This window comes from Bradyrhizobium sp. CCBAU 51627, assembly GCF_028128765.1.
Classification (GTDB): Bacteria; Pseudomonadota; Alphaproteobacteria; order Rhizobiales; family Xanthobacteraceae; genus Bradyrhizobium.
Genome location: NZ_LBJG01000092.1, coordinates 173015 through 228825, shown reverse-complemented (window position 1 = coordinate 228825; position 55811 = coordinate 173015). Strand labels below are relative to the sequence as shown.

General features: G+C 64.5%; 54 protein-coding genes, 1 tRNA gene and 1 pseudogene (1 of these 56 cut by a window edge). 28 read left to right on the top strand and 28 right to left on the bottom strand.

Annotation, left to right across the window (positions count from 1 at the left end; genetic code table 11):
* The 3 genes from XH88_RS37400 to XH88_RS37390 all read left to right on the top strand — a co-directional run.
* Positions 1-182, top strand: partial view of an electron transfer flavoprotein-ubiquinone oxidoreductase gene (locus tag XH88_RS37400; protein ID WP_271673154.1) — the end only. The gene continues 1480 nt to the left of window position 1, outside the view; only the last 182 of its 1662 coding nucleotides appear in the window; the start codon falls outside the window, past its left edge; it ends in the stop codon at positions 180-182.
* Between the two features lie 317 nt (positions 183-499).
* Positions 500-2296 (top strand): tetratricopeptide repeat protein, encoded by a 1797-nt coding sequence (locus XH88_RS37395; protein ID WP_271673153.1) that lies wholly within the window; start codon positions 500-502, stop codon positions 2294-2296.
* A gap of 26 nt (positions 2297-2322) precedes the next feature.
* The gene (locus XH88_RS37390; RefSeq protein ID WP_271673152.1) at positions 2323-3207 is read left to right on the top strand and encodes a 4-(cytidine 5'-diphospho)-2-C-methyl-D-erythritol kinase; all 885 of its coding nucleotides are present in this window, start codon (positions 2323-2325) and stop codon (positions 3205-3207) included.
* Here the strand turns inward: XH88_RS37390 and XH88_RS37385 are convergent.
* The 5 genes from XH88_RS37385 to XH88_RS37365 all read right to left on the bottom strand — a co-directional run bounded on the left by XH88_RS37385 (position 3204) and on the right by XH88_RS37365 (position 7940).
* Positions 3204-4082, bottom strand: a complete 879-nt coding sequence (locus XH88_RS37385; protein ID WP_271673151.1) for an alpha/beta fold hydrolase — start codon at positions 4080-4082, stop codon at positions 3204-3206. The two genes, XH88_RS37390 and XH88_RS37385, sit on opposite strands and share 4 nt — an antisense overlap.
* Positions 4083-4087: 5 nt before the next feature.
* A complete protein-coding gene (locus tag XH88_RS37380) occupies positions 4088-4720 on the bottom strand; it encodes a LysE family translocator (protein ID WP_271673150.1) in 633 nt (210 codons plus the stop codon).
* 45 nt (positions 4721-4765) lie between these two features.
* Positions 4766-6028 carry a beta-ketoacyl-ACP synthase II gene (fabF, locus tag XH88_RS37375; RefSeq protein WP_271673149.1) on the bottom strand — a complete coding sequence of 421 codons (1263 nt, stop codon included), beginning with the start codon at positions 6026-6028 and terminating at the stop codon, positions 4766-4768.
* A 1-nt stretch (position 6029) separates the two neighbouring features.
* On the bottom strand, positions 6030-6545 hold the full coding sequence (locus XH88_RS37370) for a winged helix-turn-helix transcriptional regulator (protein ID WP_271673148.1): 516 nt from the start codon (positions 6543-6545) through the stop codon (positions 6030-6032).
* 387 nt (positions 6546-6932) lie between these two features.
* Positions 6933-7940 carry a polyprenyl synthetase family protein gene (locus XH88_RS37365; RefSeq protein WP_271673147.1) on the bottom strand — a complete coding sequence of 336 codons (1008 nt, stop codon included), beginning with the start codon at positions 7938-7940 and terminating at the stop codon, positions 6933-6935.
* A gap of 129 nt (positions 7941-8069) precedes the next feature.
* Between XH88_RS37365 and XH88_RS37360 the strand changes: the two genes are divergently transcribed.
* The 6 genes from XH88_RS37360 to glyS all read left to right on the top strand — a co-directional run bounded on the left by XH88_RS37360 (position 8070) and on the right by glyS (position 13726).
* A complete protein-coding gene (locus tag XH88_RS37360; protein WP_092298505.1) occupies positions 8070-8297 on the top strand; it encodes a putative signal transducing protein in 228 nt (75 codons plus the stop codon).
* On the top strand, positions 8290-9057 hold the full coding sequence (locus XH88_RS37355; protein ID WP_271673146.1) for a tRNA1(Val) (adenine(37)-N6)-methyltransferase: 768 nt from the start codon (positions 8290-8292) through the stop codon (positions 9055-9057). The genes XH88_RS37360 and XH88_RS37355 overlap by 8 nt, the downstream gene beginning before the upstream one ends.
* A 216-nt stretch (positions 9058-9273) precedes the next feature.
* Positions 9274-10182: a S49 family peptidase gene (locus XH88_RS37350; RefSeq protein WP_271673145.1), complete on the top strand. Its 909-nt coding sequence runs from the start codon at positions 9274-9276 to the stop codon at positions 10180-10182.
* 117 nt (positions 10183-10299) lie between these two features.
* Complete coding sequence (locus tag XH88_RS37345; protein ID WP_209966608.1) at positions 10300-10491, top strand: hypothetical protein; 192 nt, start codon at positions 10300-10302, stop codon at positions 10489-10491.
* Positions 10492-10688: 197 nt separating this feature from the next.
* The gene (locus XH88_RS37340) at positions 10689-11627 is read left to right on the top strand and encodes a glycine--tRNA ligase subunit alpha (RefSeq protein ID WP_239621903.1); all 939 of its coding nucleotides are present in this window, start codon (positions 10689-10691) and stop codon (positions 11625-11627) included.
* Entirely contained in the window at positions 11627-13726 is a 2100-nt protein-coding gene (gene glyS, locus XH88_RS37335) for a glycine--tRNA ligase subunit beta (RefSeq protein ID WP_271673144.1), read from the top strand. Before XH88_RS37340 ends, glyS begins: the two co-directional genes overlap by 1 nt.
* A 264-nt stretch (positions 13727-13990) precedes the next feature.
* Here glyS and XH88_RS37330 read toward each other — a convergent pair whose 3' ends face one another.
* On the bottom strand, positions 13991-14344 hold the full coding sequence (locus XH88_RS37330) for a DUF1236 domain-containing protein (RefSeq protein WP_271673143.1): 354 nt from the start codon (positions 14342-14344) through the stop codon (positions 13991-13993).
* Between the two features lie 236 nt (positions 14345-14580).
* On the opposite strand from XH88_RS37330, the gene XH88_RS37325 reads away from it, so the two are divergent.
* The 3 genes from XH88_RS37325 to XH88_RS37315 all read left to right on the top strand — a co-directional run bounded on the left by XH88_RS37325 (position 14581) and on the right by XH88_RS37315 (position 19677).
* Positions 14581-14736 (top strand): DUF3096 domain-containing protein, encoded by a 156-nt coding sequence (locus tag XH88_RS37325; protein WP_014497329.1) that lies wholly within the window; start codon positions 14581-14583, stop codon positions 14734-14736.
* Positions 14737-14830: 94 nt separating this feature from the next.
* Positions 14831-17761 carry a pyruvate, phosphate dikinase gene (ppdK, locus tag XH88_RS37320; RefSeq protein WP_271673142.1) on the top strand — a complete coding sequence of 977 codons (2931 nt, stop codon included), beginning with the start codon at positions 14831-14833 and terminating at the stop codon, positions 17759-17761.
* 446 nt (positions 17762-18207) lie between these two features.
* The gene (locus XH88_RS37315; RefSeq protein ID WP_271673141.1) at positions 18208-19677 is read left to right on the top strand and encodes a cell wall hydrolase; all 1470 of its coding nucleotides are present in this window, start codon (positions 18208-18210) and stop codon (positions 19675-19677) included.
* A gap of 37 nt (positions 19678-19714) precedes the next feature.
* Here the strand turns inward: XH88_RS37315 and nadC are convergent, their stop codons facing one another.
* The 3 genes from nadC to nadA are packed head-to-tail and all read right to left on the bottom strand — an operon-like array spanning position 19715 to position 23325.
* Positions 19715-20593 carry a carboxylating nicotinate-nucleotide diphosphorylase gene (nadC, locus tag XH88_RS37310; RefSeq protein WP_271673140.1) on the bottom strand — a complete coding sequence of 293 codons (879 nt, stop codon included), beginning with the start codon at positions 20591-20593 and terminating at the stop codon, positions 19715-19717.
* An 11-nt stretch (positions 20594-20604) separates the two neighbouring features.
* Entirely contained in the window at positions 20605-22212 is a 1608-nt protein-coding gene (locus XH88_RS37305) for an L-aspartate oxidase (protein ID WP_271673139.1), read from the bottom strand.
* A gap of 9 nt (positions 22213-22221) precedes the next feature.
* On the bottom strand, positions 22222-23325 hold the full coding sequence (gene nadA / locus XH88_RS37300; protein ID WP_271673138.1) for a quinolinate synthase NadA: 1104 nt from the start codon (positions 23323-23325) through the stop codon (positions 22222-22224).
* Positions 23326-23657: 332 nt separating this feature from the next.
* Between nadA and XH88_RS37295 the strand changes: the two genes are divergently transcribed.
* The 7 genes and pseudogenes from XH88_RS37295 to XH88_RS37270 all read left to right on the top strand — a co-directional run bounded on the left by XH88_RS37295 (position 23658) and on the right by XH88_RS37270 (position 31258).
* Positions 23658-24911 (top strand): MFS transporter, encoded by a 1254-nt coding sequence (locus tag XH88_RS37295; protein ID WP_271673137.1) that lies wholly within the window; start codon positions 23658-23660, stop codon positions 24909-24911.
* Between the two features lie 42 nt (positions 24912-24953).
* Positions 24954-25940 (top strand): acrylyl-CoA reductase (NADPH), encoded by a 987-nt coding sequence (gene acuI / locus XH88_RS37290; RefSeq protein WP_271673136.1) that lies wholly within the window; start codon positions 24954-24956, stop codon positions 25938-25940.
* 113 nt (positions 25941-26053) lie between these two features.
* The gene (locus XH88_RS37285; RefSeq protein ID WP_271673135.1) at positions 26054-26656 is read left to right on the top strand and encodes a hypothetical protein; all 603 of its coding nucleotides are present in this window, start codon (positions 26054-26056) and stop codon (positions 26654-26656) included.
* A gap of 169 nt (positions 26657-26825) precedes the next feature.
* The gene (locus XH88_RS37280; protein ID WP_271673134.1) at positions 26826-27092 is read left to right on the top strand and encodes a DUF6894 family protein; all 267 of its coding nucleotides are present in this window, start codon (positions 26826-26828) and stop codon (positions 27090-27092) included.
* A 187-nt stretch (positions 27093-27279) separates the two neighbouring features.
* Positions 27280-29022: a methyl-accepting chemotaxis protein gene (locus XH88_RS37275; protein ID WP_271673133.1), complete on the top strand. Its 1743-nt coding sequence runs from the start codon at positions 27280-27282 to the stop codon at positions 29020-29022.
* Between the two features lie 6 nt (positions 29023-29028).
* Positions 29029-29289: pseudogene (locus XH88_RS39365) on the top strand (methyl-accepting chemotaxis protein); the annotation flags it as partial.
* Between the two features lie 280 nt (positions 29290-29569).
* Positions 29570-31258: a methyl-accepting chemotaxis protein gene (locus tag XH88_RS37270; RefSeq protein WP_271673132.1), complete on the top strand. Its 1689-nt coding sequence runs from the start codon at positions 29570-29572 to the stop codon at positions 31256-31258.
* Positions 31259-31261: 3 nt separating this feature from the next.
* On the opposite strand, the gene XH88_RS37265 is transcribed toward XH88_RS37270, so the two are convergent.
* From XH88_RS37265 to ygfZ, 7 genes are all read right to left on the bottom strand, one after another.
* Positions 31262-33961, bottom strand: coding sequence for a DUF2339 domain-containing protein (locus XH88_RS37265; RefSeq protein ID WP_271673131.1), 2700 nt, complete (start codon positions 33959-33961; stop codon positions 31262-31264).
* Between the two features lie 46 nt (positions 33962-34007).
* Positions 34008-34970: an NUDIX hydrolase gene (locus XH88_RS37260; RefSeq protein ID WP_271673130.1), complete on the bottom strand. Its 963-nt coding sequence runs from the start codon at positions 34968-34970 to the stop codon at positions 34008-34010.
* The gene (locus XH88_RS37255; protein ID WP_271673129.1) at positions 34967-35152 is read right to left on the bottom strand and encodes a hypothetical protein; all 186 of its coding nucleotides are present in this window, start codon (positions 35150-35152) and stop codon (positions 34967-34969) included. Before XH88_RS37255 ends, XH88_RS37260 begins: the two co-directional genes overlap by 4 nt.
* Positions 35149-35655, bottom strand: a complete 507-nt coding sequence (locus tag XH88_RS37250; protein ID WP_271673128.1) for a tyrosine phosphatase family protein — start codon at positions 35653-35655, stop codon at positions 35149-35151. Before XH88_RS37250 ends, XH88_RS37255 begins: the two co-directional genes overlap by 4 nt.
* 135 nt (positions 35656-35790) lie before the next feature.
* The gene (locus XH88_RS37245; RefSeq protein WP_271673127.1) at positions 35791-36405 is read right to left on the bottom strand and encodes an HD family hydrolase; all 615 of its coding nucleotides are present in this window, start codon (positions 36403-36405) and stop codon (positions 35791-35793) included.
* Positions 36402-37028, bottom strand: a complete 627-nt coding sequence (locus XH88_RS37240) for a DNA-3-methyladenine glycosylase I (protein ID WP_271673126.1) — start codon at positions 37026-37028, stop codon at positions 36402-36404. Before XH88_RS37240 ends, XH88_RS37245 begins: the two co-directional genes overlap by 4 nt.
* The gene (gene ygfZ / locus XH88_RS37235) at positions 37025-37906 is read right to left on the bottom strand and encodes a CAF17-like 4Fe-4S cluster assembly/insertion protein YgfZ (protein WP_271673125.1); all 882 of its coding nucleotides are present in this window, start codon (positions 37904-37906) and stop codon (positions 37025-37027) included. Before ygfZ ends, XH88_RS37240 begins: the two co-directional genes overlap by 4 nt.
* 96 nt (positions 37907-38002) lie before the next feature.
* On the opposite strand from ygfZ, the gene XH88_RS37230 reads away from it, so the two are divergent.
* From XH88_RS37230 to XH88_RS37210, 5 genes are all read left to right on the top strand, one after another.
* A complete protein-coding gene (locus XH88_RS37230) occupies positions 38003-39337 on the top strand; it encodes a dihydroorotase (RefSeq protein WP_271673124.1) in 1335 nt (444 codons plus the stop codon).
* 236 nt (positions 39338-39573) lie between these two features.
* On the top strand, positions 39574-40443 hold the full coding sequence (locus tag XH88_RS37225; protein ID WP_271673123.1) for a sulfurtransferase: 870 nt from the start codon (positions 39574-39576) through the stop codon (positions 40441-40443).
* A 97-nt stretch (positions 40444-40540) separates the two neighbouring features.
* Positions 40541-41227 (top strand): RNA polymerase sigma factor, encoded by a 687-nt coding sequence (locus XH88_RS37220; protein WP_271673122.1) that lies wholly within the window; start codon positions 40541-40543, stop codon positions 41225-41227.
* 88 nt (positions 41228-41315) lie between these two features.
* On the top strand, positions 41316-41849 hold the full coding sequence (locus tag XH88_RS37215; RefSeq protein WP_271673121.1) for a DUF4142 domain-containing protein: 534 nt from the start codon (positions 41316-41318) through the stop codon (positions 41847-41849).
* 10 nt (positions 41850-41859) lie between these two features.
* The gene (locus tag XH88_RS37210) at positions 41860-42174 is read left to right on the top strand and encodes a cupredoxin domain-containing protein (RefSeq protein WP_271673120.1); all 315 of its coding nucleotides are present in this window, start codon (positions 41860-41862) and stop codon (positions 42172-42174) included.
* A gap of 41 nt (positions 42175-42215) precedes the next feature.
* On the opposite strand, the gene XH88_RS37205 is transcribed toward XH88_RS37210, so the two are convergent.
* The 4 genes from XH88_RS37205 to XH88_RS37190 all read right to left on the bottom strand — a co-directional run bounded on the left by XH88_RS37205 (position 42216) and on the right by XH88_RS37190 (position 43999).
* The gene (locus XH88_RS37205) at positions 42216-42482 is read right to left on the bottom strand and encodes a hypothetical protein (RefSeq protein WP_092227477.1); all 267 of its coding nucleotides are present in this window, start codon (positions 42480-42482) and stop codon (positions 42216-42218) included.
* Positions 42483-42623: 141 nt separating this feature from the next.
* On the bottom strand, positions 42624-43001 hold the full coding sequence (locus tag XH88_RS37200; protein WP_271673119.1) for a TIGR02301 family protein: 378 nt from the start codon (positions 42999-43001) through the stop codon (positions 42624-42626).
* A gap of 47 nt (positions 43002-43048) precedes the next feature.
* Positions 43049-43483: an NUDIX hydrolase gene (locus XH88_RS37195; RefSeq protein ID WP_271673118.1), complete on the bottom strand. Its 435-nt coding sequence runs from the start codon at positions 43481-43483 to the stop codon at positions 43049-43051.
* 15 nt (positions 43484-43498) lie between these two features.
* Complete coding sequence (locus XH88_RS37190) at positions 43499-43999, bottom strand: hypothetical protein (protein WP_271673117.1); 501 nt, start codon at positions 43997-43999, stop codon at positions 43499-43501.
* 63 nt (positions 44000-44062) lie between these two features.
* On the opposite strand from XH88_RS37190, the gene XH88_RS37185 reads away from it, so the two are divergent.
* Complete coding sequence (locus XH88_RS37185; protein WP_271673116.1) at positions 44063-44827, top strand: SOS response-associated peptidase; 765 nt, start codon at positions 44063-44065, stop codon at positions 44825-44827.
* Positions 44828-44899: 72 nt separating this feature from the next.
* Here the strand turns inward: XH88_RS37185 and XH88_RS37180 are convergent, their stop codons facing one another.
* From XH88_RS37180 to XH88_RS37155, 6 genes are all read right to left on the bottom strand, one after another.
* Entirely contained in the window at positions 44900-46093 is a 1194-nt protein-coding gene (locus tag XH88_RS37180; protein WP_271673115.1) for a CaiB/BaiF CoA transferase family protein, read from the bottom strand.
* 33 nt (positions 46094-46126) lie between these two features.
* Positions 46127-47068: a glycine/sarcosine/betaine reductase selenoprotein B family protein gene (locus XH88_RS37175; protein ID WP_271673114.1), complete on the bottom strand. Its 942-nt coding sequence runs from the start codon at positions 47066-47068 to the stop codon at positions 46127-46129.
* 102 nt (positions 47069-47170) lie between these two features.
* Positions 47171-47752 (bottom strand): NUDIX domain-containing protein, encoded by a 582-nt coding sequence (locus XH88_RS37170; RefSeq protein WP_271673113.1) that lies wholly within the window; start codon positions 47750-47752, stop codon positions 47171-47173.
* Positions 47753-47761: 9 nt separating this feature from the next.
* Positions 47762-48193 (bottom strand): GNAT family acetyltransferase, encoded by a 432-nt coding sequence (locus tag XH88_RS37165; RefSeq protein ID WP_271673112.1) that lies wholly within the window; start codon positions 48191-48193, stop codon positions 47762-47764.
* Entirely contained in the window at positions 48190-49617 is a 1428-nt protein-coding gene (locus XH88_RS37160; protein ID WP_271673173.1) for an FAD-binding oxidoreductase, read from the bottom strand. The genes XH88_RS37165 and XH88_RS37160 overlap by 4 nt, the downstream gene beginning before the upstream one ends.
* Positions 49618-49634: 17 nt before the next feature.
* Positions 49635-50624, bottom strand: coding sequence for an L-threonylcarbamoyladenylate synthase (locus tag XH88_RS37155; protein WP_271673111.1), 990 nt, complete (start codon positions 50622-50624; stop codon positions 49635-49637).
* A 68-nt stretch (positions 50625-50692) separates the two neighbouring features.
* Here XH88_RS37155 and XH88_RS37150 point away from each other — a divergent pair.
* Both XH88_RS37150 and XH88_RS37145 read left to right on the top strand, forming a co-directional pair.
* A tRNA-Pro gene (locus XH88_RS37150) sits at positions 50693-50769 on the top strand.
* Positions 50770-50842: 73 nt separating this feature from the next.
* Positions 50843-51070 carry a hypothetical protein gene (locus XH88_RS37145; RefSeq protein ID WP_271526577.1) on the top strand — a complete coding sequence of 76 codons (228 nt, stop codon included), beginning with the start codon at positions 50843-50845 and terminating at the stop codon, positions 51068-51070.
* Between the two features lie 8 nt (positions 51071-51078).
* On the opposite strand, the gene XH88_RS37140 is transcribed toward XH88_RS37145, so the two are convergent.
* The gene (locus tag XH88_RS37140) at positions 51079-52335 is read right to left on the bottom strand and encodes a hypothetical protein (protein WP_271673110.1); all 1257 of its coding nucleotides are present in this window, start codon (positions 52333-52335) and stop codon (positions 51079-51081) included.
* A gap of 283 nt (positions 52336-52618) precedes the next feature.
* Between XH88_RS37140 and XH88_RS37135 the strand changes: the two genes are divergently transcribed.
* Positions 52619-53017: a hypothetical protein gene (locus XH88_RS37135; protein ID WP_271673109.1), complete on the top strand. Its 399-nt coding sequence runs from the start codon at positions 52619-52621 to the stop codon at positions 53015-53017.
* Positions 53018-53202: 185 nt separating this feature from the next.
* Here XH88_RS37135 and XH88_RS37130 read toward each other — a convergent pair whose 3' ends face one another.
* Positions 53203-53598: an Lrp/AsnC family transcriptional regulator gene (locus XH88_RS37130; RefSeq protein WP_271673108.1), complete on the bottom strand. Its 396-nt coding sequence runs from the start codon at positions 53596-53598 to the stop codon at positions 53203-53205.
* Positions 53599-55811 lie beyond the last annotated feature (2213 nt).

Sequence of the window (55811 nt, the reverse complement as noted above, 5' to 3'; positions counted from 1 at the left end):
CCTCGAACCGCTATTGCCCCGCTGGCGTCTATGAATGGGTCGAGGAGGCCGGCAGCCCCCGCTTCCAGATCAACGCGCAGAACTGCGTCCACTGCAAAACCTGCGACGTGAAGGATCCCAACGGCAACATCACCTGGGTTCCTCCGGAGGGGGGCGGCGGGCCGAACTACGAGGCGATGTAGGGACGGGCCAAGGGACCAAATGGGTCCGAAGCGTGATGTAACGCACGTTCGCGTGAGAACCGGAGTATCGCGGATGCCCCCGGTCACGATACGGCCATAGTAGCGGCGTCTTGGGGCTCTCCTGACGGTCACTTGAACGGTGACCTGGCCGATTTGGGGCGTGCGGAGGGGATCGTCCGGTCCGAATCCTTGCGGTGAAGCGCCAAAAGCGGCATTGTCCGGACCCGACGGTTCCGGGTCGATGTTGCCGGCCGCGTTCGCGTGCGAGACGGTCTTTTGCTTCAAACCCAGGCACCACCAACTCAAGGCGAGCCCTGATGTTCTCAAATCGTTTCAACCGCTGGACTGCTGCTGCCATCGCCCTTGCCGGCTCCGCAATCGTGGCGGTCCCCAGCGCGGTGCTGGCGCAGACACCGGATCATCCGGCCGATACGGCGGCGCAGTTTCCGACCCGAAACGATCTGAAGTCGCTCACCACCGCCGGCAGCTATCTCGCCGCCCGCCACGCCAGTGTCGAGCGCGACGCGGCCTCGGCCGCCGCCTTCTACCGCTCCGCTCTGCGGACCGATCCCAAGAACAACGAGCTGCTCGACCGGGCCTTCATCTCGTCGGTCGACGATGGCGACATCGACGAAGCCGTCAAGCTCGCCGAACGCATTCTCACCATCGACAAGACCAATCGCGTCGCCCGCCTCGTGGTCGGCGTGCATGATTTGAAGCTCAAGAAATATTCGAGCGCGCAGAGCAACATCAACCAGTCGGTGCGTGGTCCGATCACCGATCTCGTGGCGACGCTGCTGTCCGGCTGGGCCGCCTATGGTGCTGGCGATGCCAAGGGCGCGGTTGCGACCATCGACAAGCTGGCAGGTCCGGAATGGTATCCGCTGTTCAAGGACCTACACGCCGGCATGATCCTCGAGAACGCCGGCAAGGAGAAGGACGCCGGCGCCCGCTTCGAGCGCGCCTACAAGCTCGACGATTCCATGCTGCGCGTCACCGAGGCCTATGCACGCTGGCTGTCGCGCAACAAGGACGCGGCCTCGGCAACCGCGATCTACGAAGCCTTCGACAAGAAGCTCGCCCGTCATCCGCTGATCGTGGAAGGTCTGCGTGAGACCAAGGCCGGCAAGAAGCTGCCGCCGTTGGTCGATTCCGCGCAGGCCGGCGCGGCCGAGGCGCTTTACGGCATCGGCGCCACGCTGACCCGCCGCGGCGGCGAGGATCTCGCGCTGGTCTATCTCCAGCTCGCGCTGTATCTCCAGCCCACTCACCCGCTGGCCTTGCTCTCGCTCGCCGACCTCTATGAATCAGTGAAGCGGCCGCAGATGGCGATCAAGATCTACGAGCGCGTGCCGTCGAGCTCGCCCTTGAAGCGCAACGCGCAGATCCAGCTCGCCATCGATCTCGACTCCGCCGACCGCACCGACGAGGCGATCAAGATCCTCAAAGGCGTGACATCGGATGATCCCAAGGATCTCGAAGCCATCATGGCGCTCGGCAATATCGAGCGCGGCCGCAAGAAGTTCAGCGACTGCGGTGCGACCTATTCGCAGGGTATCGACGTGCTGCCTGCCGGCAACGACAAGGCCAACAGCGTCTGGTACTATTATCGTGGCATCTGCGAGGAGCGCTCCAAGCAGTGGGCCAAGGCCGAGGCCGACATGAAGAAGGCGCTCGAGCTCCAGCCCGACCAGCCGCACGTCCTGAACTACCTCGGCTACTCCTGGATCGACCAGGGCGTGAATCTCGACGAAGGCATGAAGATGATCAAACGTGCCGTCGAGCAACGTCCCGACGACGGCTACATCGTCGACTCCCTCGGCTGGGCCTATTATCGCATCGGCAATTACGAAGAGGCGGTGAAGAACCTCGAGCGCGCCATCGACCTCAAGCCCGAGGATCCCACGATCAACGACCATCTCGGCGACGCCTATTGGCGCGTAGGCCGTACCCTGGAAGCCAAATTCCAGTGGGCGCATGCCCGCGATCTCAAGCCCGAGCCGGAGGAGCTTCCGAAGATCGAGGCCAAGATCGCGAACGGTCTCACCGACGACAGTTCGAACTCTTCGGCTGCGCAGGCGGATAAGAAGAAAGACGACGACAAGGGCGGTTAGGCTGGGTAACTGGGGGCGTATCGCCGATGCCGGCGTTGGTTGAAGAAGGGCGCGCGAAGGTCAATCTGAGCCTTCGCGTGGTCGGCCGTCGCGCCGACGGCTATCATGATCTCGAAAGCGTGGTTGCGTTTGCCGACTGTGCCGACCGGCTCACTCTGGAGCCGGGTGGCGAGCTCAGGCTTGCGACCACCGGGCCGCTCGCGGCGGCTTGCGGCGAGGCATCGGATAATCTCGTGTTCAAGGCCGCCAAGCTGCTGGCCGACGCCGTGCCGAATTTGAAGCTCGGCGCTTTCGCGCTCGACAAGGTCTTGCCGGTCGCCGCCGGGATCGGCGGCGGCTCGGCCGATGCCGCCGCGGCGCTGCGGCTGCTGGCGCGTCTCAACAATCTGCCGCTCGATGATGCCAGGCTCCAGCAGGTCGCGCTTGCGACCGGCGCCGATGTGCCGGTGTGCCTGCTCTCGCGTGCCTGCGACATGACCGGGGTCGGCGAACAACTGCTGCCGCTGGCCTTGCCGATCCTGCCCTGCGTGATGGTCAATCCGCGCGTCCCGGTCGCGACAAAGGACGTGTTCCAGGCGCTGGGCCTGCGCAATGGCGAGCTGCTGGTCGGGGCCACTTCGGTCCTCGGAGCTCCGGCCTGGCCGGGCGAGGGCGGATCGATTGCCGATTGGGTCGAGGTTCTCGAGACCGTTGCCAATGACCTGGAAGCCCCCGCGATGCGCATCGAGCCAGTGATCGGTGATGTGCTGGAAGCCTTGCGCTCCTCCGCCGGCGTCAAGCTGGCACGCATGTCCGGCTCGGGCGCGACCTGCTTTGCGATCTATGGTGCGCCGAGCGATGCGCACGCCGCTGCCGAGAAGATCCACAGGGATCACCCCGGCTGGTGGGTGCATGCGGGGACGTTGAGCTAGACCTTCGCGCCGTCCTCCGGCAGCCCCAGAAACCGCCGGATCTCACCCAGCACCTCTTGCGGCTTGTCGTGTTGCAGCCAGTGTCCGGCACCAGCGATCGTCTCGACGCGCGCTTGCGGGAAGTAGCGCTCGAGGCCCGCCGCCTTCGCGCCTGCCAGAAAGCTTTCGCCGGCATTGAGCAGCAGCGTCGGGCAGGTGATGCGCGACCACAGCGCGACGTGATCGTCCGGCCAGAGCCGGTGCGGCGCCGAGGCGCGCTGGTAGGGATCGAACTTCCAGCTATAGGTGCCGTCGTCGTTCCGCCGCGCGCCGTGGCCGGCAAGATGCATCGCGAGGTCGCGCGACAGCCGCTTGTTGTGAAGCACCATTTGCGCGGCCGCGTCTTCGAGGGTCGGATAGCGACGCGGCGTGCGATCGTGCAGTTTGTCGAGCTGTCCGATCCATTTGCTGATGCGCTCATGGGGCGGCGGCTTGGGCGCATCGGGCAGCATCGTTACGCCGTCGAGAGCGATCAGCTTCGAGACCAGCTCGGGGAATGACCCGGAAAAGATCAGGCTCACCATGCCGCCCATCGAATGGCCGATGAGCGTCACGCGAGGCGCGGCGATGGCGCGGATGAGCTGGATGAGATCGTAGACATACTCCGTCAGCGCGTAGCTGCCGCCGCGGGTCCAGTCGGAATCGCCGTGGCCTCGCAGGTCGGGCGCGATCACATGGAAATGCGGCTGCAACGATCGGGCGATGGCGTCCCAGCTTCGGCAATGATCGCGGCCGCCATGGACCAGGATGAGAGGTGGTGCACTCTCGTTACCCCAATCGGCATAGTGCAGGCGCAGACCATGGGACTCATAGTGGCGACTTTGCGGGACGCGCATCGCGGCTACCCGTTCACGGGCCGTCGCGCCAAGGCGAGCGACAGGCCGAGGCCGGCGATGAACACGCCGGAGCCCTGGGTGAGGCGACGCATCAACTGCGGCCGCCCGATCAAGTGCCCGCGCGTTGCGGACGCCATCAAGACCACGACGACATCGGCAAGCGTGTTCAGCGTCACCGAGATCGCGCCGAGCACGATGAATTGCAGCGCGGGATTCGATCCCGAGGGCTCGAGGAATTGCGGGATGAAGGCGAGAAAGAACGCCGCGGTCTTCGGATTCAGTGCTTCGACCAGCACGCCATCACGGAACGCCCGCTTGCCGCCGACGGCTTCGCTCTCCAGCGTCAGCGCGCCGCCGGCGCTGCGAAAAGTCCTGATGCCGAGCCAGACCAGATACAGCGCACCAACAAATTTCACGGCAGCAAACAGCTCGGCGCTGGCCAGGATGATCGCGGAGATGCCGAGACTGCCGGCCACAACATGAACCAAGCCGCCGAGCGCCGTACCCGCCATCGACGCAAAGCCATTTGCGCGGCCCTCCGACAGCGTTCGCGCCGCGACGTAGAAAATGCCGGGGCCGGGAATGGCGGCGATGAGAAAAGCCGCGGCCAGGAACAGCCAGAGATTGGTTTCAATCATGCTGTTTTCGTAGCGCAGTGCGCCAGGATTGCAAAGCCATCTCGTTCAGCCCATGCGGCGGAAGATCGCACTGGCATTGACCCCGCCGAACCCGAAGCCGTTGGAGATGGCGTTGCGCATCGGCATCGGCCGCGCGATGCCTGCGACGATGTCGATGCCATGAGCACCCGCGTCGGGGCTCTCGAAATTCAGTGTCGGCGGCGCGATCTGGTCGCGCAAAGCGAGCACGCTGAAGATCGCCTCCAGCCCGCCGGCGGCGCCGAGCAGATGGCCGGTGGCCGATTTGGTGGCACTAACCGCGATAGAATTGTTGCGGCCGAACAGCGCGCCGATCGCGCCGAGCTCGCTTTCGTCGCCGGCCGGGGTCGACGTCGCATGCGCATTGAGATGCTGCACATCGGCGGGCTCAAGGTTCGCCTGCCGCAGCGCGATCTCCATGGCGCGGCGGGCGCCATCGCCGTCCGGCGGGCCGGAGGTCATGTGATAGGCGTCCGCCGTCGTGCCATATCCGACGACCTCGGCGATCGGCGTGGCGCCGCGCGCCAGCGCATGCTCCAGCTCCTCGACCACCAGAATGCCGGCGCCTTCGCCCACGACAAAACCGTCGCGGTCGCGATCGAACGGCCGCGAGGCGCGGGCAGGCTCGTCGTTGAAGGAGCTCGACAGCGCGCGCGCCGCGGCGAAACCACCGAGGCTGACGATGTCGATGCAGGCCTCCGCACCGCCGCAGATGGCGACATCTGCTTCGCCTGCGCGGATCATGCGCGCGGCGTCGCCGATCGCCTGGACGCCGGCGGCACATGCGGTGACCGGCGTGCCCAGCGCGCCCTTGTAGCCGTATTTGATCGAAACGTGGCCGGCAGCGAGGTTGGCGAGAAACGAGGGGATCGTGAATGGCGACAGCCGGCGGGCGCCGCGCTGCTCGGTCATCCGCACCGCTTCCGCCATGGCGGGGAAACCGCCGACGCCGGAGGCGATGATCGTCGCGGTCCGCTCCAGCGATGCTGTATCCTGCGGCACCCACTTGGCCTGTGCGACCGCCTCTGCGGTGGCGAGCAGCGCGAACAGGATGAAGCGGTCCATCTTGCGCTGGTCTTTGGGCGCGGCGGCTTGCACGGGATCGAAGCCGCCTTCGGCATCATCGGCCTTGTCGGGCACGAGGCCGGCAATGCGCGCCGGCAGGACTTGCGCCCATTCCGGCAGCAGTCGCAGCCCGCTTTGGCCGGCGAGCAGCCGCCGCCAGGATATCTCGACACCGCAGCCGAGCGGCGACACCGCGCCCATGCCCGTCACGACGATACGACGCATGTCAGTCTCCAGTCGGCGCGAGCGCCGGGTTCATGGCCTTGAGCGAAGCGAGTCGCGCCCGCATCAAGCGGCTCGCGCGCGGCCCGGGAATGGCGATCGTGTTGGCGAGCGTGATCGGCTGCCTGTTGGCGGCATCGACCACCACCGGATTGATCGGACGAGCGTCGTTCCGGTTCGCCAGCAGGATGGATTCGCCTTTCGGGGCGAGATGCTTGTTGCCCCAGGCAAGCAGCGTGGCGATCACGGGGAAGAAGTCCCGCGCCCTGTCCGTCAGCACATATTCGTAGCGCGGCGGCCGCTCCTGATAGCGGCGACGAACGAACATGCCGGTCTTGGTCAGATGGGCGAGGCGCCGCGACAGGATGTTCGGCGCGATGCCCAGGTTGCGCTCGAACTCGTCGAACCGGGTCGAGCCCTGAAATGCATCCCGCAGGATCAGGATGCTCCACCACTCGCCGACCGTCTCCACGGCGCGGCCAATCGGACATTCCAGGATCGAGGGGGATTTGGGCTGCATGGCGGGGAAGGTAGGGATGTAACTTTCAAAATGCAAGTCACTGATGAGGAGTGGACGGGTGGGTTGGAAGGGACGCGACCGTGCAGCTGTTGCTGTGGCGGGAGCTGTTGCTGTGCTGCGGCTGCGGTTTGAGATGCGAGCTAGCGAGCGATAGTCGTGCGCCATACTCCGTCATTGCGAGTTTAGCACCGGCCGAAGGCCGACCCAGGCTTGAGCAGCGAAGCAATCCGGAGTCTTTCGGCGGAGGGATTCTGGATTGCTTCGCTGCCCTCGCAATGACGCCGAGGGAGCAACGCGAATCTCAGGTCGTCACCCGCCGCGCAATGGCGAAGCGGTAGCGCGGGGGTGACAGGGCTAACAACGGTGGGAGTGTCAGACGCAAAACGCCTAGTGCGACCTCGCCAAACAGAACGCCACCACCTGCTCCAGCGCGCTCTTCATCGGCGAGGGCGGGAACAGCGCCAGCGCGTCGACCGCCATGGCGCCGTAGTGCTGGGCACGGCTCAGCGTGTCCTCGAGGGCGCGGTGTTTGTTCATCAGCCCGATGGCGTGATCGAGATCGGATTCGCCGATCTCACCGCGCTCGAGCGCCTTGATCCAGAAGGCGCGCTCGGTGTCGTTGCCCCGGCGGAAGGCGAGCACGACGGGCAGCGTGATCTTGCCCTCGCGGAAATCGTCACCGGTGTTCTTGCCGAGCTTTGCGCTCTTGCCGCCATAGTCGAGCACGTCGTCGACGAGCTGGAAGGCGATGCCGAGATTCATGCCGACCGAGCGGCAGGCGGTCTGCTCGGCCTTGGGCCGGTTTGCGATGACAGGACCGACCTCGCAGGCTGCAGCGAACAGCTCGGCGGTCTTGCCGCGGATCACGGCGAGATATTCGTCCTCGGTGGTCGCGGTGTTCTTGGCGGCGGCCAGCTGCATCACTTCGCCCTCGGCGATGGTGGCGGCGGCCGCGGAGAGGATGTCGAGCGCGCGCAGCGAGCCGACCTCGACCATCATGCGGAAGGCCTGTCCCAGCAGGAAGTCACCGACCAGCACGCTCGCCTCGTTGCCCCAGAGCATGCGGGCCGACAGCTTGCCGCGGCGCATCTCGCTCTCGTCGACGACGTCGTCATGGAGCAGGGTCGCGGTGTGCATGAACTCGACGGAGGCGGCGAGCTTGATATGGCCATCGCCTGTGTAGCCGGCGAGGTTGGCCATGGCCAGCGTCAGCATCGGCCGCAGCCGCTTGCCGCCGGAGGAGATCAGGTGGTTGGCGACTTCAGGGATCATGGTCACGTCCGAGCCCGTCCGCGACAGGATCGTGGCGTTGACGCGCTCCATGTCGGGGGCGACAAGGGCAACCAGCTCTTCGATCGACGCGCCGGGAGTTTCGAAAGGTACGATGACGGCCACGCCGGTCTCCAATATTTGCCCCGGAGGGGCTATTCTGATGGAAAGACAATAGAAACTGGAGGCGGATGCGGCAAGTGCTGCGGAACCATTGACATTTGCCGCTCAACCCCTTTCAGGCAGGAGGCTCGTTTGCGTGAACTGGTTCGGACCAACGATATTGTGCTTGTGTCGGCGATCGGAGCGCTGCTCGACGGCGCCAACATCCACCATCTGGTGCTGGACCAGAACATGAGCATTATCGAGGGCTCGCTCGGCGTCCTGCCGCGCCGGATCCTGGTCCATGAGGACGACGCCGTCGAGGCGAGGGCGCTCCTGACCGAGGCCGGGCTCAGCCACGAACTGCGCGGCGATGATTGAGGCCGTCACAGAGATGACCGAGGACGCCTTTCTCGGTGGGCAGCTGCTGCTGACGCAGAAGCGATCCGGCCACCGCGCTGGGCACGATGCAATCCTGCTTGCGGCTGCGACACAGGCCCACGGAGGCGACCGCGTGGTCGATCTGGGTGCCGGCGTCGGCACGGCCGGCCTGGCGCTAGCCCGGCGTGTCGCCGGGATCGATCTCTGCCTCGTCGAGATCGATCCGGAATTGGCCGGCCTCGCGCGCGGCAATGCGGCTAAGAATGCGATTGCCGCGGACGTGATTGTCCTCGATGTCACTGCGGATGCGCAGGCTTTTGCCGCACATGGGCTCAGGCCGGACAGTGCGGATTGCGTGTTGATGAACCCGCCCTTCAACGATGCCATCAGGCATCGCGGCTCAGCGGATCAGGCGCGTCATACCGCGCATGTCGCGACGGCGGAGACGCTGAATGCGTGGGTGCATGCAGCACGGCGCATTCTTCGATCGAGTGGTGTGCTGACCTTGATCTGGCGCGCAGATGGGATCGCGGAAGTCTTGGCAGCGCTGTCACGCGGCTTCGGCAGCGTCTCGCTCCTGCCGGTTCACAGCGAAGCCGGAAGGCCGGCGATCCGTGTGCTGGTGCGCGCCGTCAAGGGCGGCCGGGCGCCGATGCGATTGCTGCCGGGCCTCGTGCTCAATGACGAGTCACACCTGCCTAAAAAAGAGGTGCGGAATATTCTGGAGGGGAGAGCGGTCTTGCCGCTGGCAGAGCCGTGACGGCTTACTGGGGAAGCGATTCCGACTGCTGTTCTTGCGGGGACGTAAAACGAATCGCCGTGAAAAGCGCACCGATCAGCATCAGCAGCAGATAGACCTTCATGTCGCTTCCTCCGCTGCCTCATTGCAGCTTCCCAACAGGGATTCTGCAAAACACGTTCCAGGCACCTTCAATGACAGTCGCGTGATAAAGAATAGTTAACCAGAGGTAAGGCCATGGCCGAACAATTGAACGATCGCGAAAATTCCGGCCTGGCCGACAAGTTCTTGCAATATCTGCCGGCGCGTTTCCGCCCGGGCGCGGCGGTGGTGCCGGTGGTGCGGCTGTCAGGCGTCATCGGCGCGGTGACGCCGCTGCGTCCGGGCATGACGCTGGCAGGTGTCGCGCGGGTGCTGGAGCGGGCGTTTTCCATGCGCAACGCCAAGGCGGTGGCGCTGGTGATCAATTCGCCCGGCGGCTCGCCCGTGCAGTCGCGCCAGATTTTCTTGCGCATCAGGCAGCTTGCGGCGGAGAAGAAGCTGCCCGTGCTGGTGTTCGTGGAGGACGTCGCGGCCTCGGGCGGCTACATGATCGCCTGCGCCGGCGATGAGATCTTCTGCGATCCGTCGTCGATCCTGGGCTCGATCGGCGTGGTCGGAGGCAGCTTCGGCTTCCAGGAGGCGATCAAGCGGCTCGGCATCGAGCGGCGCCTCTACACGGCTGGCGCGCACAAGGCGATGCTCGATCCGTTCCTGCCCGAGAACCCCGACGATGTCGCCAAGCTGAAGGCGCTTCAGCGCGAGATCCACCAGATCTTCATCGCGCTGGTGAAGGAGAGTCGCGGCGTCAGGTTAAAGGGCGCCGACGACACCCTGTTCACCGGCGAGTACTGGGCCGGCGAAACGTCGGTGGCGCTCGGGCTCGCCGACGGCATCAGCGACCTCCGCTCAACTCTTCGTGCACGCTATGGCGACAAGGTTCTCACCCCCGTGATCGCGCAGCCGACCGGGCTGCTCTCCGGTCTGCTTGGGCGGAAATCGCCCGGCGCGGGCCAGCTTTCGGCCATGGAATCAATCGCCGGGCTACCGGACGAGCTGATCTCGGCGGTCGAGACGCGGGCGATTTGGGCGAAATTCGGGTTCTAGGCCGGGCGCTCCCCGCGCCATTTGGTCCCAATGATGCCGGGAGCCGAGCCAATTGCAGCGCGGCCCGGAGTGCGCGAATATGCGCGTGGGGGCTGAGCATGAGACAAGGATCGACCGATGCCGCCGTTCGTCGCATTCGCGGGCGTCCTGGGTGGGCTTGCCGTGGTCCGCTGGGCCTACAAGACCGCCATCAGGATCAATGAGGAGCTGGAGGAGATGCGCCTGTCGCGCGTCGCCGAAGCCGCTTCCATGGGGACCATCCAGACGCTGAAGCGTGATCCCGTGACCGGAGCGTATCGGCCGGGGTAGCAGCGCCAATCGTCATGGCCCGGGCTCGTCCCGGGCATCCACGTTCTTCACGCTGCGCGACAAGGTCGTGGATGGCCGGGACAAGTCCGGCCATGACGGAGAACCGGCCCGAATCCGCCCCTTTGCCTTGATTCCCAACCCCGCCGTCGATACGGTCCCGCGCGATTCAAAACCCCCCGCGAGAGCCTGATCTGACGATGGACGCCTCATTGCCCGCCCATATGCGCCCGGAACGCTCGTTCCAGGGCTTTATCCTCGCGCTCCAGCGGTTCTGGGCCGAGCAGGGCTGCGTGATCCTGCAGCCTTACGACATGGAGATGGGCGCGGGCACCTTTCATCCGGCCACCACCTTGCGTGCGCTTGGGCCAAAGCCCTGGAACGCCGCCTATGTGCAGCCCTCGCGGCGGCCCAAGGACGGCCGCTACGGCGAGAATCCGAACCGGATGCAGCACTACTACCAGTTCCAGGTGATCATGAAGCCGTCGCCGCCGAACCTTCAGGACCTGTACCTGAAGTCGCTCGCCGCGATCGGCATCGATTCGGCCGTGCACGACATCCGCTTCGTCGAGGACGACTGGGAGAGCCCGACGCTGGGCGCCTGGGGCCTTGGTTGGGAGTGCTGGTGCGACGGTATGGAAGTCAGCCAGTTCACCTATTTCCAGCAGGTCGCAGGATTTGAATGCGCGCCTGTGGCGGGCGAGCTCACCTACGGGCTCGAGCGCCTCGCGATGTATGTGCAGGGCGTCGACCGCGTCTATGACCTCAATTTCAACGGCCGCGAGGGCGATGCCAAGGTCACCTATGGCGACGTCTTCCTCCAGGCCGAGCAGGAATATTCGCGGCATAATTTCGAACATGCCGACACCGCGATGCTGTTTGAGCAGTTCAAGATGGCGGAAGCGGCCTGCAGGAAATACCTCGACGCCGGCTGGCGCGAAGGCGGTAACCGGAAACAACATCTGATGGCGCTGCCGGCCTATGACCAGTGCATCAAGGCGAGCCATGTCTTCAACCTGCTCGACGCCCGCGGCGTGATCTCGGTGACCGAGCGGCAAAGTTACATTCTTCGGGTGCGCGAACTGGCAAAAGCCTGCGGCGAGGCCTGGATCCACACTGAAGCGGGCGGAGCGGCCTGATGCCCGATCTTTTGCTTGAACTGTTCTCGGAAGAAATCCCGGCGCGCATGCAGGCCAAGGCGGCCGACGATCTCCGCCGTCTGGTCACTGACAAGCTCGTCGCCGAAGGTCTCGTCTATGAAGGCGCGAAAGCCTTCGCGACGCCGCGCCGGCTTGCGCTCACCGTGCACGGCGTCCCTGCGCGCCAGCCTGATCTGAAGACCGAACGCCGCGGCCCGAAAGTCGGCGCGCCCGATGCGGCCGTGCAGGGCTTCTTGAAAGCGACAGGTCTGAAGTCGCTGGACGAAGCCAAGATCCAGCGCGACCCCAAGGGTGATTTCTACATCGGCCTGATCGAGAAGCCCGGCCGCGACGCGATCGACGTGCTCGCCGAGATTCTTCCCGTGATCATTCGCACCTTCCCCTGGCCGAAATCGATGCGCTGGGGCGCGCGCTCGGGCAAGCCGGGCTCCTTGAACTGGGTGCGTCCGCTGCATGCGATCACCGCGACCTTCGGCCTCGAGACGGAAGAGCCCGATGTCGTGAGGTTCGAGGTCGACGGCATCGAGACCGGCCAGACCACCTACGGCCATCGCTTCCTGGCGCCATCAGCCATTTCTGTCCGTCGTTTCGAGGACTACGAAGCCAAGCTCCTCGACGCCAAGGTCGTGCTTGACCCCGAGCGCCGCAAGGACGCGATCCTCACCGACGCCAAGCAGCTTGCCTTTGCGCAAGGCTTCGACCTCGTCGAGGACCAGAACCTGCTCGACGAGGTCTCCGGCCTTGTCGAGTGGCCGGTCGTGCTGATGGGCTCGTTCGAGCAGGAGTTCTTGAAGACGCCGGACGAGGTGATCCGCGCCACCATCCGCAACAACCAGAAATGCTTCGTGGTGCGCGACCCCAAGACGGGCAAGCTCGCGAGCAAGTTCATCCTGGTTGCCAACATCGAGGCCACCGACGGCGGCAAGACCATTATCGGCGGCAACGAGCGCGTGATCCGCGCGCGGCTCAGCGATGCAAAGTTCTTCTACGAGACCGACCTCAAGACAAGGCTCGAGGATCGCCTGCCGAAGTTTGAGCAGATCGTGTTCCACGAGAAGCTCGGTACCCAGGCTGCACGCATCAAGCGTATCGAGCGTTTGGCCGCCGAGATCGCGCCGTTCGTTGGTGCCGATGTCGCCAAGGCGACGCGTGCCGCGCATCTCGCCAAGGCGGATCTGCTGACGGAGGTCGTCGGCGAATTCCCCGAAGTGCAGGGCCTGATGGGCAAGTACTACGCGCTGGCGCAAGGCGAGGACGCCTCCGTCGCTGCGGCTTGCGAGGAGCACTACAAGCCGCAAGGGCCGGCCGATCGCGTGCCGACCGATCCAGTCAGTATTGCCGTGGCGCTTGCGGACAAGATCGATACGCTTGTTGGCTTCTGGGCGATCGACGAGAAGCCGACGGGATCGAAGGATCCATATGCGCTGCGTCGCGCGGCGCTGGGCGTTATTCGCCTGATCGCCGAGAATGCTCTGCGCCTGTCCCTGATGAAGGTGGCTGCATCCGCTCTTGGCGGCTTGTCGGCGAAGCCTGCGGACGCGCAGAAGCTGCCCAGCGATCTGCTCGCCTTCTTCGCCGATCGCCTCAAGGTCCAGCTCCGCGAACAGGGCGCACGTCACGATCTCGTCGATGCGGTGTTCGCGCTCGGCGGCCAGGACGATCTCCTGATGATCGTCCGCCGCGTCGAAGCGCTCGGCAAATTCCTCGACAGTGACGACGGCAAGAACCTGCTCGCAGGTACCAAGCGCGCCAGCAACATCCTTTCGATCGAGGAAAAGAAGGACAAGCGCAGCTTCGACGGCGCGCCTGATGCTGCGCTCTACAGCCTCGGCGAGGAGAAGGCGCTGGCCAAGGCGATCGGCGTGGTGAAGGCGGAAGCAGGCGCCGCCGTCGCCAAGGAAGACTTTGCTGCCGCGATGAGCGCCATGGCAAAACTGCGTCCGCCGGTCGATGCGTTCTTCGATAAGGTGCGCGTCAATGACGACGATACGAGGGTGCGCGAGAACCGCCTGAAGTTACTCAACGAGATCCGCAGCGCCACGCGCGCGGTGGCGGATTTCTCGAAGATCCAGGATTAGGTTCGTGCCCCGGACGCAGCGTAGCGCGCCACGTCTTCGCGGCGTGATGCGCTGCAGAGCCGGGGCCCACGCTTGCCGCGTGCGCGGAGCTTCTGGGTCCGGGTCGCGCTTCGCTTGCCCGGGACACGAGAGAATGCGCGCACGACGCACAAAAATGCCCCGCCCGGCGGGGGGAAGACCGGGCGGGGCCTGATGTCCGATCATATTGCTCGCGTCAGCCTGATTGATGTGACGCGCCGGACATCCAGTCGACTGTGGGAGGCGCTAGTCCATCACCTCCACGATTCGCCGCGAGTGCGGCTCGACCAGCACGGTCTCGCCGTTCACGACGGTGTAACGGTAGGTCGTCGCACCGAAACGTTGCGGCACGTCATAATAGGTGATGCCGGTTTCAGGTAAGGTGGCACCGACCACGACGCGATCGGGAATGCTGAAGGCCGGCACACGTTGCTCGATGACATACTCTCGGAAGGCGGGCCGCTGTTCGACTGCAATCGTCGGGCCGCCATCGACCACGGCCGGCGCACGTCCCACCGTGATCCCGGTTTGCGCCTGCGCCGCGACGGGCGAGCCGATCGCGGCCGCAAGCGCTGCAAGGGCAAGAATCCTGTTCCGCATGGTAACTCCTTCGACGTCGTCTTGCGACGTGGTTTTACGGAAAGCGCCACTGGCGCGACCGGTTGCCAATGCTGCGGCGCGCGCGATGTTCCGAAAAAGCCCTGCCGCATACGCGGCAATTTCGGGCTGTTTTCGCGAAGCCGGGAACTCAATAGCGCCGCAGCGCGTCTCTACCCGCGGAACCGGGTCCGGTATGATCCGGCCGCGATTCGCCTCAACGTTCGGAAAGAAAGTTCATGCACATTACCGTCGCCCACATCTCGCCGCTTCTGTCGCTGCTTGCGGGCGTGCTCATTTTGATCATGCCGCGCCTGCTCAACCTGATCGTGGCGATTTTCCTCATCATCAACGGTGCGATCGGGCTCGGCTTGTTGAAGTGGCTCCATCTCTAGGCCTTGATTTTCCGGAACTCTGACTTGCGCGGGCCCGCCCAAAATGGTGTAAGGCCCGCAATTTCCCGTCCCTCTCGCAGGTTGTGTGCAAGCTATGGCCAAAGCCGCCTCGAAGCCTAATAAAACTGCAGCGAAATCAAAGCCCTCCGCCAAGGCGAAAGCCGCACCGGCGGCCCGCAAGGCGCTCCCCAAGAGCGCTGTGAAGAGCGTCCCGAAGCCGATCGCCAAATCTGCTGCCAAGACCGCGACTGCTCCGAAGCCCGCTGTGAAGGCTGCTGCCAAGCCGGCGGTAAAGCCCGCCGCAAAAGCTGTGGCCAGGCCCAAGAGCGCTCCAGCCAAGATCCCGGCTGGCAAGTGGGTCTTCACGTTCGGTGACGGCAAGGCCGAGGGCCGTTCGGAGATGCGCGACCTGCTCGGCGGCAAGGGTGCCAATCTCGCCGAGATGGCCAATCTCGGTCTGCCGGTGCCTCCGGGCTTCACCATTCCGACTTCCGTCTGCACGTACTTTTACGCTCACGACAAATCCTATCCGAAGGAATTGCAGTCGCAGGTTGAGAAGGCGCTGGACTATGTCGGCAAGTTGACCGGCAAGGTGTTCGGCGACACCAAGAACCCGCTGCTCGTCTCGGTGCGCTCCGGCGCGCGCGCCTCGATGCCGGGCATGATGGACACGGTGCTCAATCTCGGTCTCAACGACCAGACCGTGGAAGCGCTGGCGGAACTGTCGGGCGACCGCCGCTTTGCCTATGACAGCTATCGCCGCTTCATCACGATGTATTCCGACGTGGTGCTTGGTTTCGAGCATCATCACTTCGAGGAAATCCTCGACACCTTCAAGGACAGCCAGGGCTACACGCTCGACACCGACCTCAGCGCCGAGGACTGGGTCGAGCTGGTCGGCAAGTACAAGGACGCGGTTGCGCGCGAGACCGGCAAGGAGTTTCCGCAGGATCCGCACGACCAGCTCTGGGGCGCGGTCGGCGCGGTGTTTTCGTCCTGGATGAACGCGCGCGCGGTGACCTATCGCAAGCTGCACGACATTCCGGAATCCTGGGGCACCGCAGTCAATGTGCAGGCTATGGTGTTCGGCAACATGGGCGAGACGTCGGCGACCGGCGTTGCCTTTACCCGCAACCCCTCGACCGGCGAAAGCAAGCTTTACGGCGAGTTCCTGATCAACGCGCAAGGCGAGGACGTGGTGGCGGGCATCCGCACGCCGCAGGACATCACCGAGGATGCGCGGAAAGAATCGGGCTCCGACAAGGCGTCGATGGAATCGGCGATGCCGGAGGCCTTCAATGAGCTGACGCGAATCTACACGCAGCTCGAAAAGCACTACCGCGACATGCAGGACATGGAATTCACCGTCGAGCGCGGCAAGCTCTGGATGCTGCAGACCCGCGGCGGCAAGCGCACCGCGAAGGCCGCGCTGCGCATCGCGGTCGAGCTCGCCAATGAAGGTTTGATCACCAAGAAGGAAGCGATCACCCGCATCGACCCGGCGTCCCTCGACCAGCTGCTGCATCCGACCATCGATCCCAACGCCAAGCGCGACGTGATCGCGACCGGCCTGCCGGCGTCGCCGGGTGCGGCCTCTGGCGAGATCGTGTTCTCGTCGGACGAAGCGGCCAAGCTCCAGGGCGACGGACGCAAGGTCATCCTGGTCCGCATCGAGACCAGCCCCGAAGACATCCACGGCATGCACGCCGCCGAAGGTATCCTCACCACCCGTGGCGGCATGACCTCGCACGCCGCGGTCGTCGCGCGCGGCATGGGCAAGCCCTGCGTCTCCGGCTGCGGTACCATCCGCGTCGATTACGGCCGCGGCACCATGAGCATCGGTTCGCGCACCTTCAAGGCCGGCGACGTCATCACCATCGACGGCTCGCTCGGCCAGGTGCTGGCCGGCCGCATGCCGATGATCGAGCCGGAGCTGTCAGGCGAGTTCGGTACGCTGATGAACTGGGCCGACCAGGTCCGCAAGATCGGCGTCCGCGTCAACGGCGATACGCCCGACGACGCCCGCACCGCGATCAAGTTCGGTGCGGAAGGCATCGGCCTCTGCCGCACCGAGCACATGTTCTTCGAGGAGACGCGCATCCGCACGGTGCGCGAGATGATCCTCTCGGAGGACGAGCAGTCGCGCCGCGCTGCGCTTGCCAAGCTGCTGCCGATGCAGCGCGCCGACTTCGTCGAGCTGTTCGAGATCATGAAGGGCCTGCCCGTCACGATCCGTCTGCTCGACCCGCCGCTGCACGAGTTCCTGCCGCACACCCATGCCGAGGTCGAGGAAGTGGCGCGCGCCATGAACACCGATCCGCGGCGCCTGGCTGACCGTGCCCGTGAGCTGTCGGAGTTCAACCCGATGCTCGGCTTCCGCGGCTGCCGCATCGCGATCGCCTATCCTGAAATCGCCGAGATGCAGGCGCGGGCGATCTTCGAAGCTGCGGTCGAGGCCGAGAGGCGCACCGGCAAGGCCGTCGGGCTCGAGGTGATGGTGCCGCTGATCGCGACCAAGGCCGAGCTCGATCTGGTCAAGGCCCGGATCGACGCCACCGCGAAGGCGGTGATGCGTGAGACGAATACAAAGCTCGCTTATCAGGTCGGCACCATGATCGAGCTGCCGCGCGCCTGCCTGCTCGCTGGTGAGATCGCCGAGAGCGCCGAGTTCTTCTCGTTCGGCACCAACGACCTGACGCAGACGACCTACGGCATCAGCCGCGACGATGCCGCAAGTTTCCTCGGTCCCTACGTGGCGAAGGGCATCCTTGCGGTCGATCCCTTCATCTCGCTCGACCAGGAAGGTGTCGGCGAACTCGTCAAGATCGGCGTCGCCCGCGGCCGCAAGACGCGCGCATCGCTCAAGGTCGGCATCTGCGGCGAGCACGGCGGTGATCCGGCCTCCGTCGCGTTCTGCCACAATGTGGGTCTCAACTACGTATCGTGCTCGCCCTACCGCGTGCCGATCGCGCGGCTCGCCGCGGCCCAGGCCGCGCTGGGCAAGGCAATTGCGAGCCAGGCGTAAGACGAAGCACAATCGAATTGAAAGAGGCGGGGCAGTCCCCGCCTCTTTTATTTTGGGCGATGCTCCATCCGCTCGTCATTGCGAGGAGCTCTTGCGACGAAGCAATCCAGACTGTCTTCGCGGAAAGCCTCCGGATTGCTTCGCTGCGCTCGCAACGACGACCGAGGAAACTCACCACGTCCCGTAATGATACGTGCGCGCAAGAACGATCATCAAGAGTTCCTTCACCATTCGCATTGACCACTTGTTTACCGCTTCGGATCAGTCCGCATTTACCACGGCGCAGCATCGCCCCATGAAAACACCCGACATCGCTTGAGTGTGCTCGGCGCGCAACGCGAATTAACGCCCCGGCAACCTAAATTGGATACCCACAATAAAGATCGAATTGCACGGATGTACTGAGTTCGATCAGAGACTGGCGTAAGCGTAGCGTGAGCGTATCGATGTCAGTGTTGCGTAACCATCCGAAGGGCGCGCAGTTCGCGTCCTTCGGAATCGGTCTCCTGGTCTTCGCGCTGATGCCGCGAGAGATCGGCTATCAGGACATTGGCTCGCTGCTGGCGCGTCAGCCCGGCGTCGCCGAGCGCTGGCAGAAGCAGGTCTTCTCCGCAGCTTCGTCCATTCAGCTCGCGACCTACAGTTTCTCGCGTCCGATCGGGACGTCCACGCCGCAGAGCGCGATGGTTCGCCTCGCGAGCCTCGATGGGCGCGACGTCACCGGCTCGATCCCGCGCAATCCGGCGCTGCAGGCGCCGGCGCGCTACCAAGCCTCCGATTTCCCCAAGGTCGATCGCGCGCTGAAGGGCGACCGTCTCGCCACCGTGACGCCCGCGCCGGCACCCGAGACGGTCGCACCGGCCGCCGCGCCCGCCGAGGATCCTGCGACCTCGAACAGCTCTGTGTTCGGCGCCAAGACCGCTGAGTTGCCTGCTCAGTCGCCCGTTGGGCAGCCGCAAGCGATGTCGCCGGAGTCCGCGGCAGCGCTGGATCCCGAGCTCCAGGAAGCCATGCGCGCGCCGCCGCTGGCGCAATACGCCAATCCACCGAAGGCCGACGACGTCGCGCTGTCGTTTGCCGCGCAGCCGGTCAATGCGCTGAAGCAGGCAACGACAGCGGCCCCGCCGCGCGATCCTTTCAGCGTGAAGACCTCCAGCCTGTTCTTCGGCAGCTCCTCGCTCGGGGGCGCTGCCGAGAGCATCGAGAGCTGGGAGCCCGGCGCCGAACCGCTGATCGTGATGCCCGACCCCGACATGAAGCTGGCCTCGCTGTCGCCGCCGAACGAAGACGTCGCTAACGCGACCGACAGCGGCGAGAGCGTCGCGCCGAAGGGCGAGGTCAATACCGATAACCAGCGCGCCAAGTCGCCGGCCGAGCGTCTGGCGCTCGACGACAAGTCACGCGCGAAGTCCGAAAAGTGTCTCGCCGAGGCGGTCTATTTCGAGTCTCGCGGCGAGGCCGTACGCGGCCAGATCGCGGTCGCGCAAGTGGTGATGAACCGCGTGTTCTCTGGCAAATATCCGGAGACAGTGTGCGGCGTGGTCTACCAGAACAAGTATCGACATTTCGCCTGCCAGTTCACTTTCGCCTGCGACAACAATCCCGACGTGATCCGCGAGCCCGAGATGTGGGAGCGCGCCAAGAAGATTTCGAAGGCGATGCTCGACGGCCAGATCTGGCTGCCCGAGGTCGGCAAGTCGACGCACTATCATGCCTATTGGGTGCGCCCGTCCTGGGTTTCCGAGATGAAGAAGATGTACAAATTCGGCGTGCACACCTTCTACCGGCCCCGCAACTGGGGCGATGGCAGCGAGGAGCCGAGCTGGGGCACGCCCGCGCAGACCGCCGCGCTCTCGGCCGAGCTTGCCCAGGAGGCCAAGAGCTCCGCCGAGATGGGCGTGACCGAGCGGCGGTAGCGGCCATGACGCTGAGGCAGCTTTGCTGCTTCCCCTTTCACATCTCGATATCCAGCGCGCAGTCGAAATTTGGCGCCGAGTGCGTCAGCGCGCCCGATGAGGCGTAGTCGACACCCGTCGCTGCAATGGCTCCGATCGAGTCCAGCGTGACGCCGCCGGAGGCCTCCAGCGTCAGGCGGCCTTCCGTTATCCTGACGGCCTCGCGCAGCGCCGCGATGTCCATGTTGTCGAGCAGTACTGCCTCGGCAAGTCCCGTGTCGAGCACCTCGCGGAGCTGCGCGAGCGTATCCACTTCGATCTCGATCTTGACGAGATGACCGGCATGGGCGCGGGCGCGCTCCAGCACGGCGCGGATGCCGCCGGCGACCGCGATGTGATTGTCCTTGATCAGGATCGCATCGTCGAGGCCGAAACGGTGATTGAAGCCGCCGCCGCAACGCACCGCGTATTTTTCCAGCGCCCGTAATCCCGGCGTGGTCTTTCGCGTGCAGCAGATGCGCATTTTGGTACCTTCGGCGCGCGCGACGTAGTCGGCCGTGAGCGTGGCGACGCCTGAGAGACGACCGACGAAATTCAGCGCGGTCCGCTCCGCGGTGAGAATGGCACGTGCAGGGCCCGAGATCGTCAGCACTTGCTGACCGCGGGTCACGCGCGCGGCGTCGCGGACATGCGCGCGGACCTCGATCTCGGCCGAGAGCTTTTGCAGCGTCGCCAGCGCAAGCGGCAGGCCTGCGATGAGGCCGGACTGGCGCGCGACGAGGACGGCCCGCGCTTTGGTCGCTTCCGGAATCGTCGCGAGCGAGGTGATGTCGCCGGCACGGCCGAGATCCTCGTCGAGCGCGCGATGCACCGCATCGTTGATGGCGAGCGGAGAGAGAAAAGCGTCGGGATAGAGCAGGGAGGTCGGGGTGGTCATGAAAAACTCCGTCAGGCGATCATGGATTGCGCGATGCGTGGCGTCGAATGCTCAACGAGGCTGTCCGCGATCTCGTGCGCTTCGGCGAGGGTCGTCATCGTTCGATGCGCCAGCGCAGGAACCTCGGCGGGATAGTCGGCACGGCAATGCGCGCCGCGGCTCTCGCGCCGGCTCCAGGCTGAGGCGGCCACGAGCAGGGCCGCTGTCGCCATATTGCGGACGACAGTACTTGTTGCCGTTTGCTCGAACTCAGCAAGACCGCGCACGACTTCAACAAGTCCGTCGCGCTCACGGATGACGCCGACATTCGCGCTCATCATCGACCGCAGACGCTTCACGGCGGCAACATCCGGCGCACCGCTACGTGATGTCACCAGCGCCCCGGAGAGACAGGCAGACGAGGGGATCGCATGGCCGGCGATATCCTCGGCAATGCGTGCGGCATAAACCACAGCTTCCAGCAGCGAATTCGAGGCGAGCCGGTTGGCGCCATGCATGCCGGTAGATGAAACCTCGCCGGCGGCCCAGAGCCCGTCGATCGAGCTGCGCCCGCGTGCATCCACGGCAATGCCGCCCATGTGGTAGTGCACGGCGGGCGCGATCGGGATGACCTGCGTGGCCGGATCGATCCCGGTGGCCATGCAGCTCTCATGCACCGTCGGGAATTTGTCGGCGAAGCGCGAGCCCAGTGCTTGTCGCGCGTCGAGGAAGGCTCCCCGTCCCGCCGCGATCTCGGCAAACACGCCGCGGGCCACGATGTCGCGCGGCGCGAGCTCGGCGAGCGGATGGAGCTTCGTCATGAAGCGCTCGCCATTGCTGTTGACCAGCGTCGCGCCTTCGCCGCGCAGCGCCTCGGTCGCAAGCGGCGCCGGATCGCGCCCGACCATCATGGCGGTCGGGTGGAACTGGACGAATTCGGGATCAGCGATCACGGCGCCGGCGCGTGCCGCGATCGCAAGACCGGATCCGTTCGCTTCAGTCGGATTGGTGGTGACGGCGTAGAGATGGCCGATGCCGCCGGTTGCGAGCACGATCGCGCGCGAGGCGATCACCACCGGCCTTGCCGTGACGTTGCCGGCCTCGCGCAGCTGCAGGCCGGTGACGGCGCCGTCCTCGGTGAGCAGCGCTTCGGCGACAAAGCCCTCGATCAATCGGACCGACGGCGTGCGCCGCACCGCCTCGCTCAGTGCCGCGATGATCGCCGCGCCCGCGCCGTCGCCGCGGACGTGGACGATCCGCCGCGCCGAATGCGCAGCTTCCTGTCCCACGGCCAGCCGGCCTTCGAGATCTCGGTCGAACGGCACGCCATAGGCGAGCAGATCGTGAATGCGCGAGGCCGCCTGGCGGGCGATCCCGCGTGCGACGGCCTCATCGACGAGGCCGCCGCCGACTGCGATCGTGTCCGCGGCATGCGCTTCGGGACTGTCGCCCTCGGCGACCGCGGCCGCAATGCCGCCTTGCGCCCATGCCGATGATGCGCCCTGTCCGAGCGGTGCCGCCGAGATCAGCGTCACCGGCCGCGGCGCAAGCTTCAGCGCGCAGAACAGCCCGGCGAGGCCGCCGCCGACGATGACGACGTCATCGGTGGAGCGGGTGAGGTTGTGGATGTTGTTGGTCATGTCTCGCCCTCAATTCTTCAGATTGATCATCCGTTCGACCGAGCGGCGCGCGCGCTCTGCAAGCGCCGGATCGATCGTCACCTCTTCTCCGAGCGTCAGCAGGCTCTCCAGAATGTTCGCGAGCGTGATGCGCTTCATGTGCGGGCAGAGATTGCAGGGACGCAGCATTTCCACGTCGGGCAGCTCGGCGCGAACATTGTCGGCCATCGAGCATTCCGTGATCATGACCAGGCGCTTCGGCCGCCGCTCGCGCACCCAGTTGATCATGTGCGCGGTCGAACCGGTGAAGTCGGCCTCCGCCAACACGTCCGGCGGACATTCAGGATGTGCGATGATCTGCACCGACGGATCGGCGTCGCGGAAGGCGCGCAGCTCATCGCCGGTGAAGCGCTCATGCACTTCGCAGGCGCCCTTCCAGGCGATGATCTTCACCTTGATCTTCGAGGCGACATAGGTCGCAAGATAGCGGTCGGGCAGGAAGATCACGCTCGGTGCGTTGAGGCTCTCCACCACTTGCACCGCGTTCGACGAGGTGCAGCAGATGTCGACCTCGGCCTTCACCTCCGCCGAGGTGTTGACATAGGCAACGATAGGTACGCCGGGAAATCTTTCGCGGAGCAGCCGCACGTCGGCGCCGGTGATGCTGGCCGCGAGCGAGCAGCCGGCGCGAGCATCGGGGATCAGCACCGTCTTCTCAGGATTGAGCAGCTTCGACGTCTCCGCCATGAAGTGCACGCCGCACTGGACGATGACATCGGCCTTCACCTTGGTGGCCTCGACGGCGAGTTGGAGCGAATCGCCGCCAATGTCCGCGACGCCGTGAAAGATCTCCGGCGCCTGGTAGTTGTGTGCGAGGATCACCGCGTTGCGCGCGCGCTTGAGCTTGTTGATCGCGTGGATCGTCGGCGCCATCAGCGGCCACTCGATCGGCGGGATCACGTGCTTGACACGCGCGTAGATCGGCGCCGTGGCGCGTTCGACCTCGCTTGTCCATTCCAGCGGAGGCCTCGGCAGCGCGGGCGCGGCTCGCGCAGGCGCGACCGGGCTGGAGGTCGCTTGGTCCGGCGGGCGATTGGCAAAATCGTCGGGACCGTAAATTGCAGTGATCGGCATCGAAGCCTCCCATGTAGGTTATATATGCTCAATATGAGTATATATGAGGCCTGAGAAATCCGGCCGAAGGGCCGGTGGACGTCAGAGGATCTATATATGCTCAATATGAGTAAATCTAAGATAACACGGCTTGGACGGGTCCGCTAGGTCCCGCCGCACACATTCCTGTCAAGTCGCGCTTTGCACGCCCGCGGCCGCGGTGAAACGCAATGCTTCCGCGGCTGCCCCCCGTGAAACGCAATCCTTTTTGACTTGGGATTTTCATGCATGTGCATTAAACGGCTGACTCGCGGTCGCTGATCTGCGGGCCGCCAACATGGATGGGGAACAGCATGTCGATCCAGGCCGGCGAACTCGCTCCTTCCTCTCGCTCGCCCAGCTGGCGCACGCCGGCCGTGATCATTCTCTGCGGCTGTGCGATCGGCATGCTCGGTTTCGGCCCGCGCTCGGCGCTGGGCTTCTTCGTGCAGCCGATGAGCCATGAATTCGCCTGGGGCCGCGACGTATTTGGCCTCGCCATCGCCGTGCAGAATCTATTGTGGGGATTGGGCCAGCCGCTTGCCGGTGCAATCGCCGATCGCTTCGGCCTGTTCCGCGTGATGTGCGTCGGCGCCCTGCTCTATGCCGGCGGGCTTCTCTTGATGCGCTTTTCGTCGACGCCGCTGTCACTCGATATCGGCGCGGGCGTGATGGTCGGCTTCGGTCTCGCCGGCTGCTCGTTCAACCTGGTGCTGACGGCGTTCACGAAACTGCTGCCGGCCGAGAAGCGCGGCCTCGCGCTCGGCGCCGGCACGGCGGCGGGCTCGCTCGGCCAATTCCTGTTCGCGCCGATCGGCGTGGCGCTGATCGACAATTTCGGCTGGCAGCAGGCGCTCAGCGTGTTCGGCTTCCTGATGCTGCTGATCATCCCGCTGGCGCTGGCCATCTCCACGCCGCCGGTCGCAAGCAGCGCCAGCACGGCGCCCACGGACGAGCAGACCATCACCAAGGCGCTGGTGGAAGCCTTCGGCCATCGCTCCTATGTGCTCTTGGTGCTCGGCTTCTTCACCTGCGGCTTCCAGCTCGCGTTCATCACCGTGCACCTGCCAGCATTCCTGGTCGACCGCGGCATCTCGGCGCAAACCGGCGGCTGGGTGATCGCGGCAATCGGCCTGTTCAACATCATGGGTTCGCTCAGCGTCGGCTATCTCCAGAACTCGGTGCCCAAGCGCTACATCCTGTCGGCGATCTATTTCACCCGTGCGCTCACGACGCTCGCCTTCATCTCCTTCCCGATCACGCCATTCTCGGCGATCGCGTTCGGCGCGGTTTCCGGCCTGACCTGGCTGTCGACGGTGCCGCCGACCTCGTCGCTGGTGGCGTTGATGTTCGGCACGCGCTGGCTTGCAACCCTCTATGGCTTCGCCTTCGTCAGCCATCAGGTCGGCGGCTTCCTCGGCGTCTGGCTCGGGGGCATCGTGTTCGAACGGTTCGGTTCCTACACGCCGATCTGGTGGCTCTCCATCCTGTTCGGCGTGCTCTCCGCCCTGATCAATCTCCCGATCGTGGAGAAACCGGTCGCACGAGCGGTTGCGCAGCCGGCCTGATCGGCTAAACATCCCGGTCAAACAAGTCAGGGAGTTCAGGCCGTGGCCACATTCAAGGCAATCCGGATCGACAAGGCGGACAAGGGGACCACCGCGCAGCTCACGCAGTTCGACGAAGCGGAGCTGATGGAGGGCGACGTCACCGTCCGCGTGGAATGGTCGACGCTGAACTACAAGGACGGCCTGGCGCTCACAGGCAAGGCGCCCGTGGTGCGGCGCTTCCCGATGATCGCCGGCATCGATTTCGCAGGCACGGTCGAGACCTCATCCCACCCGCAATGGAAAGCGGGCGACAAGGTCGTCTGCACTGGCTGGGGCATGGGCGAGACCCATCTCGGCGCCTATGCCGAGAAGGCGCGCGTCAAGGGCGACTGGCTGGTCGCCTTGCCGCAGGGCCTGTCGGCGCGCGATGCCATGGCGATCGGCACCGCCGGGTTCACCGCGATGCTCTCGGTGCTGGCGCTGGAAAAGCACGGCGTCTCGCCGAAGAGCGGCCCTGTCATCGTGACCGGCGCGGCTGGCGGCGTTGGCTCGGTTGCCACGGCGGTGCTGTCGAAGCTCGGCTATCATGTCATCGCCTCGACCGGCCGCGGCTCCGAGGCCGACTACCTGAAAAGCCTGGGTGCCGCCGAAATCATCGACCGCAATGAATTGTCGGCCCCGGCAAAACCGCTGGCCAGGGAGCGCTGGGCAGGCGGCGTTGATAGCGTGGGCTCGACCACGCTCGCGAATCTGCTGTCGATGACGAAGTATGGCGGCGCCATCGCCGCCTGCGGTCTCGCGGCCGGCATGGACCTGCCGTCTTCTGTCGCACCCTTCATTTTGCGCGGAGTGTGCCTTCTCGGCATCGATTCCGTGATGTGCCCGATTGAGCCGCGAAAAGCCGCCTGGCAGCGCCTTGCTTCCGATCTGGATCGGGCAAAACTAGCTGAAATTACTACGGAAATTTCGCTCGGCCAAGTTCCGGAATGGGGTGCGAAAATCCTGGCTGGCCAGGTCCGCGGTCGCATCGTGGTAAAAATTGTCTAACGACGTTCAGACTTTACCAACCAAGCTGCTTCAATGTCGCCATGGTTCGTATGGTAAGCAGCGGGTAAAGAGACAAGGCATCGCCCGCTGCGGGGGTTAGTTCGGAGTTGAGCATGCTTGCGCGTATTGTGTTGGGGGCTGTCACGGCGGCCGTGACGTTTGCGCCGGCCATCGCCTTGGCCGGGGGCATGAATGCGGACGAGGCGCGTCGCTTCGTCGCCGGCAAGGTGTTCGCCTTCACCTGCTTCGACGGCACCCGCGGTGCAGGCCGGATCCTCGACGACCTCGGCGCCGCCGGCGCGGTGCAGTTCTCGGGCTCGGGCCCGGTGCGCCACATCCGGCTTCCGGGCAATACGCTCCAGATCCGCGGCCAGAATGTCTGCGCCTCGATCAAGGGCATCCCGTTCGAGCCTTGTTTCAACCTGGAAAAGACCGACGATCGCAGCTTCCGCGGCTCCGTCTCGGGCATGGGCTTCGCCTATTGTGACTTCCATCACCAGGGCGGCAACCAGATGCTGATGGCGCGCGCCGTCGCACGGCCGCGCTCGCTGCGCAGCTCGGAGCATACCGGTTCGATCAATGCATCCAGCACTGAAGTCGCCGCGCGGGTCGAGACGCCGCATGTCGAGAGCAGCCGGATCGAGCCGGTGAAATCCGAGCCCAAGTTGGATTCGAAGAACGACGCTCCACTGGAGCTGCGCCGCTCGACCGAGTGACATCCTGCGCGAAGCCACCGCGCATTGTCGTTGCCCGCCTCTGACACAATGTACCGCTTGTGAAGCCGCGGCGCCGTAGTCATACGGCCCGCGCTTTTCATGCGTTGGTAGCGACTGGCGCCCCAGCCTGCGCGACGGCCGGGGGGCGGTCCTACGAACGGGTTCAACGATGTCGCTGTATTTCTTCCGCATCAGCACCGGCCGCTATTCCGGTGCCGCCGACCAGCCGTACGAGTTCGAGGATCGCGCTGCGGCCTGGACCGAGATGACTGAAGTCTGCGCCAATCTGCGCGGCAGCATCTCGCGCAATCTGAAGCCGAACGCGAAATGGTGCATGGAGCTGCTCGACGAGGACAAGGAGCCGGTGTTTCGCATCAGCCTGGTCGGCGAGGCCACGGGCTGCAGGGACACACGTGCAAATGCGGACCCTCGTTAACGAAACTAGCCTCTGCAGATCTGCACGCGAAAGCTGTGCAAGTTCGGCAATTTGGGCGGTGTTCTCCGTATTTCTACGCACGCGGTGAGCCCTGCAGCTTAACGTTAATGAGGAACCCGGCGGTTAGCCTTCTCGGGCCGTTAACGCGCTTCGCCGCCGCGGCGATGCGTACCCGAGGACTTATGCAATGATGTTCATTCAGAACCTGCGAATTGGCACCAAGCTCGCCGTCACCTCGGCGCTGACCATCGGCCTTGTGGCGCTGATGATCTTCCTTCAGATGAGCGGAGGTGCCGAGGTCCAGAGGCTCAGCGGCGCAGCATTCGGTCAGCAGGCGGTCGCGCAGAATGCCGCCGAGGCGAAGGCCTCGGTGCGCGGGATGCAGATCGGAATTCGCGACATCCTGGTCTCGACCTCACCGGCCGAGATGCAGAAGGCAGTCACCTTTTTTCACGACCGCCAGACGGCCGCCCTGAAATTCACGGACGAAATGGCGAAGCTCTCCAACTCGCCGGAAAACCGCAGGCGGATTGATCGCCTGACGGCGCTGGTCGGCGATTTCGGCAAAGGAGAGCAGCAGGTCGAATCGATCCGCAAGCAGCAGCTCGCGATCGACGGGAAAAAGGATGGCGACGGGGCGGCGCAACTCGCCAAGCTGACGGCCGAAATCGACCACTTCCGCATGGAAACGCTGGCGCCGATCAACCAAGAGATCTCCACGCTGGCCGACCAGATCACCAGCTTCGCCAAGCAGGGCAGCGCCGATGCGCGCACTGCTGCGGAAGCAGAAGCCGCCTCCGTCGCGCGGACGTCGTTGGTCACTGGCGTCCTGGTCGCGTTGGTTCTGATCGGTGCGTGCATCTTTTCCGTCTTCAGCATCGCGCGGCCGATGCGGGCGCTGACGGTTGCGATGGAGAGGCTCGCAGGCGGTGACTTCTCGGTCGTGCTGCCGGGACTCGGCCGCAACGACGAGGTCGGCGAGGTCGCCGGCGCCGTCGAGAAATTCAAGATCGTGTCCGAGCAGAAGGCGCGCGAGGAAGCGGAAGCCAAGATGCGGCAGGATCAGATCGCCGCAGAGCAACGCAAGGCGGAAATGCGCAGGCTCGCCGACAGCTTCGAAGGTGCCGTCGGCGAGATCGTCGGCACGGTATCGTCGGCCTCGACCGAGCTCGAAGCGTCCGCTACGACGCTGACCTCGACCGCCGAGCGCACCCAGCAGCTCACCACCGTGGTGGCGGCGGCCTCGGAGGAAGCTTCCACCAATGTGCAGTCGGTGGCTTCCGCAACCGAGGAACTGTCCTCCTCGATTACGGAGATCAGCCGCCAGGTGCAGGAATCGGCGCGCGTCGCCAGCGAGGCGGTCGGGCAGGCCCGCACCACCACCGAGCGCGTCAGCGAATTGTCCAAGGCGGCGACGCGCATCGGCGACGTCGTCGAACTGATCAACAGCATCGCGGGCCAGACCAACCTGCTGGCGCTCAACGCAACGATCGAGGCGGCGCGCGCCGGTGAAGCCGGCAGGGGTTTTGCCGTCGTCGCTTCCGAGGTCAAGGCGCTCGCCGAGCAGACGGCCAAGGCAACCGGCGAGATCGGCCAGCAGATCGCCAGCATCCAGACCGCAACGCAGGAATCGGTCGGCGCCATCAAGGACATCAGCGATACCATCGAAAAACTGTCGGAAATTTCCTCCACCATCGCTGCTGCCGTGGAAGAGCAGGGCGCGGCCACTCAGGAAATCTCCCGCAACGTGCAACAGGCAGCCGCAGGCACCCATCAGGTGTCCGCCAACATCACCAACGTGCAGCGCGGCGCGGGCGAGACTGGCTCGGCGTCGTCGCAGGTTCTGTCCGCTGCGCAGATGCTGTCCGGCGACAGCAATCGGCTTAAGCTCGAGGTCGACAAGTTCTTGAGCAACGTGCGCGCGGCTTGACGGCGCGGCGCGATCAAGGAGATTGGCGACACCATCGCGCGGATGTCGAGAGATTTCCTCGACCATCGCGGTTGCGGTCGAAGAGCAAGGCGCAGCCATGCAGGAAATCTCCCGCAACATCCAGCACGCCGCGCAGGGCACCTCGGACATGTCGGCGAGGTCCAGCGCGGTGCAGGTGAGGCCGGAGCGGCCTCGGCGCAGGTGCACTCGGCCGCGCAGTCGCTGTCGCAGGAGGCACGTTTCCTGGATTCGGTGCGAGCCGCGTGACGGCGTAGCTCAGCATCCACCGACGCTGCATCGCGCTGGTGCCGAGTGCTGGGTGACGAGATATCTCCGCCGTTGCAACACATGGTTGCGGTCGGCGGAAGTGTCGGGAGCTGGTAGATCAGTACTTCCACTAGGCTCCTGTTAACGCCTGTTTGCGATGATAGGTGCAATCTTTACCGGATAAGAACCAGCTAGAATTGTTGGAATGACTCCACCCGCCGTCCGACGGTCGCGGTGAGGGTGACTTGCGCGTTGCTAGGTATCATCGGGATTTGTCGTGATGTCGAAGTTGTCGATCGTCTTCAAGCTTCTGACCGTGTTGTCAGTGTTGGTGCTCTCGCTCGCCGGCGTGGGCGTGGTGGCGATCGGCACCATGCAGAACATCAATTCGCACACCGTCGAGATCGCAGAGAGCTGGCTGCCGAGCGTGCGCGCGCTCGGCTCGATGCGCGCCGACATCAACGAACTGCGCGTTGTCCTTCGCCTGCATCTGATGCAGGAGAGCATTGAGGGCAAGGACGCCGCGGAGAAGCGCATGGCTCCGCTGCGCGAGCGCATCGAGAAGACCCGCAAGATCTATGAAGGCCTGATCACCTCGCCGGAGGAACGCTCGATCTACGAGCAGTGGACCAAGGCTTGGGCGGCATACCTGACCGGCGTTCAGGAGACCATGGCGCTGTCGCGCAAGAGCCCCGGCAAGTTCCCGAACGACGCCAACGAGATGTTGCAGACCAAGGTCGCGAAGATGGCCCAGGCGGCGGATCCCCTGCTCCAGAAGGGTATCGAGTTGAACAACCACGGCGCCGAGCTGGAAACGAAGCAGGCCGCTGACAGCTACGCCGCCATCTTCCGCGTGCTGGTCGGCATCATCGTGCTCTCGGTCGCGATCGCGATCGGCGCCGCTTATTATCTCGTGCGCGACGTCTCGCGGGGCATTGCGTCCATCATCAAGCCGATGCAGTCGCTCGGCGAGGGCGACCTCACGGCCGAGGTGCCTCACCGTGGCGAGCGGACCGAGATCGGCTCGATGGCGGATGCGCTCCAGATCTTCAAGGAGGCGCTGATCGCCAAGAAAGCTGCCGACGAGGCCGCCGCTGCCGACGCCGAGGCCAAGATCGAACGTGGCCGCCGCGTCGATGCCATCACCCGCAAGTTCGAAACCATGATCGGCGAGGTCGTCGGGACGGTGTCATCGGCCTCGACCGAGCTCGAGGCTTCCGCATCGACGCTGACCAACACGGCGCGTCGTGGACAGGAGCTGGCGACCGTCGTGGCCGCGGCTTCCGAGGAGGCCTCCACCAACGTGCAGGCCGTGGCATCCGCCTCGGAGGAGCTGTCCTCCTCCATCACCGAGATCAGCCGCCGCGTGCAGGACTCGGCGCGGATGGCGGCGGAGGCCGTCGAACAGGCGACGCGGACCAACGCGCGCGTCAACGAGCTGTCGCAGGCGGCCGCCCGCATCGGCGACGTCGTCGAGCTCATCAACACGATCGCAGGCCAGACCAATCTTCTGGCGTTGAACGCCACCATCGAGGCGGCGCGCGCGGGCGAGGCTGGCCGCGGCTTCGCGGTCGTCGCCTCCGAGGTCAAGGCACTGGCGGAACAGACCGCCAAGGCGACCGGCGAGATCGGGGCGCAGGTCTCGGGCATCCAGGCCGCCACGCAGGAATCCGTCAGCGCCATCGAGGAGATCGGCGGCACCATCGAGCGGCTCTCCGAAGTCTCGGCGGCGATCGCCGCCGCGGTCGAGGAACAAGGCGCTGCGACGCAGGAGATATCGCGCAACGTTCAGCAAGCCTCGGTCGGCACCCAGGAGGTCTCGTCGAACATCTCCGACGTGCAGCGCGGTGCGATCGAAACCGGCGAGGCCTCGGTCGAGGTGCTCTCGGCGGCGAAATCGCTGGCGACCGACAGCACGCGCCTCAAGGTCGAGGTCGCGCAGTTCCTGGACTCGGTCCGCGCGGCCTGACCTTCAGCTTCCCGTCTGCGGAGCCGGCGGCGGCGTAATCTGCCGCCGGAACAGGATGCGCTGATAAAGCCAGCCGATCGCCACCAGCACGATGCCGAGGCACATGAACGACAGCGCGCGATAGACGCCTGTCAGTGTCGACATGTCGATCACGAAGGCCTTCAGGATCGTCAGCGCAATCACGGCGGCTGAGGCCAGCCGCGCGCGCTCGGAATTGACTGTTATGCCGACACCGAGCAGCACCACGCCGAAAGCGAGCCAACCGATCGAGTAGGTGTATTGCTCGGCCCCCGTGGTCGCGCCGCTGGTGAGGAACGGACCGTGATAGAACCGGCGGATCTCCAGCGTGACGTAAGCGAGCGCGAACACCAGTGCGGTGCCCGCAATCGTGTTGGCGTAAACCTTGCCCCGCTCGCCGACGACGGCATAAGCGAGCAGCAGCATCAGCACCGCCGGCAGCGCGTAGCCGAGCAGGAGCAGGTTGAACACGGCGCCGCCGACATCGATGCGCCAGATCAGCGGGTTTTCCAGGATCAGAAGCCCGAACACGCTGATGAGGCCGGCGATCGCGGTGAGCACGACCGCACCGACATTGTGCACGATGCTGTGGCTGCGCAGCCGCAGCCGCTCCAGCCCGATCGCCATGGCCAGTGCCACGCAAACCTGCAAACCGGCCTCGAGCAGTGACGGCGTCGCGATCATGTCGCCGCCGGTTGCCAGGTGCCGGACCTCCATGAAGGCGAGCAGCGCGGTGAACAGGATCGCGGCTGCTTCCACCATGCGCAGCGGCGCGTCGTCGCCGCGGCGGCGCAGGAAGATGCTCGCTCCCCAGAACGAGGCCGCAGGCAGGCCGTAGCCCCACAGCAGCCAGTTCAGAATCGGCGTCGTGCCGACGGCATCGCCGACGATGCGCGGATCATAGACGATGCGTGCGGTGACGATCGCGGCAAAGATGGCGGCGAGCCAGCGCAGGAACGGGATCGGCCGCTGCATCGCGATCCAGGCGGTCCCGAGCGACATCAGCGCCAGCGCAATGGTGAGCCAGCCCTTCTCCAGCGCGAAGGTCAGCGCCAGCGCCAGGGCGCCGAGCGTGCCGGTCGCAAACAGCGCCGTCGAGATCGCAAGGCCAGGCCGCGTTTCGCGGCGGGTCAGCGCTTCGGTCGCAGCGCCAAGGCTGGCTGCGAGCAGCACCGCGAGGATCGCGAACGGGATCGAGCGATCGAGATGGGCGATGCGGGTGTAGAGCGCGACCAGGATCGCGATCGGCGTGGCGACACCCGCCGCCGACCACACCACGGGAATGATGGCCGAATTGGAGCGGCCCTGCGCCAGGAAGCCCGCGATGCCGAAGCCGGCGGCGAAGATCGCGGCCATCACCAGATGCATCGTCACCGCGCTGTCGGTGGCGGTCGGCGTGATGCCGGGCATCGGACCACCCGGCAGCACGAGCATGTCAGGATTGGCGCGCACGGCCCATTCGGCGAACACGATGAACACGGTCGCGGCGGCCGCGCCCAGCGCGCCGACGGCGGCCTCCGCGCGCCAGGCGACGAACAGCGTCGCCGCAACAAGGAGCGTGAAGGCGATTAGCGACAAATCGGCATGCGCACTCGACAGCACGATCAGCATCGCGCCGAACAGATAGGCGCCCAGCGCGCTCGACGAGACCGGCTCGATCTGTCCGTCCTCGATGTCAGGACCGAACATGAAGCCGCAGACCACGAGCAGCGCGGCGAGCGCGAAGCCAGCGATCGCATGGAAGGCGTGCGGCGCGATTTGCAGGTCACCGGTATCGAGACCCGGGAAGATCCAGAGCACCGCGAAGACGATGGTCGTCACGGCCAGCCAGCGCCACAGCCTGATGCGCGCGAGGCCAAAGCTCGCGGCGGTGACGATGGCGAGATAGATGTACAGCGCCCAATAGTCCGGCTTGCCGCTGGAGACGAGCACTGGCGTTGCGAAGGCGCCGACGACGCCAAGGCCGGCGAGCGCCGGTCCATGCAGCAGCGCTGCCGCGAGCGTGCCCATCGCAACGATGCCGAGAAGCACGAAGGCTGTGGCAGGCACCAGGAAGCCATAGAGCGCGTAGGCCGCATAGACGGTCGCGAACGCCACTGCCGTTCCGGCCGCGGTGAGGATCGCGGGGATGTTGGCAATCGGCAGGGCCTGGATATTGGAAATGCTTTCCTTCCGCCGCATCCACTCTCCGGCGCCCAGCAGCGCGGCTGCAAACAAGCCGCCGAGGAACACGCGCACGCCAGGGCCGAGAAGACCGGCCTCGATCGAATAGCGCACCATGAAGAAGCCGCCGAGCGCGAGCGCAAGGCCGCCGATCCACACCACCCAGCGCGTGCCGAGCCGTTCCTCGAAGCCGGGTGCCGCTGCCGGCAACGGTGGCGGCACGTCGGCTTCGGTGTCGGCTTGGAGCGGGGGCGGCGAAGCCTCTTCCATGACGAGCGGCGGCGGTGCGACCTCGGCCTCGGCTTCGGGCGCCAGCGGTGGCGGTTCTGCCGCAGGTGCGCCCACCTGCTCCTGCACGGGCAGAGGCGGCGGTGGGGGGACCTGTCGCTGCGCCTGCAAGGCGGCCTCCAACGAGCCCAGCCGCCGGCGCAACTCGGTCGCCTGGTTCGACGCCTTCAGCGCAATCAGGAACGCGACGATCGCAATCATCACCGCAAAGACGTCGAACGGGGCGTCGAACATAGGGCCTCCTGGCGATCGGCGGGCAGGGGCCGACCGCAAACTCGATCTAGCGCCGGGAGCGTACGCGCAAGCCCGGCGCGGGTCGCTCCTGGAGCACCTCACGGCGGAAGCGATAGAGCGCCGCCGGTCTCCCGCCAGTCTGTGTCGACATCACGCCGGTCGGTTCGACCAGCGCTTCGGTTTCGACCAAGCGGCGGAAATTCTGCTTGTGCAAGTGGCGGCCGGAGATCGCCTCCACCGTATACTGCAATTCCGTGAGTGTGAACTCGGAGGACAAAAGTTCAAACACCACAGGGCGATACTTGAGTTTTGCGCGTAGCCTGGCAATCGCGGTGGCGAGAATCCGGCGGTGGTCGAATCGCATGGAGGTGCCGAGCGCGGGCAACGTCTTGCGCGCGAGTGCCGCAGGCCGGCCGTCGCGCCGCGCCTCCTCGACGAGACCGGCCTCGTACAGGAGCTCGTAGCGATCAAGCACGCGTTCCTCGTCCCAGGCAGCGCCGTCGAGTCCGAAATAGAACCTCACGCGATCCTTCCGCGGCAGTGCGCGCGTGGTCTCCGGCGGCTCCTCCTCGGCCCAGGCGGTCAGCGCCGGGATGATGTCACGGGCAATGATCGCGGGCGGCGCCTCGCGCCAGTCTTCCCACGGGAAGAAGCGATACCAGGGCTCGAAGCTCGCCGCATTCACGCCGCCTTCGGCGGCGCGCGTCAGCGCGAGATAGCCGATCGACACCATATGCGCACCGGTGTCGCCGGCCTCCGCATGGCGGCCGCGATCCCCAAAGGTGTAGAGCTGCTCGACATAGCCGAGCCGCAAGCCGGCCTGTTCTTCGACCCAGGCGCGCAGGCCGATCTCGAAGGTGCGATGGCTCGGCGCATCGAATGGACCGAACGGGAGGCCGGCAAGCCCGTCGCTGCCCCGCGCGGTGAGCACCAACGGCTCGTGCTCCTCGATCGCGACGATCGCGGCAGTCAGGCCGATCTCGATCGGCGTCAGCAGCTTGTCGCTCATGCGGTGACGATCGCAGGTGTTGCCAGGATTTCGTCATGCCCGGGCTTGTCCCGCGCCTCCACGTCTTTTGTATCGCTGGAAAGCTCGTGGATGGCCGGGACATAGGCGAGCGAAGCGACGCCGTCCTTTGCACGGCTATGGCCGGCCATGGCAACGCCTGCGATGCGGCGTCTAGCTGTCATTCGAGCTCGATCACGAACGGGCGGCCTTCGACCAGCATCTCGCCCGGGCCCATCTCGTCGAGGGCGCGCAGCATGCGGCCGTTGCGCCCCAGCGCGCGGTCCGCAAGGCTGACGATACGCCGGTTCGGCGAGGCTACCGGAGACGCCGCGCGGATCTTCTTTGCGATCTCGACCTCGTCACGATCAGGATTGAGTGCGCAGACGGCGGCGAAGGCGCTCGCCGTTGAACGGCTGATGCCTGCATAGCAATGCACCACCAGTGGTGCGCCGCGATCCCAGCCGCGCACGAAATTCAGCACCTGATCGATATGAGCCTCGGAGGGCGCGACAAATCCGTCCATCTCCTCGATGATATCGTCCATCGACACCTTGAGATGATTGGCCGGGAGCACCGACACCGGCCGCGCCACCTGCTCGACATTGGCCATCACGGTCAGCACATGGCTGGCCCCGGTGCGGCGGACGGTTTCGGGCAGTGCGGCGAGCGAACAGACGTGGATCATGACGGACCTTTTTGAGCGATTATAGCGAGCGCTTGTAGGGTGGGCAAAGGCGCTTCGCGCCGTGCATCTCGCAGTTGCGCATCTCGTTCGGTTGGTAGGCATGCTTCGCTTTGCCCACCCTACGAACGAATAATGCTACGCAAACACCGCGCCAAACCGCTCCAAGAACTGCTTCTCGGCCCGCGCGGCCGTCCAGGGCGTCAGATAGTCGCGCCGGACGCTGTCGGACAGGCCCGGATCCTTGCCGAACAGGCGCCTGGCCTCGTCCTCGCTGAAACCGGCAAGTTCGGTCGCCTCGAGGTAAGCCGCGCCGCGATCGGCAGCCTTGATCGCCAGCGTGATCTCGTCGGGCAGCACGGGCGGCAAGCCGAAGCGGATATGGATGGCGCCAAGCAGGCGTTTCTCCACGGCCTTGTAATGGCCGTCGAGCACCGCCTTGAATGGCGAGATCATGTCGCCGATCACGTATTCGGGCGCATCGTGCAACAGCGCAGCAAGCCGCATGCGCTGGTCAACATTCGGCATCTCGTGCCGCATCACGGTTTCAACGAGCAGCGTGTGCTGCGCGACCGAGAAGATGTGCGCGCCGGTCGTCTGCCCGTTCCAGCGGGCGACGCGCGCCAGCCCATGCGCGATGTCGGCGATCTCGACATCGAGCGGGGAGGGATCGAGCAAATCGAGCCGCCGGCCCGACAGCATGCGTTGCCAGGCGCGGGATGCCGCGCCGCGTGCAGTCTTTTTCGCGGTCATTTGGCCTTGAGGCGCGGCTTGCGCTGCATCTTGCTGCAGGTCGCATGGCAATGGCAGTCGACCAGATGGTCGTTGACCATGCCGGTCGCCTGCATGAAGGCATAGACAATGGTCGGACCGACGAACTTGAAGCCGCGCGAGGACAGCTCCTTGGAGATCTGCACCGACAGCGGCGTCGACGCCGGCACGCCGGCCGTCGTCTTGAAATTGTTGACCTTGGGCCTGCCGTCCATGAAGTCCCACAGCAGCTTCGAGAAGCCCGGTCCATTTTCCATGATGTCGAGATAGGATTTCGCGCTCAGGATCGTGCCCTCGATCTTGGCGCGGTTGCGCACGATGCCGACGTCGTTCATCAGCGCATGCACCTTCTTGTCGGTGTAGCGCGCGATCTTCTCCGGCTGGAAATCGTCGAACGCTTTGCGGAAATTGTCGCGCTTGCGCAGGATCGTGATCCAGGACAGGCCGGCTTGAAAGCCGTCGAGGATCAGCTTTTCATAGAGCGCGCGGTCGTCATATTCAGGCACGCCCCATTCGGTGTCATGATAGGCGACATAGAGCGGGTCTTCGCCTGGCCAGGGGCAGCGGGTCTTTCCGTCGGGATGCAGGCGGGGAGCACGGCTCATGCGGTGGGCTGCTTTGCGGGGATACGGACGATTTCAGGTTCTGCCAACCTCACAGCGAGGCCGCCGGCGGTGAGCGGCTGGCCGGCATCGAGTGCATCGGCGACGCGGTCGATGCGCACCAGTGCGATGCCCTTGCCGTTCGTCGACGAACCCATGGTGCCGACCGGCTTGTCGCCGGCCAGAATGGTCGCGCCCGCCTCGGGCGAGGGGCCGTCGAGCAGCACCTTCACACTGCGGGTGCGCGCGGTGCCGCGATGCTGCATGCGCGAGACGACCTCCTGGCCGACATAGCAGCCCTTGTCGAAATCGACGCCGGCGAGGCGGTCCATGTTGGTCTCGTGCGGGAACGCATCGCTGTACATGAAATCGAGCCCGCCGCGCGGCACGCCGAGCGCGATGCGATGCGCCTCGTAGTCGGATGCGTCGACCAGCTCGGCGCCGATCAGATCGGACAGTTTTTGCTTGAGATCTTCCGGGATCAAAATGCGGTAGCCAAGCTCGCCATTGCGCGGGTCCGTGAAGGCGAGGTCCGGCTGGGCTCCCAGCGGGCCATCCCAGGCCGCGAGCACGCCAAGATCGCCCGTGAGGTTGTCCACCGTCACCTTGGCCCGCAGCTTGTAGAATTTCAGCTTGGTGGCGAGACCGTCGGCCAGCGCCTTCGGGCAGTCGATCAGGAACCCGCCGCCATGGCCGCTAGGGGCTTCCGTGATCAGGAAATCCACGATGATCTTGCCCTGCGGCGTCAGCAGCGCGCCGAATCGCCCCAGGCCCGGCTTGAGCCTGTCGACGTCCGTGGTGATGAGGCCGTTGAGGAAGTTGCGCGCGTCATCGCCCGCGACCTTGATCACGCCCCGGTCGGGAAGAAACGCTGATTTCATGCGAAAATCTCTTGCGACATGTTGCTCCGGAACGTAAGCCCGCGGGGCATAAACGACAAGACCTCGAGCCCTGCGCTTGGGGATGAGAGAGGCCCGATGACCCAGCGTTTCGATCTGATCCTCAAGGGCGGCACCGTCGTCAACCAGGATGGAGAGGGTGTTCGCGATATCGGCATCACGGGCGGTCGTATCGCCGAGCTGGGCCCGCTGTCGCAAGGCTCCGCCGCCGAGGTGATCGACTGCAAGGGCCTTCACATCCTGCCCGGCGTCATGGATACGCAGGTGCATTTCCGCGAGCCCGGGCTGGAGCACAAGGAAGACCTCGAGACCGGCTCGCGCAGTGCCGTGATGGGCGGTGTCACCGCCGTGTTCGAGATGCCGAATACCTCGCCACTGACCGTCACGGAAGCCACCTTCACCGACAAGGTGAAGAGCGCCCATCACCGCATGCATTGCGATTTCGCCTTCTTCATCGGCGGCACCCGCGAGAACGTGCAGGACCTGCCGGTGCTGGAGCGCGCACCGGGCTGCGCCGGCGTGAAAGTCTTCATCGGCTCCTCGACCGGCGCGTTGCTGGTGGAGGACGACGAGAGCCTGCGCCGCATCTTCCAGGTGATCCGCCGCCGTGCCGCGTTCCACGCTGAGGACGAGTACCGCCTCAACGATCGCAAGGCGCTGCGCATCGAGGACGATCCGCGCTCGCATCCGGTCTGGCGCGACGAGACCGCGGCGCTGATGGCGACGCAGCGCCTGGTCAAGCTCGCGCACGAAACCGGCAAGCGCATCCACGTGCTGCACATCTCGACCAAGGAAGAGATCGAGTTCTTGCGCGACCACAAGGACGTCGCCTCCTGCGAGGCGACGCCGCATCATCTCACGCTGGTCGCGCCCGAATGCTACGAGCGGCTCGGCACGCTGGCGCAGATGAACCCGCCGGTGCGCGGCGACGATCATCGCGCAGGGATCTGGCGCGGCATCGAGCAGGGTATCATCGACGTGCTCGGCTCCGACCACGCCCCGCATACGCTGGAAGAGAAGCAGAAGACCTATCCCGCTTCGCCCTCCGGCATGACCGGCGTGCAGACGCTGGTGCCGCTGATGCTCGATCACGTCAATGCGGGCCGCCTGTCGCTGGCCCGTTTCGTCGATCTCACCAGCGCCGGTCCCGCGCGGCTCTACAACATGGCTTGCAAGGGCCGCATCGCCGCCGGCTACGATGCCGATTTCACCGTCGTCGATCTCAAGCGCAGCGAAACCATCACCAACAAATGGGTCGCGTCCAAAGCCGGCTGGACGCCGTATGACGGGTTGCGCGTCACCGGGTGGCCCGTCGGCACGTTTGTGCGCGGCAGGCGCGTGATGTGGCAGGGGGAACTCGTGACGCCGTCGCAGGGCGAAGCGGTGCGGTTTCTGGAGACGCTGAAGCAGTAGGAGGAGGGTTAGCTTCCTGCTCTGCCGTCATGCCCCGGCTTGCCGCCTTCGCTAAAGCTTCGGCGGCCGAGCACCCTTGTGGCCCCGGCGTAGCCTTGGCGGAGCCGGGACCGGGGCATCCAGTACGCCGCGGCGAGGTTGGCCAATATGGCTGCGGGCTCTGGAATACTGGATTGCCCGCTTTCGCGGGCAATGACAGTGTGCCACGGAGCGCCAGCTTAGATTGGGAGAGAGCAATGTCCCAACCCACCGCCCTCATCACCACCGAGCAACTCGCCGCCATTGTCGGCGATCCCGACCTTCGCCTCTACGATTGCACGACCTATCTCGAACCCGCGCCGTCCGGCAGCGACATGCCCTATCGCGCCGTCCCCGGGGACAAGACCTTCGCGGCCGGCCACATCCCGGGCGCCGATTTCCTCGACCTGCAAGGCGAATTCTCCGACGCTTCCGCGCAGCAATTCTTCATGATGGCCGGCGTGGCTCAACTCGAAGCCGCCTTCGGTCGCCACGGCCTCGATGCGACGAGAACGATCGTGCTCTACAGCATCGGCACCATGATGTGGTCGACGCGATTCTGGTGGATGCTGCGCTCACTCGGCGTCGACGCACGGGTGCTCGACGGCGGTTTCGACAAATGGAAGGACGAGGGGCGTCCTGTCGAGACCGGCGCGCCGAAGGGCTATCCGGCCACGACCTTCAAGGCCGCGCCACGCGCCGGCTGCTTCGTCGACAAGACCTTCGTGAAGGCGCGCATCGGCGATCCCGCGACCGTCACGGTTAATGCACTCGGGCCGCAATTTCACCGGGGGCTCGAGCCGAGCCGCTACGGCCGGCCGGGCCGCGTGCCCGGCAGCGTCAATGTACCGGCTGCGACGCTCGTCAATGCCGACAAGACCCTGATCTCGCTCCCTGATGCCGAAGTGAAATTCACCGCGGCGGGTGTCACGCGCGACAAGAACGTGGTCCTCTATTGCGGCGGCGGCATCTCGGCGACGATCGACCTGCTCATGCTGACGCAGCTGGGCTACGATAGACTGACGCTGTACGATGCCTCCATGGGCGAGTGGGCGAGGGACCCGGCGTTGCCGATCGAGACCGACTAGGCGGAGAATCTTACCTTCCAGGGCAGGTAAGAAAATTGGGAACCTATCCTGCCAGCCTGCATCCAATGTCCGGAGCCAACGGAGACAGGTGATTGTCATGCAACGGACCGCAGCCGGCCTGTCCACCGGCGCAAGAAGATCGGAAGCCGAACTGATCGATCGGGCGCGGGGGCGGGACGAGGCTGCGCTCCGCGAGATCATGCAAGCCAACAACCGCAGGCTCTATCGGCTCGCGCGCGGCATCTTGCGCAGCGACAGCGAAGCCGAGGACGTGGTGCAGGAGACCTATGTCCGCGCCTTCACCCATCTCGATGGCTTCAAGGGCGAGTCCGCGCTATCGACCTGGCTGTCCCGCATCGCCATCAACGAGGCGCTTGGCCGGGTGCGAAGCGCAAAACCGCGTGTCGAGCTCGGCGCGGTGGGCGAACAGACGCTCGAGGCGCAGATCATCAAGTTTCCCGTTTCTCCCGCAGGCGATCCGGAAAGGACCATGGCTCAACGCGAAATCCAGCGCGTCGTCGAACGCGCCATCGACGAGTTGCCGGATGTCTTCCGCATGGTGTTCGTCGCCCGGGTCATGGAGGGTATGAGCATCGAGGAGACTGCCGATCTGCTCAGCGTGAAGCCCGAGACCGTGAAGACGCGGCTGCATCGCGCTCGCACCATGCTGCGCGAGAATGTCGAGAAGGAGATCGGCCCTGTCATGATGGACGCGTTTCCGTTCGCCGGCTGGCGCTGCGAGCGCCTGACCGAGGCGGTGCTGAAGCGTCTCGGGGCCGGCTGAAATTTTTCGGGAACGTTTGCGCGAAACGCCCATCCAATTTCTGTGAAGCAACGCCGGAAAAAATCCGGCAGCACAGGAGTATCAAACCATGCTCGTTCGTTGGAGCGCGGCGATCGCCGCAGCCGTTCTGCTATCCAGCCCCGTGTTGCTGCAAGGCGCGCGGGCCGCCGACAAGCTCACCGATCCGCAGATCGCCCACATCGCCTATACCGCCGGCGTGATCGACATCAACGCAGCCAAGCAGGCGCTGAAGAAGGCCAAGAACAAGGATGTCAAGGCGTTCGCCGAGGACATGGTGCGAGACCATGAAGCTGTCAACAAGCAGGCGCTGGCGCTGGTCAAGAAGCTGAACGTCACGCCTGAGGACAACGACACCAGCAAGGCGCTGTCAAAGCAGGCGAGCGACAAGCTGGCCGAGCTCGACAAGCTGAACGGCGCTGCCTTCGACAAGGCCTATGTTGCCAACGAGGTCGCCTATCACAAGACGGTCAACGGCGCGCTGGAGACGCAGCTGATTCCGTCCGCGAGCAATGCCGAGCTGAAGAGCCTGTTGCAGACCGGCCTGAAGATTTTCCAGGGTCATGAGCAGCACGCCGAACACGTCGCGTCCGAGCTGAAGTAAGGAGCGTGCGATGAGGTTGGGACGGCTATCTTTGATCGTCATTGTCTTCGCCGCCACGGCCGTCCCGGCGCACACCGCGACCATCGAGATCACGATGCAGAATCTCGTGATCTCGCCGGCCGAAGTGTCGGCGAAAGTCGGCGACACCATCACCTGGATCAACAAGGACGTCTTCGCCCACACCGCGACGGCGAAGAATGGCGATTTCGACGTCAATTTGCCGCCGAACAAATCGGCGACATCGGTGCTGAAGAAGGCAGGAACGGTCGATTATTACTGCCGCTATCATCCCAACATGAAAGCGACGCTCAAAATCGAACCGTGATGAATGACCGCGCTCATCTGGCGCGGCGATTTCGGCAGTTCTTACTGCCTTGCGAGGCAGACCGAGAATTCGCCGTTGCGAATGCGGGCGGGAAAGCCCTCGACGAACTTCGCCACCGCGTCCTCGCCATAGGTGCCGACGAGCTCGGCCAGCGCCGCAAACAGGCTCGCCTGTGCCAGGCAGTCGCCGTCGACGCCGTCATGGCGCGCTTCGGCCCAGGCCTCGTTCAGATAGCTCAAGGCGGCCTGTTTCTGCTCGTGATCGGGCAGCGGCGCGCGGGCGGGGGCGTAGGAAATCGGCTGGCTCATGAAACTCGATCAGGGCTGGGGCGCGATCCACGGCGATGCGCTGCACGAAGAGGTTTAGCACGGGCATTAACGACCGCTAGGCCACATCTTTAAGAACGGTTAACGGCTGTGAACAAAGTCGATGACAGAGTTCCGACGAGCTCAGTTCGCGTAGCGCGCCGTCAAGTCCCGCGAGATCTTCGAGCCTTCCTCGATGTAGCGGCGGATCGCCACCGTCGCTGCCGGCGTGCAGCTCCGATAGGTCTGCTGAAAGCCGTTATAGCCGCGATTGAAGGCGGCGATCATGCGGGTGCGGCGTTCGCCGGAAGGGGTTTCGGCATCGATCAGCGCCTGCATCTCGTTGCGCCATTTATTGCCCTCGTTAGCGCCGCAGATGCCCCGCAGGTAATGCAATCCGCCGAGGATCTCGGCCAGCCGCTGCAAATCGGCGTCGAACGGCGCCGCCGCGTCCTGGGCCCGGACGGGCGCGGAAGCGCAGGCGAGAATCAGGGCAAAAATGGCCAGAAATCGCGTCGACATCGGCGGGCTGTATGCCCCCTCGGGGGTGATGGCGCAAGGCGTGGCGATCAGGAGCCGACCAGCCGGTGGGCCGACTGGATGATCTCCTCCAGCCCGCCGGTCAGCTTAAGGTCGCCGAGGCTGCCCAGCGCGTCCGGGGCGATCCAGCTGAAATCGTCGAGCTCGTCGTTCAGGGACGGTTCCCTGGCCATCCAGCGGGCGGCAAAGGACATGATCAGGTAATGGCCCGCACCGGGTGCGGCCGGCAGCACCTCGCGCCAGCCGGCAAGGCCGACGATCTCGATCTCGAGCCCGGTTTCCTCGTCGACCTCGCGCTTGAGGGCCCGATGTAGCGATTCGCCAAATTCGACCCGGCCGCCCGGCAGCGAATAGAACCCCTTGGCGGGCGAGCGGGCACGGCGGGTCAGCAGTACCTTGCCGTCTCGGAAAATCGCGGCACTGACCGCGATCTGGGGATGGGTGGGTTGGACGACCACGGACATTTATGAGCGACCTGGCTAGTTGGCCATGATGCTGTCGACGTCGGCTTCCGCGCCGCCATTGATGATGCCGCCGCAGGCCGCGATCAGCGGCTTGACCCAAGCCGTGGCCTGCTCGGCGAGGCGGACCCGGGTCGTGTCCTTCTCGACCTCGCGCATGGCCGAGCCGACCGCTGTCAGAATCGAGGTCATGGTGTCCGTGATGTGGTCGAACTGGGCGCGTACATTTGGCTCGGCTTTTTCATAGGCTTCGATGGCGAGATCCCGTGCCTTGAAATTCGAGGCGGTGAAATGCTCGGCATAGGACAGCGGCGACCAGGTCAAGAAGTCCTCGGCGCATTCCGGCATGTCCGGGATCATCTCCAGCAGCATCACGGCTTCATTGAAATGGTTGAGATAGTCGGTGGCAAGCCCCGTGCGCGGGTTGATGTTGGCCACACGCAACCGTTCCGCCCAGGCCGCAGCCTCAGGGCCCGTCTGTACATGCGTCCGCGCGGGTTGGGAGGCCATTGAGCTCATCGGCCGCAGTGTTAACGTTCGGGGTTAAAAGGACCTGAACGGACCCTATATAGACGCTCAAGGATGTGTGGACGCTTCGTCATAACTTCGGCCCCCGCGGCTTTACGGCAACTGTTCGGCTATATCGAGCAGCCGAATTTCCCGCCCCGGTACAATGTCGCCCCGACGCAACCGATTCCGGTTGTGTTGGCCGAGAATGGCGCGCGCCATTTCCGCCTGATGCGGTGGGGATTGCTGCCGAGCTGGGTGAAGGATCCCAAGGGCTTTACCTTGCTGATCAACGCCCGCTCCGAAACAGTGCTGGAGAAGCCGGCCTTCAAGAAAGCGATTCGCCGCCGGCGCGGGCTGATCCCGGCCGACGGTTACTACGAATGGAAGGCGGAGGACGGCCGCAAGCAGCCCTTCTTCATCCACCGCGCCGACGGTGCGCCGCTCGGCTTCGCCGCGGTGTTCGAGACCTGGATCGGACCGAACGGCGAGGAGCTCGACACGGTCGCGATCGTCACGGCCGCCGCGAGCGAAGATCTCGCCGCGCTGCATGACCGCGTCCCCGTCACCATCACTCCCCACGATTTCGAGCGCTGGCTCGATTGCCGCGGTGACGAGGTCGATGCGATCCTGCCGCTGATGACCGCGCCGCGCATCGGCGAATTCGCCTGGCATCCTGTCTCTACCCGTGTCAACCGCGTCGCCAATGATGACGAGCAGCTATTGCTGCCGATCAGCGCGGAGGAGATGGAGGCGGAGGCTGAGGCTGCCAAGCCCAAGAAGGCAGTGCGGAAGGTTGCCGCTGCGTCATCCGATGACGGGCAGGGGTCGTTGTTCTAGCTCAGCTTGAGCCACTCATTCCGACGTCGTCCCAGCCTTCGCCGGGACGACATCGAGTGTGGGGCGCCGCCTTCACACAATTTCTCGCGCCCTCAACGCCGCAATCTCTGCCGTATCGAATCCCAGTTCATTCAGCACGGCATCCGTATCCGCGCCCAGTGCCGGCGCCATCTGGTCCAGCCGGCCGCCACCATGCGCGAGCTTGAACCCACTGCCGGCAAAGCGCAGGCGGCCGTAGGGCGTATCCAGCTCCTGGATTGCGCCGCGCGCCTTCACTTGCGGATGGTCGATCACCTCCTCGATCTTCCAGATGCTGGCGCAGGGTGCGCCGGCTTCTTCCAGGATCGTCTCCCATTCCCGCGCCGGCCGTTTCGCCAGCGCCTCCTCGATGATGGCGCGCAGCGCCGGTTCGTTCCCGTTGCGCGAAAACCAGTCGGCGAAGCGCGGATCCGACAGCGTGTCCGCGCGACCGAGCGCGGCCATCAGCGCGCGGTATTGCTTCTCGTTGTTCACGGCGAGCAGGATGTAGCCGTCACCGGCCTTGAACAGATTGGCCGTGGTCTTGCGGCTGACCGCTTGGTTGCCCGACAGCTGCTGGCGATGGCCGGCCACCGACCAGTCCGCGATCTGGCCCGACAGAAACGCCAGCGTCGCCTCCAGCATGGAGACATCGACGAGCTGGCCCTTGCCGGTGCGGTCACGCTGGTAGAGCGCACTCGAGACCGCGAACGCGGCCGTCGCGCCCGAGAGCACGTCGCAGACTGCAAATCCCGCGCGCGTCGGTCCGGTCTCGGGGTGACCGGTGATCGCCATGATGCCCGACAGCGCCTGCATCTTGCCGTCATAGCCGGGCCGCAAACGATCCGGTCCGGTCTGGCCGAAGCCTGACACCGCGCAATAGATCAGCTTGGGATTGATTGCCGACAGCGCCTCGCAGCCGATGCCGAGCTTGTCCATCACGCCGGGCCGAAAATTCTCCATGACGACATCGACTTGAGCCGCGAGCTTCTTCACGATCGCGATTGCCTCGGGCTTTTGCAGGTCCAGCGTCAAGCTGCGCTTGTTGCCGTTGATGGCCTGGAATGCGGGCGCCAGCCCGCGCTCGGCCCATTCGCGGCTGAGCGGCGTGCGCCGCATGTCCTCGCCCTCGCGCCGCTCGACCTTTATGACGTCGGCCCCTAACAGTGCGAGCTGGTAGCTCGCATAGGGGCCGGCCAGCACTTGCGTGAAGTCAAGGATCTTCACGCCCTCGAACGGTCGCGTCACGTCGCTCTCCCTTTTTGCTTTGGTTATTCGACGTCAGGCGGCGCGGTTGCCGCGCGCGATCTCCTTCTGCTTGTCGAATTCAGCGCGGCGGCGTGCCAGCTCTTCCGGCGAAAGCTGCGCGACGTTGTTGTAGTCAAGCTTCCAGGACGCATCCCCGCTCCAGCGCAGCGGCGATTGCATGGTGGTTTGCGGCCCGCTTGCGGTCTCCAGCAGCCTCAAGGCCAACTCCAGCGTCTGTGCCTGCGAAGCGACGTCATGCGGCTTGCCGGCGGAATTGCCGAGCGGGAAGTCCGAGAACAGGAAGCGCGGGACAGCGGCGTGCTCGATGATGTCCTTGGCGCAGCCCATGATCACGGTCGCGATGCCATTGGCCTCCAGGTGCCGCGCCACCAGCGCGGTGGTCTGGTGGCAGACCGGGCAGTTCGGCACCAGCACGGCAGCATCGACCTTGTCCGCGAGGCAGCGTGACAGGATCTCCGGCGCGTCGGTGTCGAGCGTGACGCGATGGCTGCGATTGGTCGGCGCGCCGAAGAAGCGCGGGGCGACTTCACCGATGTGCCCCGATGCGCTCGCTTTCAGAAGCTGCGGCAGCGGAAACCAGGTGCCGTTGTCGGTCGCCGACGTGTGCTTGCGGTCGTAGCCGATGTGGGAGATGCGAAGGTCGTGCGGCTGCGACGTGTCGCCGTCATAGACCTGGTAGAATTTCGCGCTGCCATTATACGCCGCGCCAGGTCCCTGATCGCCCTTGGTGGGATCGTAAGGCGCCGCGGTCGTGATGATTGTGACGCGCGACTGCGCCAGCTTCTTCCTCAGCGGCTGAAACGGTGCCGCGGTGTAATGCGCCCAGCGATACGGCGTGGTGTAGCCGATTGCCGCGTAATAGTCGCGCGTGCGCTGCATATAGGGAATGGGGGAGTCATGGTCGGGCGCAAAGCCGAATTCGTCGTCGCGCGGGGCGGACTTATCAGCTGACATGGCGCGTCTCCTGGTTCTTGGTTGGAGCCAGACTAGAGATAGTTCTCGGGTTGCTCAACAGGCCGAAGGGCTGCGCAGGCCAGAATTGCCGCTCCGCAGGGGCTACCGGAAAATATGCAGCGCTGCGTGTTGCAGCAGCATGATCGCCTTGGCGTCGATGATGCGGCCGTCGGCGATCATCGAAAGCGCCTCGTCGATGGAAAGCTCCAGCACCTCGATGTCCTCGCCTTCATGCTCCAGGCCGCCGCCGGCGCTGACGCGCATCGACGGCTCGTACTCCGCGACGAAGAAATGCAGCTTCTCGGTGATGGCGCCGGGGCTCATGAAGGCCTCGAACACTTTTTCGACGTGGTGCAGACGATAGCCGGTTTCCTCCTCCGCCTCGGCGCGGATGCGCAGCTCGGGCTCGGCGTTATCGAGCACGCCGGCGGCGGCCTCGATCAGAAGATCGTCATAGCCGCGGATGAAGGCGGGCAGGCGGAATTGGCGCACCAGGATCACGCTGCGCTGGCCGCGATTGTACGGCAGGATGGCGGCGGCGTTGTCGCGCTCATAGGTCTCGCGATGCTGCGTCTGCCACTCGCCATTAGCGCGCCGGTAGTCGAAGGTCGTGGTCTTCAGGGGCGTCCAGTTGTCCGAGAGCACGCGGACGTCCTTGATGCGGACGCGATCGGAAATGGTCATGACTGTCTTTCAGTGTTCGCGGCCGTCGAGCCACTTCTGGAACATCACCGAGGTGGATTCCTCGAAGCCCAGCGACTGATAGAACGCATTGGCCTGCGCATTCTCGCGGCGGACCAGCAACTGGAGCTTGGCGATTCCGGCCGCGCGCAGCCAGTCTTCGGCCGCCGTCATGATCGCCCGGCCAAAACCTCGCTTGCGCCCATTGGGGTCGACCGCAACATAATAGACCCAGCCGCGATGGCCGTCGTGGCCGACCATGACGGTTGCCACGACTGCGCCATTGTCGCGGCCGATCAGCACGGTCGAATTGTCGCGCCGCCGCGCCAGTGCGATGTCGGCGTGCGGATCGTTCCACGGCCGCGTCAGGCCGCAGCGCTGCCACAGCGTGACGACGGTCTCGACGTCTGCATCTTTGATCGCATCGATCGCAAGAGCGCTCACAGCACCTTCCCCGGATTCATGATGCCATGCGGATCGAGCATCGCCTTGATCGATCGCATCAGCTCGATCGCGGTCTTGTCCTTCACCTCGGGCAGCTCGTCGCGCTTGAGCATGCCGATGCCGTGCTCGGCCGAGATCGAGCCGCCCATGCGCAGCACGATCTCGAACACGACGGCGTTCACCTCGTGCCAGCGCGCCAGGTAATCGGCCGTGTTGGCGCCGATGGGCTGGCTGACATTGTAGTGCAGATTGCCGTCGCCGAGATGGCCGAACGGCACCGGCCGTGCGCCGGGGATCAGCTTGACCACGGCCGCATTGGCTTCCTCGATGAAGGCGGGCACGGCGGCGACGGGGACCGAAATGTCGTGCTTGATCGAGCCGCCCTCCGGCTTCTGCGCCGCCGACATTTCCTCGCGCAGCTTCCAGAAGGCGTTGCGCTGCGCGAGGCTGGCCGCGATCACGGCGTCGTCGACGATCTCTTCTTCCATGGCGCGGCCAAGGATCGTCTCCAGCGGCGTGCGGGCGTCGTCGCTCGGCGAAGACAATTCCATCAGCACGTACCAGGGGTGCTTCTCCGCGAGGGGATCGCGCACGTCGATGCCATGGCGCACCGAGAAATCGACCGCCATCTCCGACAAGAGCTCGAAGCTCGTCAGCGCATTGGCGGCTTCGCTCTGCGCGATGGTCAGAAGCTTCAGCGCCGCCGCCGGCGACTTCAGGCCGACATAGGCCGTCTCGACCGCGCGCGGCTTCGGAAACAGTTTCAACGTCGCCGCGGTGATGATGCCGAGCGTGCCTTCCGCGCCGATGAAGAGGTTGTGCAGATTGTAGCCGGTGTTGTCCTTCTTCAGCTTCGACAGCACGTTGAGCACGCGCCCGTCGGCGAGCACCACTTCCAGCCCCAGCGCCATCTCGCGCGCCACGCCGTAGGCGAGCGCCGCGGTGCCGCCGGCATTGGTCGAGAGATTGCCGCCGATGGTGCAGCTGCCTTCGGCACCGAGCGAGAGCGGAAACAGCCGGTCCACGTCAGATGCTTTCTGCTGCGCGATCTGCAGCACCACGCCGGCTTCGACCGTCATGGTGTTGGAGGCGGTGTCGATTTCGCGGATCTTGTCCAGGCGCCGCAGCGACACCACCACCTCGCCATTGTGCGGAGTCTGGCCGCCGACGAGCCCCGTGTTGCCGCCCTGCGGCACCAGGGCGATTTTGTGCGCGGAAGCGAGCTTGCAGATCGCGGACACTTCCGCCGTCGATCCCGGACGCAGCACCAGCGGCGAACGGCCGTGGAACAGATTGCGCTCCTCGGTGACGTAAGGCTGGATGTCGGCCGCGTCGGTGATCGCGTGACGATCGCTGACGATCTTGCGGAATTGGTCGATCAGCTCCGGCGCAAGCTGCGGGGCGGCGGATTGATTGATGTTCATCGTCTCGTTGTCCACTCTCATCTTCCGACCGCCGCCCGGCGCAGCCGGTCGTTGATCGCTTCGCCCAAGCCTTCTTCCGGGATCGCCATTACCACAATCGCCTTCGGCGCCTTCGCATCCAGGCTGCGAAGATAGCCGAACAGATTGGCGGCGGCTTCATCGAGATCAGCCGCAGGCGACAAATTCATGACAGCAGCAGCGGCCTCTTGGCCGCGCACGTGATCGGGCCCGAACGCCAGCAGCGCTTCGTCAGGCGCAACCTCATCGGCATGAAGCCGCACATGGGCGCGCGGTGCGTAATGCGAGGCCAGCATGCCCGGGGCCAGCGGCTGACTGTCGTCGCTCTCGGCTTCCACCGGCGGTCGCGCCAGCGGCGCACCGAGCACCGCCTCAATCCGCTCGCGCGATAGCCCGCCGGGCCGCAGCAGCATCGGCGTCTCGAAGCAGCCGACAATGGTCGATTCGACGCCGACTGCGACAGGGCCGCCGTCCACGATCAGGTCGATCCGCCCAGCAAGGTCGCTCTCGACATGGGCAGCCAGCGTCGGCGATACATGACCGGAGATGTTGGCCGAGGGCGCCACCACGGCCCCGCCAAAAGCGCGCAGGATCGCCTGCGCCACCGGATGGGCGGGAATGCGGATCGCGACGGTGTCGAGGCCCGCGGTGGCAAGATCGGCGACCGGGCAATCATCCGTCTTCGGCACCACCAGCGTCAGCGGCCCGGGCCAGAACGCCTCGGCAAGCCTCAAAGCGCGCGCATCGAACCGGCCGATCCGCCGTGCGGCCGCAAGATCCGCGACATGGGCGATCAGCGGGTTGAAGGCCGGCCGTCCCTTGGCGCTGTAGATGTGGGCGACCGCCGTGGCATTGGCGGCGTCGGCGCCGAGCCCATAGACCGTCTCAGTCGGAAACGCGACCAGCCCGCCCGCGGCCAGGGTCCGGGCGGCGGCCTCGGCCGCAGCCGCGCCGGCCGGTAAAATCAGCGTTTCAAGACCCGTTTTCACAGGGACAAAATTCCTCAGCTCGGCCGCTTGCGGTGCGCCAAACCCGACGCTATAAGCCGGCCTCTTGTCGGAGTGTGGCTCAGCCCGGTAGAGCACTGCGTTCGGGACGCAGGGGTCGCAGGTTCGAATCCTGCCACTCCGACCATCATTTCAAGTACTTATAGTTTCTATGTTTTTCGGGCGCAATGAAATGCGCAATGATTTGAGGCACGGCAGCCATGCCCGTCGATCTCAAGGCTTTCGCCAAGGGCGTCGAGGAGCAGATAAAGCAGATCCGGGACGATCTTGCGCCGCTGGAAGCCGGGAAAATGACAATCGGGGAACGCGAAGGAAACGGGCCTTGGCGGGACGTCACGCAGGACATGGTCAAGCACCACAAGTCTTCCCTCCGGACCTACGAGCTTATTCTGGCTGACCTCCGGGCACGAATAGCCCGCGGCGAATAGGGTTCAGCTCAGCGCTTTCCCCCAAACGCCTCTGCGGCCTCTTCCTGGAAATCTGGATGGTGATGGCCGTAGCTGGCCTCGAGCTGCTCCACGGTCATACCAAGCCAGCCAGCGGCTTCCCACATATCGACACCTGCCTGCATCAGCCAGGTGGCCGCGGTGTGGCGCAAGGAGTGGCGAACCACGTCATCGCCTAGCCCGGCATCCTCCAGGATCCCCTCCCAAGCCGATCTGATCTTGCCAGCAAGCGGCTGGCCATCGTGCATGCGGTTGACGACGAAGCGAATCTGGTCGCCATTCTTCAAAAGGCCCGCCGCTCGCAGCTCGGACGAGCGCGTCTGGTCGATCTTCCGCCAACGGACCAAGTGAGGGCGTAGCCGGCTGGCAATCTTTGCGGGCGGGCGTCGCTTCTTGGTTGACCGTTCCAAAGCCCCCTTGCCCTGGTACACCATCGCGTCCAGATTCATCCAGGGATGGGTCGTTGTCGGCAGCCACTGTGTTCGGCGGATCGTCTCTTCGCGGCGGGCGCTGTACATGCCAACCAGAGTGAAGCGCGCAGCCGGATAGCGCCGACGGATAATCCATCGCTCACGTCTAATGAGCTTGCCATCTTCCCTGCGTTTCCAGGTGCCCCGCTCGTTGTCCCACACGTAGCCAATCGCAGCGCCGAGCAAGCGGGCGGCTTCATTGCGTGTCAACCATCGGTGACGCCCCTCCGCCTTTGTTGGCAGAGTGATCTTTGGCACCACCCTAAGCGTGTGTTCCGCGTGATACGCGTTAATTGCAGCCCGCAAGTCCTCAAGTCGACGTCGCGCGGTCTGGTCCGAGACCGTACCGTGGCGGGGCTTGATGCCGGCTTTCCTGTTGTTGTCGTTCGGCGTGCCCGTAGACCAGTCTACGAAATCGCGACAAAGCTGAGCCTTGAGTTCACCGACCGTCTTGTCGCCAAAGAAGTTATTGAGATCTAGCAAACGAATGAGCAGCAGGTCGTGCTGGGCCCATGCCCGATGGTCACTTTTGTCCTTAGGACGCTTTGAAATTTCGTAAGCGGTGAGGACGTCAGCTATGGCGAGTACGCCGGGGTCGGTGGCGCCGATTGTGCTGGTATGCCGCTCGCCGATGTAGTTTTCGAGCGCCTTCGCAGCGCCGTCAATGTCGTCGCGGCCGCAGCCTGTGCGGATTTGCCGGCCACGGTCGAGGATGATCCAGATTTCATCATCCTCTCGGAACCAGAGGCGTGGGGGCTTGGCTTTACGGCCCGGCATGATGGCTTGACCAATTTGCGGATGGCGCGAGGTGTGGTCAAATCTTTGCCTGCCACTTTGGCGATTTCAAGAGTCCCAGCGGCTGCGGCCCTGCGCAACGAAGACAAAGTCAATGGGCCGTGGGGAAAGAATACGACAGCGGCCTCGACGAGAGTCATCACTTCGTCCTCGTCCCATTGGGCAGGATCGGGCCGTGCTTTCGCGCGAGCGAGTTTGTCGATCTTGCGCTTTGGCATATCTTGAACGCGGTGCTCGTGAGTGCTCCAGGCCTTTGGATCGGCCGATGGGTTTCAAGGTGTATGCGAAATCTGCTCTTCGAGAAGCGCTGCATCTCGTTGATGCGGCAATCGGTGGCTTCCGAGTGCAAATCGGACAATTTCGGACTCTTAATCAGCGGGTCCCAGGTTCGGGCCCTGGTGCGCCCACCATAAAAGCCCTTCTCGATCAATCGCTTGGGCGAGCCGCTTTTCGAGAACAAAACGGGTCTCGTGCGAAATTATTTGGAATCGGACGTTACACGACCGGACCGGGTGTCGACCTTATCCTTTGTTTCTGTACCTTCACCCATTCGATACAGCGCGGAAATCCGATGGTACAGGCCGATCACGTGCTCGTCGTAGGATTAGGATACAAGAGCGAGCAAAACGGGCAATCTGTTATGCCCGTCGCCGCAGGCTATTGATTTGCTCCAGTGTCCACCTGGCTATCAAAGGTCTATCGTTCCGCATGGCGGTGAGGTCGCAGAGGCGGGCAGTCGCGGCGAGCAAATGAATCCACCCTCCGAGGGCACCATAAGCCCGCAATGTGCGTGGCGATCGGTTGCCACAGTCCGGGCCGTAAATTGTACGACGATCCTGTGGTCGCTTGTCAGGCGAGGGCTTGTAGGTGGCGATGTAGGGATGGGCGATGTCGTTCCGAGTCGGCCGACGGCGACTTTACCTGGATCGGCCTGGATACATCGAGCGGCAGTGCTCGCCGGCTGTAGACGTTGCGCACCGCGAGACCAGAGCGGATGCTCGCGACGCCGGCGATCCGGGATATGCGTGCAATCAGATTTTCGAGGTCGGAGACGTCGGACACAATGGCACGCAACAGATAATCCTGATCTCCGACCTTGAGATAGCAGTCCATGATTTCGGCGATGCGGCCGACTTCAGTAGCAAAGCCGTCGCGGGCACTCTGCACGTGTTTTTCCAACGTCACCTGGATGAATGCCATGACGCGCAGGCCGACAATCTGCCGACGGTCTTCAAGTTTGACCAACAGTTTCTCGATTGGTGTGTATGACCACCAATGCTGGTAGGTCACTCGAGCCCGCACTCTCGCTAAAGTGCCCAGTACCCAGAGGCGAGGGGCCTCACGGGAAAGCCGGGTGGGTAGCCTTGTGATCCCCGAGGCTGACTACTGAGCCAGCGGCACGTGATAGGGACAGCGCCTTCCTTGCTCCAATGAGGGTGCCGAGTCACGTCGCCCCTGGCTGTCCGGCGAAGCGGATGCGGCAGAGATAGCGCATTTGTCGATCCTCCCCGGGTGGACATAGGCGCCGAGTCGCATCCGCGCTGCTTTCTGGTTGAACTCCACGAATCGGGTCCAATTTTTACGCCTTACCGGCTGATGCGCCTGATGGAGCTTGGTAACGCATTTGACGCAACGGACACAATCGTCTTGGATACGAGAAACTTGCGTGGAGCGCGACCCGGTAAGCGGCGCGACGGTTCGAAAGCAACTGATGCGCGATCCGAATGGCCAGTCCCACACGGTCCACGAGCCGGGGAGCCCGTGAGGTCAATCAGTCATAAATGTCCAGTGGATTGGCTGCGCGCCAATCCGGCGCGTAGCCCCGAGCGGCTGCCGCTGATCGCAAGCGCGCCGAATGGCTATTGTCTGAGACGTAAACGTCGATATTGCTCTCGACGGCAAGCGGCCACATGGGCCGCTTTCCGTTTTGTAAATTGCCGCGCAGGTCCGTCAGCTTTCGGTAAGCCAACCCCGATAAAGAATCGTTTGTTTAACGGGGGCGTGGCAGGGACAGCGCATGAGCTGAAGGACCACCATGTGCCGAGTTACGCTTCCGTTAAGCATTGCCGTTCGGATGCGGCAGGGATAGTGCCTCATGATGCCGCCCAGGCTGTCAGGCGCCGAGCGGCGTTCGCACAGCTTCCGACTCACGGGTTAGTTCTCATTCTGGCGATTTCGCTCGTCTTGCGAGCAATAAGCTCCTGATCAGTTTCTTGCCACCGTTAAAGGTGAGCTTGGGGCAGCTAGCTGGGCGGCAGGAACAGTGCGCTGCCCCTACGTATCCGTGGGGTATAAGCGCCGAGTCAAGTTTTGCTAAGTTCGGGCCGGGTAGGGACAGCGTCTGCTCCAGCGCAACAAACGACGTCGAGTCGCGCCCGCACTGCTTCCGATCAACATCGCCAACACTCTGAAACGGAAGGAGATTGCCTAGCTGAATCCCGTCCGCTGTTGCCTTGTTGCAATTGTGTGCGCCATCCGTGGCGACGACCACGCCGACAGCGTCGCCGATTCTTCAACGAGGTGCTCCTTCGCGGTCGCAATGGGGTGCTTCTATTACGCTCCGTCTGGATTTACTCCGCCAACATTCTTGCGTCTCTCATGTGCGTTTGGCTTGTGATTCTTGTTTATGCGAGGCGCGCGTGTCTGGTCACCTGTGTCTCCAATTGTTTACGGCAAAGACTCAGCTTAGAGAGTCGCCGACGAGAATGGGACCGACCGATTTTGGTAGGTGCCCTGGGTACTTCTCGAAGATACAACATTGTAGCCCTTGAGAATTTGAGCCTCATGGGAGCAAAGGTGGCCAGCCCCAGTCTTCGTGACCGGGGTTGGCCACCAGCGCTTGCGACGCCATGCACACAGAGTAGCTCCAGGCCAACGAATGCATATGTTCGAGCGGTATATCACGTCCCTGCGATCGCAAGCGCTTGCGGTGCTTGCAGCCAATCAGGCCCGTGCCGCCGATCAGTCGCTGGGACTATCAGATCGCAAGGCCGCCACATTTAACATCGAGGAAGTTCAGGCAATGCTAGCCATACTCGATTGCATGAATCCAAACATGCAGCCGAAGGAAGCATGGCAGATCGCTGCGCGCATACGCGCGGTTCTAGAGGCGCCACATGGGGTGGAGCCCGTTCGGGTAGCATGTTTTTGAGACCACAAGATGTGAGCTTCAGTAAGTGCCCGTCCGATCTTGAACGAGGAAGCTAGACTTGGCGAAACTTTAGCCTACCCCTTGAGGATCGAATGGACACCTATAAGAATGAGCCACTGACGCCGAAACGCCGTGGTGCCAAGCTTGATCGTAGGTGACCTGACGAAGGCTGCAGCGCGCTCCAGTTCAATATTTTCGGCGAAGGCCATCGCCAAGAGGTCAAGTGTTCCGCCAGGAAGGCGTGGATGGAACGAGATCGCTCCACAAGACCTCTTTCATTTAAGCCAAATCTTTCCTGCCCCCTGCG

What these genes read in the sequence shown, in the direction of transcription:
- XH88_RS37195 (WP_271673118.1), bottom strand. Translation starts at nt 43,483, where the DNA reads ATGTCCGTGGTCGTCCAACCCACCCATCCCCAGATCGCGGTCAGTGCC.
- XH88_RS37305 (WP_271673139.1), bottom strand. Translation starts at nt 22,212, where the DNA reads ATGACCAACAACATCCACAACCTCACCCGCTCCACCGATGACGTCGTC.
- XH88_RS37185 (WP_271673116.1), top strand. Translation starts at nt 44,063, where the DNA reads ATGTGTGGACGCTTCGTCATAACTTCGGCCCCCGCGGCTTTACGGCAA.
- XH88_RS37200 (WP_271673119.1), bottom strand. Translation starts at nt 43,001, where the DNA reads ATGTCGACGCGATTTCTGGCCATTTTTGCCCTGATTCTCGCCTGCGCT.
- XH88_RS37245 (WP_271673127.1), bottom strand. Translation starts at nt 36,405, where the DNA reads ATGACCGCGAAAAAGACTGCACGCGGCGCGGCATCCCGCGCCTGGCAA.
- XH88_RS37205 (WP_092227477.1), bottom strand. Translation starts at nt 42,482, where the DNA reads ATGAGCCAGCCGATTTCCTACGCCCCCGCCCGCGCGCCGCTGCCCGAT.
- XH88_RS37260 (WP_271673130.1), bottom strand. Translation starts at nt 34,970, where the DNA reads ATGAGCGACAAGCTGCTGACGCCGATCGAGATCGGCCTGACTGCCGCG.
- XH88_RS37220 (WP_271673122.1), top strand. Translation starts at nt 40,541, where the DNA reads ATGCAACGGACCGCAGCCGGCCTGTCCACCGGCGCAAGAAGATCGGAA.
- XH88_RS37285 (WP_271673135.1), top strand. Translation starts at nt 26,054, where the DNA reads ATGCTTGCGCGTATTGTGTTGGGGGCTGTCACGGCGGCCGTGACGTTT.
- XH88_RS37330 (WP_271673143.1), bottom strand. Translation starts at nt 14,344, where the DNA reads ATGCGGAACAGGATTCTTGCCCTTGCAGCGCTTGCGGCCGCGATCGGC.
- XH88_RS37225 (WP_271673123.1), top strand. Translation starts at nt 39,574, where the DNA reads ATGTCCCAACCCACCGCCCTCATCACCACCGAGCAACTCGCCGCCATT.
- XH88_RS37265 (WP_271673131.1), bottom strand. Translation starts at nt 33,961, where the DNA reads ATGTTCGACGCCCCGTTCGACGTCTTTGCGGTGATGATTGCGATCGTC.
- fabF (WP_271673149.1), bottom strand. Translation starts at nt 6,028, where the DNA reads ATGCGTCGTATCGTCGTGACGGGCATGGGCGCGGTGTCGCCGCTCGGC.
- ygfZ (WP_271673125.1), bottom strand. Translation starts at nt 37,906, where the DNA reads ATGAAATCAGCGTTTCTTCCCGACCGGGGCGTGATCAAGGTCGCGGGC.
- XH88_RS37340 (WP_239621903.1), top strand. Translation starts at nt 10,689, where the DNA reads ATGGACGCCTCATTGCCCGCCCATATGCGCCCGGAACGCTCGTTCCAG.
- nadA (WP_271673138.1), bottom strand. Translation starts at nt 23,325, where the DNA reads ATGCCGATCACTGCAATTTACGGTCCCGACGATTTTGCCAATCGCCCG.
- XH88_RS37135 (WP_271673109.1), top strand. Translation starts at nt 52,619, where the DNA reads ATGGGTTTCAAGGTGTATGCGAAATCTGCTCTTCGAGAAGCGCTGCAT.
- XH88_RS37370 (WP_271673148.1), bottom strand. Translation starts at nt 6,545, where the DNA reads ATGCAGCCCAAATCCCCCTCGATCCTGGAATGTCCGATTGGCCGCGCC.
- glyS (WP_271673144.1), top strand. Translation starts at nt 11,627, where the DNA reads ATGCCCGATCTTTTGCTTGAACTGTTCTCGGAAGAAATCCCGGCGCGC.
- XH88_RS37270 (WP_271673132.1), top strand. Translation starts at nt 29,570, where the DNA reads ATGTCGAAGTTGTCGATCGTCTTCAAGCTTCTGACCGTGTTGTCAGTG.
- XH88_RS37380 (WP_271673150.1), bottom strand. Translation starts at nt 4,720, where the DNA reads ATGATTGAAACCAATCTCTGGCTGTTCCTGGCCGCGGCTTTTCTCATC.
- XH88_RS37170 (WP_271673113.1), bottom strand. Translation starts at nt 47,752, where the DNA reads ATGACCATTTCCGATCGCGTCCGCATCAAGGACGTCCGCGTGCTCTCG.
- XH88_RS37240 (WP_271673126.1), bottom strand. Translation starts at nt 37,028, where the DNA reads ATGAGCCGTGCTCCCCGCCTGCATCCCGACGGAAAGACCCGCTGCCCC.
- XH88_RS37175 (WP_271673114.1), bottom strand. Translation starts at nt 47,068, where the DNA reads ATGTCAGCTGATAAGTCCGCCCCGCGCGACGACGAATTCGGCTTTGCG.
- XH88_RS37160 (WP_271673173.1), bottom strand. Translation starts at nt 49,617, where the DNA reads ATGAACATCAATCAATCCGCCGCCCCGCAGCTTGCGCCGGAGCTGATC.
- XH88_RS37295 (WP_271673137.1), top strand. Translation starts at nt 23,658, where the DNA reads ATGTCGATCCAGGCCGGCGAACTCGCTCCTTCCTCTCGCTCGCCCAGC.
- XH88_RS37275 (WP_271673133.1), top strand. Translation starts at nt 27,280, where the DNA reads ATGATGTTCATTCAGAACCTGCGAATTGGCACCAAGCTCGCCGTCACC.
- ppdK (WP_271673142.1), top strand. Translation starts at nt 14,831, where the DNA reads ATGGCCAAAGCCGCCTCGAAGCCTAATAAAACTGCAGCGAAATCAAAG.
- XH88_RS37355 (WP_271673146.1), top strand. Translation starts at nt 8,290, where the DNA reads ATGATTGAGGCCGTCACAGAGATGACCGAGGACGCCTTTCTCGGTGGG.
- XH88_RS37140 (WP_271673110.1), bottom strand. Translation starts at nt 52,335, where the DNA reads ATGCCGGGCCGTAAAGCCAAGCCCCCACGCCTCTGGTTCCGAGAGGAT.
- XH88_RS37250 (WP_271673128.1), bottom strand. Translation starts at nt 35,655, where the DNA reads ATGATCCACGTCTGTTCGCTCGCCGCACTGCCCGAAACCGTCCGCCGC.
- XH88_RS37345 (WP_209966608.1), top strand. Translation starts at nt 10,300, where the DNA reads ATGCCGCCGTTCGTCGCATTCGCGGGCGTCCTGGGTGGGCTTGCCGTG.
- XH88_RS37255 (WP_271673129.1), bottom strand. Translation starts at nt 35,152, where the DNA reads ATGACAGCTAGACGCCGCATCGCAGGCGTTGCCATGGCCGGCCATAGC.
- XH88_RS37145 (WP_271526577.1), top strand. Translation starts at nt 50,843, where the DNA reads ATGCCCGTCGATCTCAAGGCTTTCGCCAAGGGCGTCGAGGAGCAGATA.
- nadC (WP_271673140.1), bottom strand. Translation starts at nt 20,593, where the DNA reads ATGACCACCCCGACCTCCCTGCTCTATCCCGACGCTTTTCTCTCTCCG.
- XH88_RS37210 (WP_271673120.1), top strand. Translation starts at nt 41,860, where the DNA reads ATGAGGTTGGGACGGCTATCTTTGATCGTCATTGTCTTCGCCGCCACG.
- XH88_RS37280 (WP_271673134.1), top strand. Translation starts at nt 26,826, where the DNA reads ATGTCGCTGTATTTCTTCCGCATCAGCACCGGCCGCTATTCCGGTGCC.
- XH88_RS37215 (WP_271673121.1), top strand. Translation starts at nt 41,316, where the DNA reads ATGCTCGTTCGTTGGAGCGCGGCGATCGCCGCAGCCGTTCTGCTATCC.
- XH88_RS37395 (WP_271673153.1), top strand. Translation starts at nt 500, where the DNA reads ATGTTCTCAAATCGTTTCAACCGCTGGACTGCTGCTGCCATCGCCCTT.
- XH88_RS37230 (WP_271673124.1), top strand. Translation starts at nt 38,003, where the DNA reads ATGACCCAGCGTTTCGATCTGATCCTCAAGGGCGGCACCGTCGTCAAC.
- XH88_RS37325 (WP_014497329.1), top strand. Translation starts at nt 14,581, where the DNA reads ATGCACATTACCGTCGCCCACATCTCGCCGCTTCTGTCGCTGCTTGCG.
- XH88_RS37350 (WP_271673145.1), top strand. Translation starts at nt 9,274, where the DNA reads ATGGCCGAACAATTGAACGATCGCGAAAATTCCGGCCTGGCCGACAAG.
- XH88_RS37390 (WP_271673152.1), top strand. Translation starts at nt 2,323, where the DNA reads ATGCCGGCGTTGGTTGAAGAAGGGCGCGCGAAGGTCAATCTGAGCCTT.
- XH88_RS37385 (WP_271673151.1), bottom strand. Translation starts at nt 4,082, where the DNA reads ATGCGCGTCCCGCAAAGTCGCCACTATGAGTCCCATGGTCTGCGCCTG.
- XH88_RS37190 (WP_271673117.1), bottom strand. Translation starts at nt 43,999, where the DNA reads ATGAGCTCAATGGCCTCCCAACCCGCGCGGACGCATGTACAGACGGGC.
- XH88_RS37315 (WP_271673141.1), top strand. Translation starts at nt 18,208, where the DNA reads ATGTCAGTGTTGCGTAACCATCCGAAGGGCGCGCAGTTCGCGTCCTTC.